Source organism: Geodermatophilus sp. SYSU D00705 (genome assembly GCF_054050135.1).
On sequence record NZ_JBJGYT010000008.1, the window covers coordinates 111,602 to 167,722 of the forward strand.

The window sequence follows — 56,121 nt, forward strand, 5'->3', positions numbered from 1 at the left end:
ACATCCAGATGACCGTCGAAGCTCCCAACTACCGGGGTCGGTGACCGGAGATGCCCACGCGTGACACCGTCGAGATCGGGCTGAACCGCTTCGCCCGCCGCGGGTACGACCTCGACGAGGTCTCGATCGTGCCCTCGCGGCGCACCCGGGACGTCGACGACGTCTCCACCGCCTGGCAGATCGACGCCTTCCGGTTCGACATCCCGCTGGTGACCAGCCCCTCGGACGCCGTGGTGAGCCCCGCGACGGCGATCGCCGTCGGACAGGCCGGTGGGCTCGGCGTGCTCAACGCCGAGGGCCTGTGGACCCGGTACGACGACCCCGCACCGGTCTACCGCCGGATCCGCGAGGCCGCGGCCGAGGGCGCCCCGCCGGTGTCGGTGCTGCAGGACGTCTACTGCGAGCCGGTGAAGCCCGACCTGATCACCGCGCGGATCAAGGAGATGCGCGACGCCGGGGTGACCACCGCCGTCCGGGTCTCCCCGCAGCACACCCAGCAGCTGGCGCCCGCGGTGCTGGCGGCCGGCGTGGACCTGCTGGTCATCCAGGGCACGATCGTGTCCGCCGAGCACGTCACCACGCAGGGCGGTGCGCTGAACCTCAAGGAGTTCATCGCCGACCTGGACGTCCCGGTGATCGTGGGCGGCGCGGCGAACTACCAGACCGCGCTGCACCTCATGCGCACCGGAGCGGCCGGGGTCATCGTCGGCGTGGGCGCCGACAGCTTCTCCACCGGGGACGCCGTCATGGGCGTCCGGGTGCCGCTGGCCAGCGCGATCGTCGACGCCGCCGCGGCCCGCCGCGACTACCTCGACGAGACCGGCGGCCGGTACGTGCACGTCATCGCCAACGGGCGCATCGAGACCAGCGGCGCCATCGCCCGCGCCCTGGCCTGCGGTGCCGACGCCGTCCAGGTCGGCGAACCGCTGCGCGCGGCGGCCGAGGCGCCCGGCGGCGGCATCTGGTGGGACTCGGTGGCGGCGCACCCGCGGCTGCCGCGCGGCGGTGTGTCGACGCCGATCCCGCCGGCCGGGTCGCTGCAGGACGTGCTGCTCGGCGCCGCGCAGACCGCCGACGGCCGGACCAACCTGTTCGGGGCGCTGCGCCGGACCATGGCCAAGACCGGCTACCGCGACCTCAAGGAGTTCCAGCGGGTCGACCTGGTCATCGGCGGCTACCAGCCCGCCACGCAGGACCACTGATGGACTTCCCGACCGTCCTGGTCGTCGACTTCGGCGCCCAGTACGCGCAGCTGATCGCCCGGCGGATCCGCGAGGCCGGCGTCTACTCCGAGATCGTGCCCTCCGACGTCCCGGCGGAGGAGATCGTCGCCCGCAAGCCGGCCGCGATCGTGCTCTCCGGCGGGCCGTCGAGCGTGTACGCCGAGGGCGCTCCGCAGGTGGACCCGACGCTGTTCGAGGCCGGCGTCCCGGCGTTCGGCATCTGCTACGGCTTCCAGGCGATGGCGCAGAGCCTCGGCGGCACCGTCGCGCACACCGGCGACCGCGAGTACGGCGGCACCCCGCTGACGGTGACCACGCAGGCGCGGCTGTTCGGGTCGCTGCCGGTCGAGCAGTCGGTGTGGATGAGCCACGGGGACGCGGTCAGCGCCGCGCCGCCCGGGTTCACCGTCACCGCGACCTCGACCGGCGCTCCCGTCGCCGCGTTCGAGGACGTCGACCGCAAGCTCGCCGGCGTGCAGTTCCACCCCGAGGTGCGGCACACCGCGCACGGGCAGACGGTGCTCGAGCACTTCCTGTTCGACATCGCCGGTCTGGAGCCGACCTGGACGATGGCCAACGTCGTCGAGGAGCAGGTCGAGCGGATCCGCGCGGAGGTCGGCGACCGGCGGGCGCTGTGCGCGCTGTCGGGCGGGGTCGACTCCGCGGTCGCCGCCGCGCTCGTCCAGCGCGCCATCGGCGACCGGCTGACCTGCGTGTACGTCGACCACGGGCTGATGCGGGAAGGCGAGACCGAGCAGATCGAGCGGGACTTCGTCGCCGTCACCGGCGCCGACCTGCGGGTGGTCGACGCCCGCGCCCAGTTCCTCGACGCGCTGGCCGGGGTGAGCGACCCCGAGCAGAAGCGGAAGATCATCGGCCGGGAGTTCATCCGCGTCTTCGAGCAGGCCGCGCTCGACGTCGTCTCCGACGCGAAGGCGCACGGCGAGACCGTCGACTTCCTCGTGCAGGGCACGCTCTACCCCGACGTCGTCGAGTCCGGCGGCGGCACCGGGACGGCGAACATCAAGAGCCACCACAACGTCGGCGGCCTGCCCGAGGACCTCACGTTCACCCTCGTCGAGCCGCTGCGCACCCTGTTCAAGGACGAGGTGCGCGAGGTCGGGCTGCAGCTGGGCCTGCCGGAGTCGCTGGTGTGGCGCCAGCCGTTCCCCGGGCCGGGGCTGGGCATCCGCATCGTCGGCGAGGTCACCCAGGAGCGGCTGGACGTGCTGCGGAAGGCCGACGCGATCGCCCGCGCGGAGCTCACCGCGGCGAACCTGGACCGGGAGATCTGGCAGTGCCCGGTGGTGCTGCTGGCCGACGTCCGCTCGGTCGGCGTCCAGGGGGACGGGCGCACGTACGGCCACCCGGTCGTGCTGCGGCCGGTGTCCAGCGAGGACGCGATGACCGCCGACTGGACCCGCCTGCCCTACGACGTCCTGGCGCGGATCTCGACCCGGATCACCAACGAGGTGCCCGAGGTCAACCGCGTCGTCCTGGACGTGACCAGCAAGCCGCCGGGCACCATCGAGTGGGAGTAGAAGGACCCCGTCGCCCCCCACGCCCTCGCTCGCGCTCGGCCGCGGGTCCCTGCGACGGGGCCGTTCCAGCACGTCACCTGCCCTGTCAGCACCCTGGGCCACGCTGACGGCATGGCCTCGATCGCGCTGTTCCACTCCGTCCTCGGCGTCCGCCCCGGCATCACCGACGCCGCCGACCGGTTCCGGGCCGCCGGGCACGAGGTGCTCGTCGTCGACCAGTACGACGGGCGGGTCTTCGACGACTACGCCGACGCCGGCGCGCACGTCGAGGAGGTCGGCTTCCCGGCGCTGATGCAGGCCGCTGTCGACGCCGTCCGGGAGCTGCCCGACGGCTTCGTCGCGGCGGGGTTCTCCAACGGCGCGGGCATGGCCGAGTACGTGGCCACGCAGCGGCGCTGCTCCGGCGTCCTGTTGTTCTCCGGCGCGCTGCCGCTGGCGGTGCTCGGGGTGGCGGCGTGGCCGGCGGGCGTGCCGGTGCAGGTGCACTACGGGGAGCGGGACCCGTTCCGCGCCCAGGAGTGGGTCGACGGCTTCCTGGCCGACGTGCGCCGCAGCGGCAGCCTCGTCGAGTTCGTCGAGCACCCGGTCGGCGGGCACCTGTTCACCGACCCGAGCCTGCCCGCGGAGTACGACGCGGCGGCCACCGAGGTGCTGTGGGAGCGGGCGCTGGCCTTCTGCGCCCGCGTCGCCGGCTGACGAACGGCGGAGGGCCCGGGGAGCCACCGCTCCCCGGGCCCTCCGCCCGATCCACCCCTCCCGGTGCGTCAGCGCCGCCGGCGGCGGACCTTGCGCACCTCGCTGACCAGCAGGGCCACGCCGGCGCCGATCAGCACCAGCCACAGCAGGCCCCCGTCGTCGAACAGGTCGAAGGGGAACACCGCGCCGGCCATGAGCGAGACGGCCAGGACGACGAACACCAGGCCGGGGACCAGCGCGGTGAGGTCGATGCCCCGGCGCGGTGCCGGCGGGGGCGGTGGGTCCTCGACCGGCAGCGGCGTGATGTCACCGAACGCGTGCTCCTGCCAGGCGGTGGGCGTCGTCGGGAACTCGCTGTAGTCAGGCACGGTCCACCTCCACGTCGCCGATGCCGGCGTTGATGGTCAGCACGATCTCGGGGTCCCCGTCGCCGGTCCAGGGGCTGGACCCGGTGCCGGCGTGGTAGCCGTCGACCACGCCGTCGCCGAAGACGTCGACGTCACCGATGCCGCTGGACACCTGCACCCGGACGTCGGCGGAGCGGGGGATGAGCACGTCCACGTCGCCGACCCCGGCGTCCACGCGGGTGGTGATCGGGCCGTCGAGGTCCGAGAGGTCGACGTCGGTGAGGTCGAGCACCGCGTCACCGACGCCGAGGTGGTACTCGGGACGGACGTCGGCGGCGGTCAGCGGCCGGTAGGTGCGGTCGCCGACGCCGTCGTCGAGGTCCCGCCACGGCTCGGCGGACACGACCATGAGCGCCACCGAGAGCAGGGCGCCCAGCGCGATCAGGCCGCCCTTGGCCCGCCGTCCGCCGGTGAACGCCGCCGCGACCAGCCCCAGGCCGACCACCAGGAGCGCCGGCCCGAGGATGAACCGCGGGTCGATCGACCAGTCGGTGAACCGGCTGACCAGCACGAGCGTGCCGACGACGATGAGCAGGCCCGCCAGCGTGATGCCCGGGACCGGCGAGCGCGGACCGCGGTCGGCCCGCTCCCAGCGGCGGCCGTACCCCGCGGGGCCGCCCGGCCCGGCCGGCATGAACAGCCACAGCACGAGGTAGACGGGGATGCCGGGGCCGGCGATGGCCAGGGCGACGAAGCCGACCCGCCACAGCAGCGCGTCGATGCCGGAGTACTCGGCCAGGCCGCCGGAGACGCCACCGATGACCTTGTCGGTGCGGCTGCGCCGCAGCGGCGGGCGGACCGGCGGACCCGACGGGGGCGGCGGGTACTCCGCCATCGGCGGGTCGGACGGTGGGGGAGCGGGGGGTGCCGGGGGAGGAGGTGGTGCCGATGTCATGCGACGAGCCTGCGCCGCGGCGCCGCCCGGGGACATCAGGGAAGGCCCCCAATCGACCCTGGTCCGGTACTCCAGGGTGATCACCGGTGTGACGCGACGACCTGCGGTGCGACGATCGACAGCGTGACGACGACTGCCCTCGTGCCGCAGCGCCCGCCGCTGGCACGCCCGCGGTCGGGCCGGCTGCTGGCCGGTGTCGCCGCGGGCACGGCGGTGCACCTGCGGCTGGACCCGCTCGCCGTCCGCATCGGCTTCGTGGTCCTCGCGGTCACGGGCGTCGGTGTCATCGCCTACGCGCTGCTGTGGTTCTTCATGCCCGTCGCGGACGTCGACGTCGTCCCCGAGGAGCGCGACCCGGCCACCGAGCCCAGTCGCCGGCAGACCCTCGGCCTCACCCTGCTCGGGTTCGGCGGGCTGGTGCTGGTCACCAACCTGGCCACCTGGGGCAACAACGACCTCGTCGTCCCCCTGGTCCTGGTGGGTGCCGGGCTGGCGGTCATCTGGCGGCAGCTGGACACCGACCGCACCCTGTCCCGGCCCGGCGTCCCGTGGGTGCTCGCCGGTGGCATCGCCCTGGGCGCCGCCGGGCTGGTGCTGCTGCTGGCCACGACCGGGCAGCTGGCCAACGCCCGCAACGGCTTCGCCGCCACCCTGGTGATCCTCGTGGGCGTCGCGCTGGCCACCGCCCCGCTGTGGCGCCGGCTGCTCGCCTCCCGCGAGGCGGAGCGCACCGCGCGGGTGCGCTCGGAGGAGCGGGCCGCGGTCGCCGCCCACCTGCACGACTCGGTGCTGCAGACCCTCGCGCTGATCCAGCGCCACGCCGAGGACCCGAAGGCCGTGGCCCGGCTGGCCCGCAGCCAGGAGCGCGAGCTGCGCACCTGGCTCTACGAGCCGGAGAAGGCCGCCGGGGGCACCTGGGCGGCGCTGGTCGAGGGCATGGTCGCCGAGGTGGAGGCCGACCACGCGCTGACCGTCGAGTCGGTCGTCGTCGGGGACGCGCCGGTCGACGACGCGCTCGCCGCCCTCGGCGCGGCCACCAAGGAGGCCCTGGTCAACGCGGCCAAGCACTCCGGTGCGACGTCGGCGGACCTCTACACCGAGGTGACGCCGCAGCGCGTCGAGGTGTTCGTCCGCGACCGGGGCGCCGGGTTCGACCCGGGTGAGGTGCCCGCCGACCGGCGCGGGCTGCGGGACTCCGTCACCGGGCGCCTGGCCCGCGTGGGCGGGACGGCGACGGTGCGCTCCGCGCCGGGGGAGGGGACCGAGGTCGAGATGTACCTGCCGAGGGAGGCCGCGTGAGCGAGGTGCGGGGGCCGCGCGTCTTCCTGGTCGACGACCACGCGATGGTGCGGTCGGGCGTGCGCACCGAGCTGGGCGACGCCGTGACGGTCGTCGGGGAGGCCGCCGACGTCGCGGGCGCGGTCGAGGGCATCCGGGCCACGACGCCCGACGTCGTGCTGCTCGACGTCCACCTGCCCGGCGGCGGCGGCCACGCGGTGCTCGAGACGCTGCGGGCGGAGCTGCCGGCGGTGCGCTGGCTGGCGCTGTCGGTCTCCGATGCCGCCGAGGACGTCATCGCCGTCATCCGGGCCGGCGCCCGGGGTTACGTCACCAAGACCATCTCCGGGCCCGACCTGCGCGACGCCGTGCACCGGGTCGCCGACGGGGACGTGGTGTTCAGCCCGCGGCTGGCCGGCTTCGTGCTCGACGCCTTCGCCGCGACCTCGGCGTCCGCTCCCGCGCCGTCGGAGGACCCGGCCACCGACCCCGGGCTGGACCTGCTCAGCGCCCGCGAGCGGGAGGTGATGCAGCTGCTGGCCCGCGGCTACACCTACCGCGAGATCGGCTCACGGCTGTTCATCTCGGTGAAGACCGTGGAGTCCCACGCGTCCAACGTGCTGCGCAAGCTGCAGTTGTCCAACCGCAACGAGCTCACCCGCTGGGCGGCGACCAACCGCTTGTTGTGACGTGGCGCTGCAGGCGCAACAGCCGTGGCTCATGCGAAGTGGCTCTTGTAGATGACGCCGTGGACGCCGACGGTCCGGTCGACCACCTGCGAAACCTCGAAGTCGGCCGCCGCCGAGAGGTAGGCGTAGGCGACCGTCCGATCCATGCCGAGGTCGGTCTCCAGGAAGTCGAGGGCGTTGACCACGGCGCGCCGCGCGGCGACGTCGAGGTCGACGAACTGCCCGTCGCGGTACCCGTCGGGGTCGGACAGCCCGATCGGCAGCCAGGCGTCCGGTGACTCGCCGAACGGGTACCGGAAGGCCACCGACGGGGCGGTCCCGTCGCCCGGCTTGCAGACCGTCAGCCGGAACGTGAGCCGCAGGGACCCCTCCAGGGCGGTCAGCGCCACCTCGCCGTGCCCCATCGACATGTGCGGGTCGCCCACCGAGAACAGGGCTCCCTCGGCGACCACCGGCACGTAGAACGCCGAGCCGACGTTCAGGCGGCGGATGTCGATGTTGCCGCCGCCGACGGTCGGCGGGATGGAGTTCACCAGCGGGTCGTTCAGAGCCGGCGCGTCGGGCACGGTGGCCACGGCCATGAGCCCGGCGAAGCAGTCGACCGGCCAGGAGACCCGGCGACCGGCCGCGCCGACCGGCATCCACGCGCGGGTCTCCCCACTCCGGGCCCGCTCCAGCGGCGTGAACACCGAGACGTTGCCGTACCGCGCCGGGTCACCGGTGGCGCGCCCGTCGGTCTCGACCGGCGGCATGACCTCGGCCTCGGTGATCCCGCCCTCCGGGCCCACCAGCTGGCGGGCCAGCGCGCCCTTGCCGTGCCGGCTGGAGACCACGCCGTAGGGCACCCGGGGCAGCGCGGTGAGCGGCTCGATCTTCAGCACGTCGCCGGGCTGTGCGCCGTCCACGAAGACCGGACCGGTGACGACGTGCGGCCCGTCGGCGTCGAAGTCGCGCACGTGCTTGGCGTACCCGGACGCGATGGCGACCGCGTCGTCCAGCACCTGCTCGCGGGGGACGCCGTTGCCGCCGAACCAGGCCACGGGGTCGCGGCCCTGGTCCTCGAGGATGCCCTCGTGGCTCACCGTGTCGACGGTGACCGTGCTGCCCGAGCGGACGCGGGCCACGGGCGCGTCACCGACGCGGGGCAGGTAGCCCCAGAGCACCTCGTCCGGCAGGGAGGAGACGTACACCTCGCCGTCGACGGGTCCCTGACCGGGCTGCAGGACCTCGCCGGGCAGGCGGGTGCGCGGCGTCGCGGCCGCGGGCGACGCCGTGACCAGACCCGTCCCCAGCGCGGCGCCGGCGGCCAGCGCGGCCTGGACGAACGTGCGCCGGCCGATGCCGCGCTCGACGACCTCCGCGGCGGTGGCGGGGTCGGGCCGGCCGGTTTGCGGCGTGGTCTGCGTCATGTGGTTCTCCCGTCCGTGGGGTGCTGGCCGGACGAGTCGAACGAACCGCTGGTTACGCCTGTGGAACTCGTGTTCCGTCGGGGTTTCCGGACGCGCGGCGGTTGCTCAGCGTCAGGCCGTGTGGACGACGTGGAAGGCCTCGGCGAGCCGGCCCGCGGGGAGGCCGAATCGGGCCGCGGTCTGCCGCATCCAGCCGCCGACGAACTCCTCGAGGTCGTCGCGGTGGCTGACCTGGGTGACGTGGCTCTTCAGGGCGGCGAACTTGAGCTCCACCACGTCGGTGACGTCGACGGCGTGGTCGGCGCGCGGGCTGGCGGTCAGCCACACCTCGTCGACCGTCCAGGCCTCGAGCCCCTCCTCGGCGAGCAGCTCCGGGAAGGCGAAGGGGTTGCGGGCGTCGGGGTAGACCGCCCGCATCGTCGACTCGCCGACGGTCATGTGGTCCGGGTGGCTGGCCCCGACCCGCTCCCAGAACCGTTCGGGGGAGCTGGTGAGCACCCGCTGCGGCCGGACCTCCCGGATGACCCGGCTGATGTCGCGGCGCAGGTCGAGGGTGAGCTCCAGCCGCCCGTCGGGGTAGCCGAGGAAGCGGACGTCCTTGACCCCGCACACCGCCGCGGCAGCCTCCTGCTCGGCCCGCCGCAGCGGACCCATCTGCTCCCGCGGCGTCTCGTCGAAGCCGCCGGCGTCGCCGTCGGTGACGATGAGGTAGGTGACCTCGGTGCCGGCCGCCGTCCAGGTCGCGACGGTCCCGGAGCTGCCGAAGTCGACGTCGTCGGGGTGGGCGAGCACACACAGGACGCGGTCGACGTGCTCGGCGGGACGGAAGGGCTGCGCGGAGGTCACCCGCCGGAGCCTAGGTGGCGCCCCGTCAGCTCGGGAAAACGCGTCCGGCAGCGGGTGGGACACACCGCCGCGGGGGTTCCGTCCGGATCCGGTCCGGAGCACCCTGACGGGCCGCGGGGGACGGTTCGCGGCGGCCCGCGCCGGCGGGTCGGCCAGGGGAGGAGCGGACATGGACCCGGACTTCGAGAAGGCCCTGCAGCGGACGGCGGACGCGCTGGCGGCGATCGGTGCCGGCGACCCGGCCCCGTACGCGGCGCTGTGGCTGCGGTCGGACGACGTCACCCTGTTCGGCGCCTGGGGGCCGATCGAGAAGGGCCACGCCGACGTGACGAGCACGTTCGAGTGGGTGGGCAGCCGGTTCAGCGACGGGGCGCTCACACCCACCAACGACGTCGTCCACGTGGACGGCGACCTCGCCTGCACGGTCGGTTCCGAGCACGGCCTGGTCCGGGTCGACGGCGGGGAGCGGCGGCCGATGACGCTGCGGGTCACCCACTTCTACCGGCGGGTGGACGGCGAGTGGTGGCTGACCCACCGCCACGCGGACTTCCCGCCCATGGACCCGCGCCGCGGGTGACGCCTGGAGCCCAGAGGCGGCCGCGGGTGGCGCGTGGAGCTCAGAGGCGGCCGCGGCCCTGGCGCAGAAGCATCATGCCGAGGGTCGCGCCGTCGCGGCCGAGCGCCTCCTGGAACCGGGCGAGCACCTGCTGCTCGCGCGACAGCGACAGGCGGGTGCCGCCCGCGGCCCGGCGCAGCTCACCGATCTGCTGAGACACGGCCAGCCGGCGCTGCACCAGCGCGATGATCTCCGCGTCGCAGGAGTCGATCTCCTCGCGCAGGTCGGCGATGCGCGCGTCGGCGTCGGCGGCGGTGGGGAGCGTGGCGGTCATGGGGTGTTCCTCCGGGGCGGGCGGGAGGCCGTCGGACCCCGGGAACGAGAAACGCCCCGGGCTCCTCGGGCCCGGGGCGTCTGTTGCGGCGTGTGCTCAGCCAGCGGTGACGGACACCGGATCCCGGTGGCCGTAGTAAAAGCTGAGCGCGGTGAGCACGTCGAGGAGTGTGCCACGACGGCGTCGGTGATCGCCAGCGGGTCCCCGGCCGGTGCGCCGTCCGTTCCCGGCGGCCGGGGACCGTCACCCGACCGAACTACAGTGGTGTCGTCATGAACCCACCCCACGAAAACGCTCCGCTGGCGCTCCTCGTTTCCGCGGGGTCCCCGGGATGAGCGTCCAGCAGGCCCTCCCCGGTACCGCCGCCCTCCAGCGCTCCGCCTCCGGCTCGGTGGGCCGGGAACTGGACCGCATGCTCGCCGGGCTCAACGGCCCGCAGCGGCAGGCCGTCGTCCACGAGGGCGGTCCGCTGCTCATCGTCGCCGGCGCCGGGTCGGGCAAGACTCGCGTGCTCACCCACCGGGTGGCCTACCTGCTCGGCGCCCGCGGGGCGCAGCCGGGCGAGGTCCTCGCGATCACCTTCACCAACAAGGCCGCCGGCGAGATGAAGGAGCGCGTGGCCGCGCTCGTCGGCCCGCGGGCCCGGGCCATGTGGGTGTCGACGTTCCACTCGATGTGCGTGCGCATCCTGCGCGCCGAGGCCGGCAAGCTCGGTATGAAGTCGTCGTTCACGATCTACGACCAGGGCGACTCGGTCCGGCTGATGACGATGGTCGCCCGCGACCTCGACCTCGACGCCAAGCGCTACCCGGGCCGCAGCCTCGCCGCCCAGGTGTCGAACCTGAAGAACGAGCTGATCGACGAGGAGAGCTACGTCCCGGGGACGGCGCCGGAGAAGGTGCTCGCCGAGGCCTACCGGCTCTACCAGCGGCGGCTGCGCGAGGCGCACGCCATGGACTTCGACGACCTGATCATGACGACGGTCCACCTGCTGCAGGCCTTCCCGGACGTCGCCGAGCACTACCGCCGCCGGTTCCGCCACGTGCTGGTCGACGAGTACCAGGACACCAACCACGCCCAGTACGTGCTGGTCCGCGAGCTGGTGGGGCCGGAGGGCGGCGCCGTCCCGCCGGCCGAGCTGTGCGTGGTCGGTGACGCCGACCAGTCGATCTACGCCTTCCGTGGCGCCACGATCCGCAACATCGACGAGTTCGAGCGCGACTACCCCCAGGCCACGACGATCCTTCTGGAGCAGAACTACCGCTCCACGCAGCGCATCCTCAAGGCGGCCAACCAGGTCATCGCGAAGAACACCGGCCGGCGTCCGAAGAACCTCTGGACCGACGCCGGCGACGGCGAGCTGATCGAGGGCTACGTCGCCGAGAACGAGCACGACGAGGCCGCCTGGGTCGCCGAGCAGATCGACGCGCTGGTCGACGAGGGCAAGGCCAAGCCCAAGGACATCGCGGTCTTCTACCGGACCAACAACGCCTCCCGTGTCTTCGAGGAGGTGTTCATCCGCGTCGGCATGCCCTACAAGGTCGTCGGCGGGGTGCGCTTCTACGAGCGCAAGGAGGTCCGCGACGCGCTGGCCTACCTCAAGGTCGTCGCCAACCCGGCCGACGTGGTGAGCCTGCGGCGGGTCATCAACGTGCCCAAGCGGGGCATCGGCGAGAAGGCCGAGTCCTGCATCGAGACCTTCGCCGACCGCGAGCGCATCGCCTTCGCCAGCGCGCTGCGCCGCTGCTCGGAGGTCCACACCCTCGCGCCGCGGTCGCTCAAGGCGATCCAGGAGTTCGTCGCCCTGCTGGAGGAGTTCGAGAACCTCGTCGAGACCGGCTCCGGCCCCGCCGCGCTGCTGGAGAGCATCCTCGACCGCACCGGCTACCTCGCCGAGCTGCAGGCCAGCACCGACCCCCAGGACGAGGGCCGCGTCGACAACCTCAACGAGCTCATCTCCGTGGCCGCCGAGTTCGAGGCGGCCAACCCGGGCGGCTCGGTCACCGACTTCCTCGAGCAGGTGTCGCTGGTGGCCGACGCCGACCAGATCCCCGTCGCCGGGGACGAGGCGGGCGTCGTCACGATGATGACCCTGCACACCGCCAAGGGCTTGGAGTTCCCCGTCGTCTTCCTCACCGGCATGGAGGACGGCGTCTTCCCGCACCTGCGGGCGCTGGGCGACCCGCGGGAGCTGGAGGAGGAGCGGCGGCTGGCCTACGTCGGCATCACCCGCGCGCAGCAGCGGCTGTTCATCTCCCGCGCCACGGTGCGCACCAGCTGGGGGCAGCCGGCCTACAACCCGCCGTCCCGGTTCCTCGACGAGATGCCGTCGGACACCGTGCAGTGGGCGGGCAAGGAGCCGGCTCCCGCGCCGAGCACCGGGTACCGCCCCGCGCAGACGCGGGTGGCCGCCACCGGGCTGTCCACCGGCGGGCTGCGGGGCGGCGCGGGCAACCGGCCGGTCATCGCCGTCGAGGTGGGCGACCGGGTCAGCCACGACGCGTTCGGGCTGGGCACGGTCGTGGAGGTCACCGGCGCCGGCGACAAGGCCCAGGCGACCGTGGACTTCGGCTCGGGCGGCACCAAGCGCCTCGTCCTGCGCTACGCCCCGCTCGTCAAGCTCTGACACCGCGGTCGTCCGGACCGCACCGGGCGGTGCTCTGCGGGCGTTCTCCCCGCACTGCGGGTCCTGTGGCGCCCGCAGAGCGCGAGGAACACCCGTAGAGCGCTGGAGCGGGCACCGGGCGCCGACGATCGGGCCACGTGGCCGCGGTCGTCGTCCGGGAGGACGACGGATCAGAGGGAGGCGCCGCGCTCGGCGAGGAAGTCCTGCGGGTCGATGGGGCGGCCGCTCATGCCGCCGCGGTGGATCTCGTAGTGCAGGTGCGGCCCGGTGGACTGGCCCTCGTTGCCGACCTTGGCGATCTGGTCGCCGGCGTGCACGAGGTCCCCGGCCGACACCGAGTAGTAGCGCATGTGCCCGTAGATGTGGACGTTGCCGTCGGCGTCCTGGATGTAGACCGCGTTGCCGTACCCGGAGGCGCGGCCGGCGCGGATGACGACGCCGTCGGTGGCGGCCACGATCGGCGTGCCGAGGGGCCCGGCCAGGTCGATGCCGTAGTGCATGGTGCCCCAGCGCTGGCAGAAGCAGGTGGTGAGCCGGCCCTGCGTCGGCAGCACGGTGCGCGGGGTGCGCGCGGCGCGGGAGGCGGCGAGCTCGCCCAGGCGGGCCTGGGCCTCGGCCTCGGTGATGCCGCGGCGCACGCCGGCGTCCTCCATGTCGCCGCTGAGCCCGATGTCCGAGGCGGTGCCGAGGCCGTACTCGGCCGCGCTGACCGCGACGTCGGTGGCCGAGTCGCCCATCGTGGTGGGGAGGGCCGCGACGACGGCGCCCACGACCAGCGCGGCCAGCCACAGGGGGCCGCGCTTGCCGGGCGGCCGGGGCAGGCTGCGGCGGCGGGCCGGCGGGGTGTCGTCGCTGGGCTGAGACGGCGCGGTCGCGGGGGCGGCGGGCGGCTGCGGGACGACGGCGGCGCGCGGTGCCGGGATGACGGGAGCGGCCGGCTCGTGGTCGGTCCCCGGTCGCTCGAGCAGTGCGGGCTGCGGAGTCACGGAGCACCTCCTTGGGGGAGCGACCCTCCCGAGCGGTCGCCGCGAGGGCGGTCCGTCGGGGGAGCGACGGTGGCTCGGGAGTCCGGGTGGACGCCCACCGGTGGGTACCGGCGCCGTGATCGGACCGTAACGATGCGTCAGGTCGCCACGGGTCAGCGACACCCCTGTGTCGCCTTGTCTGCAACCGCTGAGGCGGATGTGACGGACGGGACCGCCGGTGCCCACGCGTCGGGCGGGGTGCCGACCGGCCGGACGACGGCGCGCGGCAGCGCGACGGGCGGTGCGGGTGGGGGAGGTGGTGCCGGCCTCAGGCGACGGCGGCCGGCGCGGAGGCGGGGATCGTGTCGGGACGTCGCACCCCGGCGAGCGTGGCCGCGACCTCGTCGACCACGCCGCGGTGGAACGGCAGGGACATGTGGCCGATCCCGCGGACGAGCACGTTGCGGGCCATCAGGTCCGGGTGGTCGCACCGGCCGGCCTGGGTCGGCAGCACCACCTGGTCGAGGTCGCTGTAGATCGCGGTGACCGGCGTGCGGACGCCCGGCGCCGGCTCGGCCAGCTCCTGCAGCACCGGTGACCCCGGGCGGAGCTGGCGTACCAGCGGGGTGGGCACCAGGTGCGCGAGCAGCGACCCCTGGTGCGGCGTCCCCAGGGTCACGAGCGACTCGACCCGCCGGTCACCGCCCTGGCGCTGCACGTGGTAGCGGGCGATCAGCCCGCCGAGGCTGTGCCCGACGACGTGTACTCGCTCGTGGCCGGTCTGCTCGCAGAGGTGGTCGAGGTGGTTCCCGAGGGCCCGCGCACCGCGGGCGACGTCGGTGAGCAGGGGGCTGTAGTTCCACGAGCAGACGTGGGCGAAGCCGCGGCGGCGCAGGCTGCGGCGCATCACGGCGAAGATCGAGTGGTTGTCCACGAGGCCGTGGACGAGGACGACCGGGATGCGCGCGGCGAGCGGGTCGGCGGCGAACAGTGCCCGGACGCCGGGGGGCTGCTCACCGGGCCGGCATCGCGGATCCAGCCGCAGCGGCTCGGTGCGCGTGCCCAGCGGGTACATGAGGACGTGGGCCCCGACGAGCGCGAGCTCGGTGATCCCCCCGGTGAGGGCCGCGCGGGTGACGAGGCTGCGCAACGGGTTCAGTGGCGTCCGCGAGCCGGGGCCGCGGGTGTGCGAGTCTGGTTCGGACTCCGGGTCGCCGAGTGGGTGCATCTCCACGTCCCTCCCCGTTCGTGACCGCCGGCGGAGCCCGGGTCCGACGTTCGCCGGCGGTGCAGTCGACTCCAGACATGCCCGGTTAACCGGACGGTAAAGCTGATGTGTGGCATTCGTCACACGTACGTGCCGGGGCGACGGAGATCGACACCGGTTCGTGACCGACTCGACGAAGGGGGAACGGTGGCCGCCCGAGATGGCTCCACCCGCGACCGCGACACCGGCGGGCGGGGTGCTCCCTCCCGTGACCGGAGCGCCGGCCGGGGGAGCGACTCCGCCCGCCGTGCCGCGTCCGCGCGACGCACGGGACCGCGCCGTCCGTCGGACCGGCCCGTCTCGGCCACCGGCGCGGCCGACGGGCTCGTCGTCGGTGCCACGCCGCCCGGGGCGCGGCTGGCCGGCGCCCTGCTGGTGCTGGCCGGGCTGGCCGGTGTGGTGGCGCTGTTCCCGACCTACCTGGTGGTGGGCGGGCAGGAGGTCTCCCAGGCCGGCGGGCTCGGCAGCGTGCTGCTCGGACTGGTCGTGCCGCTGACCTCGGCCGCGACGGGGGCCGGCCTCGCGGCGGGCCGGGTGCCCCGGTTCGGGCTGGCCTACGCCGGCGTGGCCGGCGCCCTCGCCGTCGGCCTCCTGCTCATCGAGCTGTACCGCGGCCAGGCGTCGACCGTGCGTCCCGGTATGGAGGTGATCGCCGGCCGGTGGGTGCTGACCAGCTCGGTCGAGATCGGCGCCGGCTGGGTCCTCGGCGTCGTCGCCCTCGGGCTCACCGTGCTCGCGGGTACGGTGGCCGCCGCGGCGTGGGGGCGCACGGTCATGGAGGACGCCGGCTCGCTGGACCCGGCCCGTCCGGGACTGGCCGCTCTCGCGGTGCTGCTCGGGGTCGGCACGGTGCTCTGCCTGGTGCTGCCGGCGGCCGACGTCCCCGACCGCCTGGTCACCGATCCCACGACGGGGTTGCAGACCGTGGTCGAGCAGGACGGGCCGCAGGGGCTGCTCGAGCGGCCCGGGCTGGCGCTGCTCGGCGGGCTCCTGCTGGCCGGCGCCGTCGTCCTCGGCTCGGTGCTGGCGCCCTCGCTGCGGCCGCGCCTGGCCGCCGTCGGCGGGCTGCTGGCCATCGCCGCCGTCGTCCTGACCGCCGGGCTCGCCGGCCTGCGCGACGCGGCGGTCTCCGACGAGCTGGAGTGGACGCTGCCGGGCGCGGGGCTGCTGGTCGCCGGCCTCGGGTACGGGGTCCTCACCGTCCTGGCGTGGCGGCTGCGCCGCACCACCCCGCGGGCCGCCTGACCCGGCTGCCACCCCGCCGGGTGAGGCGGCCGGACGCCGCCCGCCGGCCGGCTGCCACGGAGCTGACCAGCGCGGTCGTCCGGGCGGGGGTCACGGGGGGTTCCCGGCCTTCCGTCCAGGGGTGTGTGAGACCGACCACGCCCTCCGCCGTGGAGGCGACGGCGGCATTCCGCGGGGGTTACGGTGCCTGTTCGTGGATCTCTTCGAGTACCAGGCCCGTGACCTGTTGGCCTCTCACGGCGTGCCCGTGCTGCCCGGCGGTGTCGCCGAGACCCCCGAGCAGGCGGAGGCGATCGCGCGGGAGATCGCCGCTCCCGTCGTCGTCAAGGCGCAGGTCAAGGTGGGGGGCCGCGGCAAGGCCGGCGGCGTCAAGCTCGCCGACGACCCCGAGACCGCCAAGGCGCGCGCCCAGGACATCCTCGGCCTGGACATCAAGGGCCACATCACCCACCGCGTGATGGTGGCGCAGGCCAGCGACATCGCCGAGGAGTACTACTTCTCCTACCTCCTCGACCGCGCCAACCGCACCTTCCTGGCCATGGCCAGCGTCGAGGGCGGCATGGAGATCGAGCAGCTCGCCGTCGAGCGCCCCGAGGCCCTCGCCCGCATCCCCGTGGACGCCACGGTCGGCGTCGACACCGCCAAGGCCACCGAGATCGTCGACGCGGCCGGGTTCCCCGCCGAGGTCCGCGACCAGGTCATCGCGATCGCCGTCCAGCTGTGGGACGTGTTCTCCAAGGAGGACGCCACCCTGGTCGAGGTCAACCCGCTGGCGAAGGCGCCCGACGGCACCGTGCTCGCCCTCGACGCGAAGGTGACCCTCGACGACAACGCCGGCTTCCGGCACACCGAGCACGCCGCGCTCGAGGACGCCGCCTCCGCCGACCCGCTGGAGGCCGCGGCCAAGGAGAAGGACCTCAACTACGTCAAGCTCGACGGCGAGGTCGGCATCATCGGCAACGGCGCCGGGCTCGTGATGAGCACCCTGGACGTCGTCGCCTACGCCGGTGAGGAGTTCGGTGGCGTCAAGCCCGCCAACTTCCTCGACATCGGCGGTGGCGCGTCCGCGGAGGTCATGGCCAACGGCCTGCACATCATCCTGTCCGACCCCGCCGTGAAGAGCGTGTTCGTCAACGTCTTCGGCGGCATCACCGCCTGCGACGCCGTCGCCAACGGCATCGTGAGCGCCCTCGGCCTGCTGGGCGACGAGGCGACCAAGCCGCTGGTCGTCCGGCTCGACGGCAACAACGTGGAGGAGGGCCGGCGGATCCTCGCCGAGGCCGACCACCCGCTGGTGACCCTGGTGGACACGATGGACGGCGCCGCGCGCCGGGCCGCCGAGCTCGCCGCCGCCTGAACCACCGACCGGACAGGACAGCTACAGAGATGTCGATCTTCCTCAACGAGAACAGCAAGGTCATCGTCCAGGGCATGACCGGCTCCGAGGGGCGCAAGCACACCCAGCGCATGCTGGCCTCGGGGACGGCGATCGTCGGTGGCGTGAACCCGAAGAAGGCCGGCCAGAGCGTCGACTTCGACGGCACCGGCGTCCCGGTGTTCGGCTCCGTCGCCGAGGCGATGAAGGAGACCGGCGCCGACGTCAGCGTCATCTTCGTGCCCCCGGCCGGCGCCAAGAACGCCGTGATCGAGGCCGTCGACGCCCAGATCGGGCTCGCCGTCGTCATCACCGAGGGCATCCCGGTGCACGACTCGACCTACTTCTGGGCCCACGCGCAGGGTGGCTCGACCCGGATCATCGGTCCGAACTGCCCCGGCCTGATCAGCCCCGGCCGCTCGAACGCCGGCATCATCCCGGCCAACATCACCAAGCAGGGCAAGATCGGGCTGGTCAGCAAGTCCGGCACGCTGACCTACCAGATGATGTACGAGCTCCGGGACATCGGCTTCTCCACCTGCGTCGGCATCGGTGGCGACCCGGTCATCGGCACCACGCACATCGACTGCCTCCAGGCCTTCCAGGAGGACCCGGAGACCGAGGCCATCGTGATGATCGGTGAGATCGGTGGGGACGCCGAGGAGCGGGCCGCCGACTTCATCAAGGCCAACGTCACCAAGCCGGTCGTCGGCTACGTCGCCGGGTTCACCGCCCCCGAGGGCAAGACCATGGGCCACGCCGGCGCCATCGTCTCGGGCTCGGCCGGCACCGCGCAGGCCAAGCAGGAGGCCCTCGAGGCCGCCGGCGTCCGCGTGGGCAAGACGCCGTCGGAGACCGCCCGCCTCATGCGGGAGATCGTCGGCGCCTGAAGGAGGACCACCCTTCCTCCCACGCCTCGCAGGCCCGGCGTGGGTCCCTGAAGGATGGCCGTTCCAGCACGTCACCTGCTGCCCGGCGATCTCGTACGAGGTCGCCGGGCAGCGGCGTCCCCGGGGCTCGGTAGCGTTCACCACGGGTGAGGCGAGGTGCGCCACGGTTGCACCGGCGCCTCCCGCGCGCCGACGATGCGGGAAGTGATCGAGCCACTACTGAGGAGCGCCCCGCGATGACCAGTCAGCCTCCGCCCCCGGGCGAGCAGGGACAGCCGGGGTACGGCTCCCAGCCGGGGCAGGAGCCGCGGCACGGGGAGCAGTCCGGCTCCGGGCACGACCCCCGCCCCGGTCAGCAGCCCCCGCCCTCCGGGTACGGGCAACAGCAGCCGGGCGGCCAGCCGCCCTACGGTCAGCAGCCGCAGTTCGGGCAGCCCCAGTACGGGCAGCCCCAGTACGGGCAGCCCCAGTACGGGCAGCCCCAGTACGGGCAACCCCAGTACGGGCAGCAGCCCCAGTACGGGCAGCCGCCCTACGGCCAGCAGCCCTACCCGCCGCAGGCCGGCTACGGCCAGCAGCCCCACGGCCAGCCGTCCTACGTCCAGCCGTACGGGCAGCCGCCCTACGGCGGGCAGCCGGGCCATGCGCCGAACCCCTACGCGCAGCAACCCGGCTACGGCCGGCCGCCGTACGGGCAGGATCCCTACGGCCGGCCGGGCGGGCCCGGCGCCTCCGTGGGCTTCGACCTCGGGAGGCTCCGGCTGGCCGACTACGTCATCGCCGGGGGCACGCTGCTGTTCCTCGTGCTGGCGTTCCTTCCCTGGTACCAGATCGACGACGCCTTCTTCGGGTCCGACATCAGCTTCAGCGGCTGGCAGTCCGGCCAGGTCACGACGGCGGTCTTCCTCTTCCTGCTCGCCACGGTGTGGGCGCTGCTGCCGGCGTTCGTCGACCTCCGGCTCGGCTTCCCGCGCTCGGCCATCACGGTCGGCCTCGCGGCGCTGGGCTTCCTGTTCGCGCTGCTGGGGTGGCTGGACTCCTTCAGCGAGGGCTTCTCGTTCTCCGTCTGGGCACTGCTGGGCTTCCTCGCCGCGGCCGCGGTCCTCGTGTTCGCCGTCCTCCGGCTGCTGCCGGAGCTGCGCCACCGCCCAGCCTCCGGCGGGGGGCCGGCCGACGCCACGCGGTGGACCGACCAGCAGGCACCGCAGTTCGGGGGCCAGCAGTTCGGCGGGCAGCAGGGCGCGCCCGGCCGGCCGTCGTACGGGTACCCGGCCCAGCAGCAGCCGTACGGCCAGCAGCCGCCCTACGGCCAGCCGCCGCAGGGTCCGGGTGCAGGCCAGCCGCCCGCCGGCCAGGCCCAGGAGCGCCGCGTGCCCCCGCCGCCGCCCCCGCCGTCCGCGCAGCCCGGGTCCGGTGCGGGCCCGGGTGGGCCCGGCGGGTCCACCGCCTCCGGCAGCGAGTCCGGTCCGAACCCGGGCCACGGCTGACCGAGACGCACCTCTCACCCCGGCGAGGGCCGGTGACCTGCGGGTCGCCGGCCCTCGCCGCCTTTGTGGGGCCGGGTTGGGCGCGGATCGCGGCGATCGTGGTCCGGCCTTGCGAGAGTGGAGCCGTGGTCTCCCTGCTCGCACGCCTGACGCTGCCCGGGCAGCGGGAGTCGGGCGCCGGCCTCCTGCGGCACCCCGCCGTGCTCGCCGCCGTGGCCGCCGTGGCGGTCTCCCTGCTCGGCCTGCTCGGGCTCGGCCTCGCCGTGGTCGTCGTGCAGACGCTCGACCCCGCCGGCGGTCTGCCGGTCGCGGGCTCGGCGCGGCTGGCCGGCCGGCTGTGGCTGCTCGCCCAGGGCGGCGGGCTCGTGCTCGGCTCCGGGCCGCTGGTGCTCGCCCCGCTGCTGCTCACCCTCGCCATCGCGTGGGGCCTGTCCAGCGCCGGCCGGGGGGTGGTCCGCTCCTGCGACGTCGGTGAGGTGCGGGGCGCGGCCGCCGTCGTCGCCGGTCTCGCCGTCCCGCACGCCGTCGTCGCGCTCCTCCTGGCCCTCGCGGTGGACGACGCCGGCGCCCGGGTGGACTTGCTCCGCTGCCTCGTCGGTGCCGCGGTCCTCGCGGTCGTCGCCGCGGGGTGGGGGACGGCGCGGGAGTCCGGCGTCCTGGACCTCGTGCTCGACAGGCTGCCACCGCCCGTGCGATCCCTCCTGCGCGCGGTGCTCGCCGGGTTCCTCACCGCGCTCGCCCTCGGGCTGGCCGTGGTCGCCGTGGCGCTCGCCGCGGACGCCCGGGGCTACGCAACGCTCTCCGGCTCCCTCGGCGGCTCGGCGGCCGGCGCGGTCGGGCTGATCGCCCTGGGCGTCCTCCTGCTGCCCAACGCCGCGGCCGCCGCGATCGGGCTGGCCGCCGGCCCGGGCTTCGCGGTGGGCAGCGGCACCCTGGTGTCGGTGCACGGCGTCACCCTCGGGGCGGTGCCCGCGCTGCCCCTGCTGGCCGCCCTCCCCGACACGCAGGCGGTGCCGCTGGTGGCGTTCCTGTCGCAGGCGGTGCCGGCGCTGGCCGGCCTCGTCGCGGGGATCGCCCTCGGCCGGCGGTTCGGCGACAGCGGCGACGAGGGCGGCTCGGTCGTCGCCGGGCTGTGGGGCGTGCTCGCCGGCGTCCTCCTCGGGGTGGCGTGCGGTGTGCTCGCCTGGATCGGCGGCGGCTCGCTCGGCGACGCGGCACTGGCCGAGGTCGGGGCACCCGCGGTGGCCACCGCACTGGCCTTCGCCGTCCAGGCCGGCATGTCCGCAGCCGTCGGGGCGGCCGTCAGCCGCTGGCGGGCGCTGGCCTGAGCGGTCCGCCCGGAGGCGCGCGCCGGACCCGCGCCGGGTCCTCATAGGATCGCGAGGTGCCCGCCCACGTACCGTCCCCGCGGGCGCGGGTCGTGGTCCTCATCTCCGGTACCGGGTCGCTGTGCGCGGCGCTGCTGGAGGCCGCCGACGACCCCGGCTACCCGGCGACGGTGGTCGCCGTGGGCAGCGACCGCGACGCCGACGGTCTCGAGCACGCCCGCCGCCGCGGCATCGCGACCTTCACCTGCCGCCTGCGCGACCACGCCGACCGCGGCGCCTGGGACGCCGCGCTGGCCGCCGCGATCGCCGGGCACCGGCCGGACCTGGTGGTCTCCGCGGGGTTCATGAAGATCGTCGGCCCCGCCGTGCTGGACGCCTTCGGTGGGCGGCTCGTCAACACCCACCCCGCGCTGCTGCCCGCCTTCCCGGGCGCACACGCCGTCCGCGACGCGCTCGCCGCCGGCGTCGACGTCACCGGCAGCACGGTGCACCTGGTCGACGCCGGGGTGGACACCGGCCCGGTGCTCGCCCAGCGGGAGGTGCCCGTCCTCCCGGGGGACGACGAGGCCCGGCTGCACGAACGGATCAAGACCGTGGAGCGCGAGCTCCTGGTGGACACGGTGGCGCGACTCGTCACCGGCGAGGAGGAGCCCCGATGAGCGACCGCACCCCCATCCGCCGCGCGCTGCTGGGCGTGTACGACAAGACCGGCATCGAGGAGCTCGCCCGCGGGCTCGCCGAGGCCGGCGTCGAGCTGGTCAGCACCGGCGCCACCGCCCGCCGCATCGCGGACGCCGGTGTGCCGGTCACCCCGGTCGAGCAGGTCACCGGGTTCCCGGAGTGCCTGGACGGGCGGGTCAAGACCCTGCACCCGTCGGTGCACGCCGGCATCCTGGCCGACCGCCGCAAGCCCGAGCACGTGCAGCAGCTCGAGGAACTCGGCGTCGCGCCCTTCGACCTGGTGGTGGTCAACCTCTACCCGTTCACCGAGACGGTCGCCTCGGGTGCGAGTCCCGACGAGTGCGTGGAGCAGATCGACATCGGTGGCCCGGCGATGGTGCGCGCCGCGGCCAAGAACCACCCGTCGGTCGCCGTCGTCGTCGACCCCGCCCGCTACGGCGACGTCCTCGCGGCGGTGTCCGCCGGCGGGTTCACCCTGCAGGAGCGGCAGCGCCTGGCGGTGGCGGCGTTCCGGCACACGGCGGGCTACGACATCGCCGTCGCCTCGTGGATGGGCAGCGTGCTCGCCCCCGAGGAGGAGACCGTGTTCCCCGCCTGGGTCGCGGCCAGCTGGGAGCGGGCCGACGTCCTGCGCTACGGGGAGAACCCGCACCAGCAGGCGGCGCTGTACCGCGGCGGTCAGCCGGGGCTGGCCCACGCCGAGCAGCTGCACGGCAAGCAGATGTCGTACAACAACTACGTCGACACCGACGCCGCCTGGCGGGCCGCGCACGACCACACCGACCCGTGCGTGGCGATCATCAAGCACGCCAACCCCTGCGGGATCGCCGTCGGCCCCGACATCGCTGCCGCGCACCGCAAGGCGCACGCCTGTGACCCGGTGTCGGCCTTCGGTGGCGTGATCGCCGCCAACCGGGAGGTCGACCTCGCCATGGCCGAGCAGGTCGCCGCCGTCTTCACCGAGGTCGTCGTGGCCCCGTCGTTCACCGACGACGCGGTCGAGGTGCTCACCGCCAAGAAGAACATCCGGCTGCTGCGGCTCCCGGAGGCCGGCCGGCCGGCCACCGAGCTGCGGCCGGTCAGCGGCGGGCTGCTGCTGCAGGTCGCCGACCGCGTGGACGCCCCCGGCGACGACCCGACCACCTGGACGCTGGCCACCGGCCAGCCCCTGGATGCCGCCGGCCTGGACGACCTCGTCTTCGCCTGGCGCAGTGTCCGTGCCGTCCGCAGCAACGCGATCCTGCTGGCGCACGAGAAGGCGACCGTCGGCGTCGGCATGGGTCAGGTGAACCGGGTGGACGCCGCCCGGCTCGCCGTCGCCCGGGCGGGGGACCGCGCCGCCGGCGCCGTGGCCGCCTCCGACGCCTTCTTCCCCTTCGCCGACGGGCTGCAGGTGCTGCTCGACGCGGGGGTGCGCGCGGTGGTGCAGCCCGGCGGGTCGGTGCGCGACGAGGAGGTCATCGCCGCCGCGGCCGCCGCGGGCGTGCCGCTGTACCTCACCGGGACGCGGCACTTCGCCCACTGATGCCGTCGACCCGCCCGCACGTCCGCCCGCCCGAGGCGGGAGCCGAGATCGAGGGGCAGGACTTCGCCCGGGTGGACTGGTGGGGCGCCGACCTCGACGGGGTCACCTTCACCCGGTGCCGGTTCGACGACGCCGGGCTGGAGGAGCTGGTCACCCGGCGGTGCGTGTTCGAGTCCTGCGTGCTGACCGGGGTGCGGATGGGCGGCTCCCGGCACCTGGGCTCGGCGTTCCTCTCCTGCCGGTTCGACCGGGCGCGGCTGTTCGACGTCACCTGGGACGGCTGCAAGCTGACCGGCTCGCAGTTCCCCGGCGCGCAGCTGCGGCCCATGACGTCGACCGACAGCGACTGGAGCTGGACCTCGCTGCGCGGCGCGGACCTCTCGGGGCTGGACCTGTCCGGGCACCGGTTCCGCGAGGCCGACCTGACCGACGCCGACCTCCGCGAGTGCGACCTCACCGGCGCCGACCTCGACCGCGCCCGGCTGCAGGGGGTCAGGCTGCGCGGCGCCGACCTGCGCGGGGCGTCGACCGACGCGGTGAACTGGCTGGCGTTCGAGCTGACCGGGGTCCGCGTGGACCTCGTGCAGGCGGTCCAGTTCGCCCGCGCCCACGGCGCACTGGTCGCCGACTGACGCCGGTCACCTCCGCGGGCTGGTCATCATCAGCTTGACCGCGCCGAGGATGCCCAGCACCGGGACGGCGACGGCGAACCAGAAGCCGGTGCCGAAGGTGTCGGCGTCCCACCGGGCGTCGGAGAGCGGGACGAGCACCCCGGCGAAGCCGACCAGGCTCACCAGCAGCGCCAGCACGCCGAGCAGGCGGTGCGAGCGGGCCGGCAGCAGCGCCAGCACGCCCAGCACGAGCAGCACCGCGCCCGCGGCGACCACGGCCACGGGTTGCCACATCCCGTCGGAGAAGACCTCGGCCGCGTCGCGGCCCAGGCCCTCGACGCCCCGCCGGACCAGGTCCAGCCCGCTCAGGTCGCTGCCGGCGATCCAGCGCAGCAGCACGCTGACCCCGGCCGCCACACCGGCCAGCACCAGCAGCAGCCCGGCCAGGGCGTCGGGACGGCGGACCCGCACCGGCCGGGTGGAGTACGGCGGCGCGGTGGCGGCGGGGGGCGGTACCGGCGGGGGACCGGCGGGCGGCATGCCCGCCGTGTAGCCCCCGCCGTAGCCGGTGTCGGTGCGCGAGCTGCCCACCGGCTGGAGCCCCGGCGTCGTCTGCTCCCGCCAGTCGCCGGCGCCGCCGTGCGTGCCGGCCGGGGACTGGTCGCGCTCGGTCATCTGCTCTCCTCGCGGGTCGGCAGGCGGGGACGCCCCGCTGCCCCCGAGCCTAGGGCGGGGTCGCAGGCAGCGGGCGGCTCTCGGGCACACTGTCGGGCGTGCCCGCGACGATCCTGGACGGCAAGGCCACCGCAGCAGCGATCCGGGCGGAGCTGACCGAACGGGTCGCCGCACTCACCGCCGCCGGTCACCAGCCGGGGCTGGGCACCCTCCTCGTCGGCGACGACCCGGGCAGCCGGTGGTACGTCAACGCCAAGCACTCCGACTGCGCGCAGGTGGGCATCGCCAGCATCCAGCGCGAGTTGCCGGCCACCGCCACGCCCTCCGACGTCCTCGAGGTCGTCGACGAGCTCAACGCCGACCCGGCCTGCACCGGCTACATCGTGCAGCTGCCGCTGCCGGAGGGGATCGAGGAGAGCACCGTCCTCGAGCGCATGGACCCGGCGAAGGACGCCGACGGCCTGCACCCGGTCAACCTCGGCCGGCTGGTGCTCAACGTCCCGGGCCCGCTGCCGTGCACGCCGGTCGGGATCGTCGAGCTGCTGCGCCGCCACGGCGTGCCGATCGCCGGCGCCGAGGTGGTCGTCGTCGGCCGCGGCATCACCGTCGGGCGGCCGCTCGGCCTGCTGCTCACCCGCCGCAGCGAGAACGCCACGGTGACCCTCTGCCACACCGGCACCCGCGACCTCGCCGGGCACCTGCGCTCGGCCGACATCGTGGTGGCGGCCGCCGGCGTGCCGGGCCTGGTGACGAAGGACCTGGTCAAGCCGGGTGCCGCCGTCCTCGACGTCGGGGTCAGCCGGGTCGAGGGCAAGATCGCCGGCGACGTCGCCAAGGACGTCGTCGACGTGGCCGGGTTCGTGGCGCCCAACCCCGGCGGGGTGGGCCCGATGACCCGCGCGATGCTGCTGCAGAACGTCGTCCTGGCCGCCGAACAGGCCGCCGCGGCGGACGTCCTCACGGCCTGATGTCCCGCCCGCCGCTCTACACCCGCCGGCCGTTCCTGGCCGGCCTGCTGCGGCAGCTGCCGCTGCTGGTGGTGCTGGTCGTGGTGGGGGTCGGGCTGCTCATGGTGACCTTCGAGCACTGGCGCCGGGGGCTGGTCGTCGTCGGGGTGGCGCTGGTCGGCGGCGGACTGCTGCGGCTGCTGCTCCCGGTCCGGCGGGTGGGGTTCCTCGCCGTCCGCAGCCGGCCCGTGGACGTCGTCCTGCTGGCCGGCGTGGGGGTCACGCTCGCCGCCTTCGCCCTGGCGATACCAGGTGAGTGAACGAGGCCCGGCACCCGACCGGGCGCTGTGGCCGCCCCAGCGATAGGTTGGCCGCCATGGCAGAGCAGCCCAGGAACGGCAAGGTCACCGTCGTCGGTGCCGGCTTCTACGGCTCGACCACCGCCCTCCGCCTCGCGGAGTACGACATCTTCGAGACCGTCGTGCTCACCGACATCGTGGAGGGCAAGCCCGAGGGCCTCGCCCTCGACATGAACCAGTCCCGGCCCATCGAGGGCTTCGAGACCAGGGTCGTCGGCGTCGGCGGCGGGTCGTACGAGGGCACCGAGGGGTCCGACGTCGTCGTGATCACCGCGGGTCTGCCACGCAAGCCCGGCATGAGCCGGATGGACCTCATCGAGACCAACGCCAAGATCGTCCGCCAGGTCGCCGAGAACATCGCGCAGACCTCGCCGGACGCCGTGGTCATCGTGGTGTCCAACCCCCTGGACGAGATGACCGCCCTGGCCCAGCTGGCCACCCAGTTCCCGAAGAACCGGGTCATGGGGCAGGCGGGCATGCTCGACACCGCCCGGTTCTCCAACAACGTCGCCGAGGAGCTCGGCGTCCCGGTCGCCTCGGTGCGCACCCTGACGCTCGGCTCGCACGGCGACACGATGGTGCCCGTGCCCTCGCGCTGCACCGTGGACGGCAAGCCGCTGGCCGACGTGCTCGCCGCCGACCGCATCGAGCACCTGGTCGACCGGACCCGCAACGGCGGCGCCGAGGTGGTGGCGCTGCTCAAGACCGGCTCGGCGTACTACGCGCCCTCGGCCGCCGCGGCCCGCATGGCCCGCGCGGTCATGGAGGACTCCGGCGCGGTCATGCCGGTGTGCGCCTGGGTGGACGGGGAGTACGGCATCTCCGGGGTGTACCTGGGGGTCGAGGCCGAGATCGGGCGCGAGGGCGTCCGGCGGGTGGTCGAGGGCGACCTGTCCGACAGCGAACTGGCCGGGCTGCGCGAGGCGGCCGAGGCCGTGCGCGCCAAGCAGGCTGACGTAGCCGACCTCTGACCGACCGGTCAGAGCTGCAGAGAGGGAAACACAGACGTGAGCAAGATCAAGGTCGAGGGGACGATCGTCGAGCTCGACGGCGACGAGATGACCCGGATCATCTGGCAGTTCATCAAGGACCAGCTGATCCTCCCGTACCTCGACGTCGACCTCGAGTACTACGACCTCGGCATCGAGAAGCGCGACGAGACCGACGACCAGATCACGGTGGACGCCGCCAACGCGATCCAGCGGCACGGCGTCGGCGTCAAGTGCGCGACGATCACCCCGGACGAGGCGCGGGTCGAGGAGTTCGGCCTCAAGCGCATGTACCGCTCGCCCAACGGGACGATCCGCAACATCCTGGGCGGCGTCATCTTCCGCGAGCCGATCATCATGTCCAACGTGCCGCGGCTGGTGCCGGGCTGGACCAAGCCGATCGTCGTCGGCCGTCACGCCTTCGGTGACCAGTACCGCGCCACGGACTTCAGGTTCCCCGGCGAGGGGACGCTGACGCTGACCTTCACCCCGAAGGACGGCTCCGCGCCGATCGAGCACGAGGTGTTCCAGTCCCCGGGCGCCGGCGTCACGATGGCGATGTACAACCTCGACGAGTCGATCCGCGACTTCGCCCGTGCCTCGATGAACTACTCGCTGGGGCGCGGCTACCCGCTGTACCTCTCGACGAAGAACACGATCCTCAAGGCCTACGACGGCCGGTTCAAGGACCTCTTCCAGGAGGTCTTCGAGACCGAGTTCAAGGACCAGTTCGAGGCCGCCGGCATCACCTACGAGCACCGGCTGATCGACGACATGGTCGCCGCGTCCCTCAAGTGGGAGGGCGGCTACGTCTGGGCCTGCAAGAACTACGACGGTGACGTGCAGTCCGACACCGTGGCCCAGGGCTTCGGCTCGCTGGGCCTGATGACGTCGGTGCTGATGAGCCCCGACGGCCGCACCGTCGAGGCCGAGGCCGCCCACGGCACGGTGACCCGCCACTTCCGGGCGCACCAGCGCGGCGAGGCGACCTCCACCAACCCGATCGCCTCGATCTTCGCCTGGACCCGCGGCCTGGCCCACCGCGGCAAGCTGGACAACACCCCGGAAGTGACCCGCTTCGCCGAGACCCTGGAGAAGGTCTGCATCGACACCGTCGAGGGCGGCCAGATGACCAAGGACCTCGCGCTGCTGATCAGCCGGGACACGCCGTGGCTGACCACCCAGGACTTCCTGGCGGCCATCGACAGCAACCTGCAGAAGGCCATGGCCTGACGTAGTCGCTCGTCTCGCAGCGGCCCCCTCGCCCCCAGGTGAGGGGGCCGCTGCCGCTTGTGCGACCCCCGCGCAACTCCGGGGAAGTCGCGGCTGCACGGGGCACGGCACCAGCACGTTCCCCGGAGTTGTGCCCTGTGGACGACGCCGGCGCGCGGAGGCCGTCTCCCGGCACCTTCACCCGGTGCCCCGACCTCACCGTCCCGCGGCTCTCCGAGGCCGTGTGTTCCGCACGTCGGACGTCGTTGCGGCGGGGCTGCTCACGGCGGCCCAGCTGCGCAGCTCGGCCTGGCGACGCCTCTTGCGGGGCGTCTACGCCGACGCCGACCTCCCGGACTCCTTCGACGTGCGCATCGCCGGAGCCGGGCTGCTGCTCGCACTCGCCGGACTGCCCGCCATCCCCCAGTTCACCGTGCGGGACGCCGACGGGTCCTTCGTCGCTCGCGTGGACCTCGCCCATCCCGAGCAGCGGGTGGCCGTGGAGTACGACGGAGCGTGGCACGCCGACCCGACGCAGCTCGTCCGGGACCGCCGCCGGCTCGACGCACTGGTGGCCGCCGGGTGGACGGTCCTGCACGTGACGGCGGCCGACCTGCGGGACCCGGAGGCGCTCGTCGCGCGCGTGCGGGCACTGCTCGCGGCCCGCAACTCCGGGGGAGTCGCGCTCTGATGCGGCCCAGAGGCAGCAACTCCTCCGGAGATGCGGAGCGGGGGCTGCGGCGTCAGGCGCCGAACAGCTGGGTCCACCAGGGGCCGCCGGACCCCTCGGCGACGCCGACGCCGAGCTTGGTCAGCTCGCAGTCGAGGATGTTGTCCCGGTGGCCGGGGCTGGTCATCCAGTCGTCCATCACCTCGGTGGCGTTCGCCTGGCCGTAGGCGATGTTCTCCGCGCGGGCGTAGGAGATCCCGGCCTGCCGAGCGCGGTCGAACGGGTCCAGGCCCTCCGGGGTGTCGTGCGAGAAGTAGTCGCGGTCGCGCATGTCGGCGCTGTGCGCGCGGGCGACGGCGGCCAGGGAGCTGTCGGCCACGACCGGCGCGCAGCCGGCGGCGGCGCGGGCCTGGTTGACCAGCGTCAGCACCTGGCCCTCGACGCCCGGGGCGGCGGGCGCGGCCGGCGCGGCGGGGGCGGCGCGAGGCGCGGGGGCGGGCGCCGGCGCGGGTGCGGCCCGCGGCGCGGGGGCGGCGCGGGGCGCGGGGGCGGGCGTGCCGGCCGCGACGGGAGCCGGCTGGTCGCGGGCCTCCTCGGCCGTCGGCTCCCCGGCGGGGGCGGGCTCCGGCGTCGACTCCTCGGCCGGGGCGGCCGGCGCGGTCTCCGGCTGCTCGGCGGCCGGCGTCTCGGGGGTCGCGCCGGCGGGGGTCTCGGCCCGGGTCTGGTCGGCCGGGGCGCCGTCCACGCCCATCTGCACCGTACCGCCCCCCGAGGTCGTACGGGCCGACGACGACCCGCCGGACCGGACGGCGCGGGACGAGGTCTGGCTCGACGCCGACGAGGCCTCCAGCGCGGCCTGCTCGGAGGAGCTGGTGACCACGTTCGACACGACGGGCACGGCGAAGGCGATGCCCGCGACCGCGAGGACGACGGCGAAGACGGGGAGGACACGACGCAGGCCGAAGGCGCGCGAGAGCGCTGCGGTGATCCGCGAGGGGGGCCGGTGGCCCGAAGGCATGTGGTGCACGAGGTAACCCTCACGAGTTGCTAGATCACGGATCGTTACTTTGGGCAGAGTAGCCGGATGCGGACCGTGATCGGCATGGGGCTGTGAGCAATGTCACACCCGATTCGACTCAACCGCCCCCGGTGGGGCCGTCGGCGGAGGGCGGGCAGCATGGACCCCGTCCCTGCTGTCTCGACCGAGGAGCGCGCCGCCGGTGAGCGACGTCTGGCTCAACATCGTCATGGTCGTCGTCTTCGTCCTCGTCGGAGGCGCCTTCTCCGGCGCGGAGATCGCGCTGGTCAGCCTGCGCGAGTCCCAGGTCCGCACGATGGCCGACAACGCGGGACGGCGGGGCAAGGCGGTGGCCCGCCTGCTCAGCGACCCCAACCGCTTCCTGGCCGCCGTCCAGGTCGGCGTCACGCTGGCCGGGTTCTTCTCCGCGGCCTTCGGCGCCAGCACCCTGTCCGCACCGCTCGCCGACCGGCTGGAGGCGCTGGGGATCGGGGAGGGGCTGGCGGCGACGCTGGCGCTGGTGCTCGTCACCATCGCGATCAGCTACCTGTCGCTGGTGGTCGGGGAGTTGACCCCCAAGCGGCTGGCGCTGCAGCGGGCGGAGGGCTTCTCGCTGATCGTCGCCGCACCGCTCAACGGCATCGCGACGCTGTTCCGCCCGGTCATCTGGCTGCTGTCGGTCTCGACCAACCTGCTGGTCCGCCTGCTCGGCGGTGACCCGAAGGCCAGCGGGGAGGCGATCAGCCAGGAGGAGCTGCGCGACCTCGTCGCCGCCCACGAGTCCCTGAGCACCGACGAGCGCCGGCTGATCGGGGAGGTGTTCCGCGCCGGCGACCGGGAGGTGCGCGAGGTCATGACGCCCCGCACCGAGGTCGACTTCCTGGAGGCGTCGATGACCGCCAGCCGGGCGGCCAAGCAGGTGCACGACTCCAGCCACTCGCGCTACCCCGTGGCCGGCCGGGACGAGGACGACGTCATCGGCTTCGTGCACGTCCGCGACCTGTTCCTGCCCGCCCACCCCGCCGGGCGGGCGGCCACCGTGGGCGACCTCGTCCGCGAGGTGAAGCGGCTGCCCGGCACCGCCGGCGTCCTCACCGCGCTGTCGGAGATGCGGCGGGAGAACCACCACCTGGCCATCGTCGTCGACGAGTACGGCGGCACCGACGGCATCGTCACCCTCGAGGACCTCATCGAGGAGGTCATCGGCGAGATCTACGACGAGTACGACGAGGACGTCGGGGACGACGCCGAGGAGGTGCCCGGCGGCCCGCAGGAGGTCGACGGGCTGCTCAACCTCGACGACTTCCGCGAGGCCACCGGGGTGCAGCTGCCCGAGGGCCCGTACGAGACGGTCGCCGGGTACGTGCTGGCCGAGCTGGGCCGGCTCCCGGACGTCGGGGACGCCGTGACGGTCGAGGAGCGCACGCTGACCGTCCTCGAGCTGGACGGACGCCGCATCGCGCGGCTGTCGGTCAGCCCGGCGCCCGACCCCGAGCCCGCGACCGGCGGACCGACTGCCGGCTAGCTCTCTCGGCCGCGGGCGCGGGTGGTCTCCCAGGCGTCGCGGACGATGCCGGCCAGGTCGGTGTGCTGCGGCGTCCAGCCCAGGTCGGCGCGGATCCGGTCGCTGGAGGCGACCAGCTGCGCGGGGTCGCCGGCGCGGCGCTCCCCGACGACCACGGGCACCGGGTGGCCGGTGACCTCGCGGACGGCGTCGACGACCTCCTGCACGGAGAAGCCGGTGCCGTTGCCCAGGTTGTAGATGCGGTGCTCGCCCGGGGCGGGGGCGGTCAGCGCGAGCAGGTGTGCGTCGGCGAGGTCGGAGACGTGGATGTAGTCGCGGATGCAGGTGCCGTCGGGCGTCGGGTAGTCCTCGCCGTAGACCGTCATCGCCTCGCGGGTGCCCGCGACCACCTGCAGCGCGATCGGGATGAGGTGGGTCTCGGTGGTGTGCCGCTCGCCCAGGCCGTGGGCGGCGCCGGCGACGTTGAAGTAGCGCAGGCTGACCGCCGCGAAGTCGTACGCGGTGGCGTAGGAGGTGAGCATCGCGTCGACGGCGAGCTTGGTGGCGCCGTAGGTGTTGGTCGGCCGGGTGGGGGCGTCCTCGCGGATGGGCACCTGCTCGGGCTCGCCGTAGGTGGCCGCGGTGGAGGAGAACACGATCCGGCGGCAGTCGACCGCCCGCATGGCCTCCAGCAGGGCCAGGGTGCCGGCGACGTTGGTGTCCCAGTAGATCTCCGGCTTGACCTGCGACTCGCCGACGAGGCTCTTGGCCGCGAAGTGCAGCACCGCCTCGGGCCGGACGTCGGCCAGCACCGGGGCCGAGTCGTGCAGCGAGGCCTGCACGAACGCCGCACCCTCCGGGACGGCGTCGGCGTGCCCGGTGGAGAGGTCGTCCAGCACGGTGACCTCGTGGCCCCCCTGCAGGAGGGCGGCCGTGACTACGCTGCCGATGTAGCCGGCCCCACCGGCGACGAGAACGCGCATGCGCCCACCCTAGAGACGGTTCTCGGGCGGCGCGGTCAGGAGGAGGGACCCGTGGTCAGCGCACGCCCGGCGGTGCAGCAGTTGCCCGCCTACAAGCCGGGGCGCAACCCCGCCGACCTCGCCCGCGAGATCGGCGTCGCCCAGGCGGTCAAGCTGGCCAGCAACGAGGTCGCCTTCCCGCCGCTGCCGGCCGTCGTCGAGGCGCTGGCCACCGCGGCCGCCGAGACCAACCGCTACCCGGACAACGGCGCCGTCGTCCTCACCCGGGCGCTGGCCGAGCGGTACGACGTCGACCCCTCGCAGGTGGTCACCGGCTGCGGTGCGGTCATGCTGTGCCAGCAGCTGGCCCAGTCGTTCAACGACCCCGGCACGAGCATCGCCTTCGCCTGGCGCTCCTTCGAGATGTACCCGCTGCTGGCCCAGGTCGCCGGCGCGCGGTCGATCCAGGTGCCGCTCGTGCCCGGCCGCCCCGGCGGGCCGGCCGACACCCACGACCTCGAGGCCCTCGCCGCGGCCCTCGACGACACGACCCGGGTCGTGTTGGTCTGCAACCCCAACAACCCCACCGGGACGGCGGTCCGCCGCGCGGAGCTGGAACGGTTCCTCGACGCCGTCCCGGCCCAGACCCTCGTCGTCCTCGACGAGGCCTACCGCGAGTTCGTCACCGACCCCGACGTCCCCGACGGCGTGGAGCTCATGCGCGGGCGGCCCAACGTGGCCGTGCTGCGGACGTTCTCCAAGGCGTGGGGGCTGGCCGGCCTGCGGGTCGGCTACCTGCTCGCGGAGGACCCGGCGGTGGCCGAGGCGGTCCGGAAGACCCACGTGCCGTTCAGCGTGAACATGCTCGCCCAGGCCGCGGCCGTCGCCGCGCTGGCCAGCGAGGACGAGGTCCGCCGCCGGTGCGCGGCGGTCACCGCCGAGCGGGAGCGGCTGACCGCCGCCCTCCGCGAGCGGGGCCTGGACGTCTCCGACAGCCAGGCCAACTTCGTCTGGCTGCCGGTGGGGGAGGAGACCGCCGACCTCGCCGCCGCGCTCGAAGCGCGGGCGGTCATCACCCGTCCGTTCGCGGGCCAGGGCATCCGGGTCACCGTGGGCACCCCCGAGGAGGACGACCTCTTCCTCGAGGCCCTCGACCGGGTGCGCTCCGCCACGCCGGTCGCCTGACGAGCCGCAGGTGACGACGGCGTCCGGCACGCGCGGAGCGGCATCCCCCCGGCGGCTGGTTTGATTGCCGACGTGCCTCTTCCCCGTGTGCTCTCCGGCATCCAGCCGACGGCGGGTTCCTTCCACCTCGGGAACCACCTGGGTGCCCTGCGCCAGTGGGTGGACCTGCAGGAGACGGCGGAGGCCTTCTACTGCGTCGTTGACCTGCACGCGATCACCGTCGCGCAGGACCCGGCGGAGCTGCGGCGCAACACCCTGGTCTCGGCCGCGCAGCTGCTCGCGCTCGGCGTCGACCCCGCGCGCAGCGCGCTGTTCGTGCAGAGCCACGTGCCGGAGCACCTGCAGCTGTCGTGGGTGCTGGAGTGCCTCACCGGCTTCGGCGAGGCCAGCCGGATGACCCAGTTCAAGGACAAGAGCCAGCGCGAGGGGACGGCGGGCACGACCGTCGGCCTGTTCACCTACCCGGTGCTCATGGCCGCCGACATCCTCGTCTACCAGGCGCAGCAGGTACCCGTCGGTGACGACCAGCGCCAGCACCTCGAGCTGACCCGTGACCTCGCGATCCGGTTCAACGGCCGCTTCGGCGACACCTTCCCGGTGCCGGAGGGCTTCATCCCCGAGGGCGCCGCGCGGGTCATGGACCTGCAGTCCCCGGACAAGAAGATGAGCAAGAGCCTGCCGCCGGCCGGGTGCGTCTTCCTGCTCGACGACCCCAAGGTGACGGCGAAGAAGATCCGCTCGGCGGTCACCGACACCGGCCGCGAGATCGTCGCCGACCCGGTCGCCAAGCCGGGCATCACCAACCTGCTGACCATCCACAGCGCGCTGTCGGGGGAGACCGTCGCCGCTCTGGAGGAGCGCTTCGCCGGTCGCGGGTACGGCGACCTGAAGAAGGAGCTCGCCGAGGTCGTCGTCGACTTCGTCACCCCGGTGCGGGACCGCACCCAGGAGCTGCTCGACGACCAGGCCGAGCTCGAGCGGGTGCTCGCCGCCGGTGCCGCCCGCGCCCGCGAGGTCGCCGCCGGCACCGTCGCCGCCGTCTACGACCGGGTCGGTTTCCTCCCACCGGCCGGAGCGGGCGCATGAACGACGACACCTTCGTGCCGCGCAGCCGCCCGCTGCCGGAGACCGCCGTCCTCGGCGTGGTCGTGCCCATCCCCGAGCCCTGGTCGCAGCTGTTCGTCGACTGGCGGACCAAGGTCGGCGACGCGCAGGCGAGCCTGGTGCCCCCGCACGTCACGCTGCTGCCACCCACCGAGGTGGTCGCCGCCGACCGGGGGGCCATCAGCGCGCACCTGGCGTCCGTGGCGGCCAGCCACCCGCCGTTCGACATGCACCTGTCGGGCACCGGCACCTTCGCGCCGGTCTCCGACGTCGTGTTCGTGGCCGTCGCCCGGGGCATCGGCAACTGCGAGCTCATCGCCAACGACGTCCGCTGCGGGCCGCTGGCCCGGCCGCTGACCTACCCGTACCACCCGCACGTGACCGTCGCCCACGACGTCCCGGGCGACATGCTCGACCTCGCCTACAACGGCCTGGCCGACCTCTCGGCACAGTTCCGGGTCCGCCACTTCACCGAGTTCGAGCAGAACGCCGACGGCTCGTGGGTCGTCGCCCGGGAGTACCCGCTCACCGGTCCCGAGCGCTGAGAGAGGACCCCCCTTCCCGGCACGCCCCGCGCGCTCGGCGCGGGGCCCTGGCGGGCGGCCGCTCCAGCACGCCACCGGGCACCGGCGAGCCGGCCACCGGTGGCCGCTGGTCCCGGGTCACCCGGCTGACCGATCGCTGGGACTCGCTGGTCACCCGCCTGCGCCGCCGCCTGCCGTGGCTCGACCACCTCGCCCGCGCGGGCGGCCGCTATCAGCGCACCCAGGGCGATCTGATGGCCGCGGGCGTCACCTACTTCGTCTTCCTGGGGCTGGTCCCCGTGCTGCTCCTCGTGGCGTCGGCCATCGGTCTGGTGCTGGCAGGGGACCAGCTGCTGCAGGACGAGCTCTACGACGCCATCCGCGACGCCTTCCCGGGGTCGACCGGCGAGCAGATCGTCCGCGAGCTGCGCGCGGCGGTGGGCTCGGCCGGCGTCGTCGGCGTCATCGGGCTCGCCGGCTTCCTCTACGCCGGGATGCGCGCCATGGACAAGCTGCGCGTGGGCATGGAACGCATCTGGAAGGGACGGGCCGACGAGCCGGAGTTCCTCCGCGACAACGTGCAGGACCTGCTCGCGCTGCTCGCGCTCGGCGTCACCGGGCTGCTCAGCCTCGGCTTCACCGGGGTGGTCACCCAGGCCACCGGGTGGCTGCTGGACCTGCTCGGGCTCGCCGACGCCCCGGGCCTGGGGGTGCTCACCACCCTGCTGGGGCTCGCGCTGGCGGTCGGCACCGACGTCGTGGTCTTCCTGTGGCTGCTCAAGGTGGTGCCCTCGACGTCCCACCCGCTGCGGCGGCTGCTGCCCGGCGCGCTGTTCGGCGCGGCCGGCTTCGAGGTGATGAAGCTGCTGGGCAGCCTCTACCTGGCGCTGATCTCCGGCAGCGTCACGGCCTCGGCCTTCGGCGGGGCCGTCGGCATCCTCGTGTGGATCAACCTCGTCTGCCGGTTCGCCTTCTTCACCGCGGCGTGGACGGCGACCCTGCCCCGGGTCCAGGAGGCGGCCCCGACGGTCCCTGCGCGCCCGGAGCCGGTGGTGCCGCCGGCCGACCACTGACCGGCTGCTCCGTGCCGCGGGGCACCCGGCGGACCGCCCGGCGGCGGCCCGCCACGGTGGCGAGCACGACCGCGACCGCCGCGGCGCCGAGCCCGACCGCGAGCAGCGGCGCCCCCCCGGCCGGCTCGCCGGCGGCCGCGGTCACCGGGGCGGGCGCGGGCCGCACGGCCGGAGGTGACGACGTCCGCGGGGTGGTGGTCGCCGGGGCGGGGACGTCGGCCGCGGAGTCGACCAGCACGCCCACTCCGGGCGCCCCGGCGGGGACGGCGAAGCCCCAGTCGAGCAGCAGCGCGGCCTGGTCGGAGGCGCGCAGCGGCACGTTCTCGGTGTTCATGACGCTGACCACCAGGCGGCGGCCGTCGCGCTCGGCGGCGGTCACGTAGGTGTGCCGGGCGGCGTCGGTGAAGCCGGTCTTGCCGCCCAGATCGCCCGGGTAGCGCGTGAGCAGCGGGTTCTCGTTCTGGATCTGGTAGCCCTCGGAGCGCCCCTCCACCGGCGGCATCTGTGCGACCTGGGTCTGCAGGATGGCGGCGGTGCGCGGGTCGGCGACCAGCCGGCGGAACACCAGCGCCAGGTCGTAGGGGGACGAGGTCTGGCCGGCCACGTCCAGCCCGGACGGTGACCCGGCGACGGTGTCGAACGCGCCGATCTCCGCCGCGGTCTCGTTCATCGCCCGCACGGTGACGTCGAGGCCACCGGCGGCCCGGGCCAGGGCGTTGGCCGCGTCGTTGCCCGACTGCATCACCAGCGCCTCGAACAGCAGCGAGACCGGGTAGTGCCCACCGGCCACCATCCCGACCCGGCTGCCCTCCATGTTCTCGTCCTCGACGGTGCCCTCCACGACCATGGCCGGGTCCAGCACCGGCACGAGGGTGAGCAGCGTCAGCGTCTTGAGCGTGCTCGCCGGGTAGTAGCGGCCGTGCGGGTCACGGGCGGCCAGGACCACACCGCTGCCGGCGTCGGCGACCAGCCACCCCGCCGCGGTCAGTCCGTCGGGCAGCGGGCCGGCGCCGTCAGTGACGACGACGCCGCGGGTGTCCAGCCCCTCGCCGCCGACGGTGACCCCGCCCGGGCCGGTGCCCTGCGGCGGACCGCCCGGCATGGGCGCGGTGGGCGAGGGCGCTGCCGGATCGGCGGTCGGTCGGGGGTCCTCGGCCAGCGCCGGCGCGGCTCCGGCCAGCAGCATCCCGGCGGTGAGGACTGCGGCGACCCCCGCCCTCAGCCGCCGTCGTCCCATGGCGTCGACGCTAGCGGCGCGGCCGCCCGAACCGGCGCGGAGCCGTCCTGGTGGCCCACGCCACTGCCGGAACGCCCCTTCGCAACGATCGCGTCTCGGTCTCCCGGGGAGGGGGCGGCGGTGCCGCCGCCCGCGGTTAGCGTGCGCTGGTCGCGCGTGTGGTGGGCCGGCTGTGCCGGTCACCGGCGCGTGGCCCCGGATGACACCGGGGCGGGCCCGGTTCCCCTCGGACCCGTCCCCCCAGAGAGGAGACCGTCTTGCGCCGAGCGCGGAAGATGAAGGCCGCGGCGTTGCTGCTGGCCGGCAGCATGGCCCTGGCGGCCTGTGCCAGCGACGAGGAGGGCGGCGGCGGCAGCTCCGGCGGCGGTGGCGGTGGCGGTGGCGGTGAGAGCAGCGAGCTGCAGATCGGCCTGGCCTTCGACACCGGCGGCCGCGGCGACCGCTCGTTCAACGACTCGGCCGTGGCCGGGGTCGAGGCCGCGATCGAGGAGCATGGTGGCGAGGTCACCGAGCTCTCCCCGAACGCCGACGCCTCCAACCGCGCCGACCTGCTGACCCAGCTGGCCGACCAGGGCTTCAACCCGATCATCGCCGTGGGCTTCGCCTACAGCGACGTGATCGGCGAGGTGGCCCAGCAGTACCCCGACGTCACCTTCGCCCAGGTCGACGGCGCGGTGGAGGACGCCGGCAGCCCCGAGAACCTCACCGGCCTGCTGTTCGCCGAGGAGCAGGGCTCCTTCCTCGCCGGCGTCGCCGCCGCGCTGAAGAGCGAGACCGGCCACGTCGGGTTCGTCGGCGGCGTCGAGACCCCGCTGATCCAGAAGTTCGAGGCCGGCTTCGTGGCCGGCGCCCAGGCGGCCAACCCGCAGATCATCATCGACCGGCAGTACATCTCGCCGGCCGGTGACTTCTCCGGCTTCAACGACCCGGCCCGCGGCCAGATCGTGGCGCAGGGCATGTACGACGCCGGCGCCGACATCGTCTACCACGCCGCCGGCGGCTCCGGCATCGGCGTGTTCCAGGCCGCCGCCGCCTCCGGTGGCCGTGCCATCGGCGTCGACTCCGACCAGTACCAGACGGTCGACGACCCGGCTCAGCAGGCGGTCATCATGACCTCGATGCTCAAGCGCGTCGACGTCGCCGTCGAGACCTTCATCGGTGAGTTCGTCGAAGGCAACGTGACCGGCGGCGAGAACGAGGTCTACGACCTCGAGGTCGACGGCGTCGGCCTGGCCACCACCGGTGGCTTCATCGACGACATCCAGAGCGACATCGACGGCTACCGCCAGCAGATCATCGACGGCACGATCACGGTCCCCACGACCCCGTGACGCCGATCGGCTGACCACGCACGACCGACAGCGGGTCCGGGGGCGCACACGCCCCCGGACCCGCTGTCGTGAGCGGGGACCCTGCCCGTCGGCCCGCGCGCCCCGGTGCGCGATCATGCGGCGGCCGGTGGAACCCGGCGGGAGAGCGGTGGCGAGCGGTCGATCCCGCGCCACCGATGCAGCAGAGTGGACGTGCCCGGCACACCCGCGGGGCGCGCAGCGAGGGAGAGGGCGCACGATGCCGCCAGAAGACGGGGCCACGACCGGCGTGCCGTCGGGGGAGCCACCGGGCACACCCGCGGACGGCGGCGTGCCGCTGGCGGTGGAGCTGCGCGGCATCACCAAGCGGTTCCCGGGCGTCGTGGCCAACAAGGACATCGAGCTGCGGGTCCGCCGGGGCGAGGTGCACGCCATCGTGGGGGAGAACGGCGCCGGCAAGTCGACGCTGATGAAGACCCTCTACGGCGAGCACCGCCCGGACGAGGGACACATCGCGATCGACGGCCGGCAGGTGAACTTCCGCAGCCCGTCGGATGCCATCGCCGCCGGCATCGGCATGGTCCACCAGCACTTCATGCTGGCCGACTACTTCACCGTGCTGGAGAACATCGTCCTGGGCAGCGAGCCCACGCGAGGCGGCCGGCTGGACGTCGCGGCGGCCCGCCGCCGCATCCAGGACATCTCCGACCGCTACAACCTCGGGCTGCGGCCCGACGCGCTCGTCGAGGACCTCGGCGTCGGCGACCGGCAGCGGGTCGAGATCGCGAAGGTGCTCTACCGCGACGCCCGCACCCTGATCCTCGACGAGCCGACCGCCGTCCTCGTGCCGCAGGAGGTCGACGAGCTGTTCGGCAACCTGGCCGAGCTCAAGCGCGAGGGCCTCACGATCATCTTCATCTCGCACAAGCTCGACGAGGTGCGCAAGGTCGCCGACTCGATCACCGTGATCCGGCGCGGCACGACCGTCGGCACCGCCGACCCGAAGACCACCTCGAGCCGGGAGCTGGCCGAGATGATGGTCGGCGCCGAGCTGCCCTCGCCGGAGACCCGCACCTCCACCGTCCGCGACACCCCCGTCCTGGAGCTGCGCGGGGTCACGGTGGCCGGCGTCGGAGGGCGGCCGCTGGTCGACGCGGTCGACCTCACCGTCCGCGAGGGCGAGGTCGTCGGCATCGCCGGCGTCGAGGGCAACGGCCAGTCCGAGCTGATCGACGCCGTCATGGGTCTGCGCGACGTCGCCACCGGCACCGTGGTGCTCGGCGGGGAGGACATCAGCGCCTGGAGCACCCGCGCCCGCCGGGAGGCCGGGCTCGGCTTCATCCCCGAGGACCGGCACCGCCAGGGCATGCTGCTGGACGCCTCGCTCTGGGAGAACCGGATCCTCGGCCACCAGACCCGCCCGCCGGCGGTGAAGGGCCCCTTCATCGACCGCAAGGGCGCCCGCGCGGACACCGAGCGGATCATGCGCGAGTACGACGTCCGCGCCCCCGGGCCGGACACCCTCGCCGTCGCCCTCTCCGGTGGCAACCAGCAGAAGCTGATCGTCGGCCGCGAGATGAGCGCGTCGCCGCGGCTGCTCCTGGCCGCCCACCCGACCCGCGGGGTCGACGTCGGCGCCCAGGCGGTCATCTGGGAGCTGCTGAAGGCAGCTCGGGCCGAGGGGATGGGCATCCTGCTGGTCTCCGCCGACCTCGACGAGCTCATCGGCCTGTCCGACACCCTGCACGTGATGCTCCGCGGCCGGCTGGTCGCGACCCTGGACCCGGCGCAGGTCACCCCGGAGGAGCTCGGCGGCCACATGACCGGCGCGCGGACGACGGCGGGTGCGGCATGAGCGTGCTCCGCCGGATCGGCACGGCCCTGGTCGCGCCGCTGCTCGCCATCGTGGCGGCGATCGTCATCTCCGGCGTCGTGATGGCCGTCCTGGGGGTCAACGCCCTCGACGTCTTCGGCGTGATGGTGGACTTCGGGGACACCCCGACGCAGCAGGTCACCGCCATCGTGGTGATCCTCAACCGGGCCATCCCGCTGTTCATCTCCGGGCTGGCGGTCGCGATCGCGTTCCGCATGGGGCTGTTCAACATCGGCGTCGAGGGCCAGTACCGGCTGGCGACGGTCATGGCCGCCGCGGTCGGTGCCGCCGTCGCCCTGCCGGGGCCCCTGCACGTGCTGCTGATCGTCGTCGTGGCGATGGCGGTCGCCGCGATCTGGGCGGGCATCGTCGCCGTCCTCAAGGTGACCCGCGGCGTCAGCGAGGTCATCAGCTCGATCATGCTCAACTTCATCGCGCTGGGCATCGCGTCGTTCCTGCTCACTGGGCCGTTCCGGGGCAGCGCGGAGGGCGCGTCGATCATCAGCACCGCGGAGATCCCCGAGTCCGGGTGGATGCCCAGCCTGAACGTCGTCCTCGACCTGTTCGGCCTGGCCAACCCGCCCCGGCAGCTCTACGGCTTCCTCGTGGTCGCCGCGCTCCTCGGCGTCGCGGTGGCGGTCCTGCTGAACCGGACCCGCTTCGGTTTCGACCTGCGGGCCACGGGGCTGTCGCCGTCGGCGGCGCGGGCCAGCGGGGTCGACGCCCGCGGCATGGTCGTGAAGACCATGCTGCTGTCGGGCGCGGTGGCCGGGCTGATCGGCATGCCCGACCTCCTCGGCACGACGCACAGCTACACCACCGACTTCACCGCCGGCCTGGGATTCCTCGGCATCGCCGTGGCGCTGCTCGGCCGCAACAACCCGATCGGCATCGCGTTCGCCGCGCTGCTGTTCGCCTTCCTCGACCGGTCGCTGGTGCCGCTGCAGATCGCGGACTACCCGTCGTCGGTGGTCACGATCATCCAGGGCACGATCGTGCTGGCCGTCGTCGTCTCCAACGAGGTGGCGCGGCGGATCGGCCTGCGCGCCGCGGAGCGCGGCTCGGCGCAGGCCGGCCCGGCTCCCGTCGCAGGTGACGGCAGCACCGGCCCGCAGCAGACCACGGGCGGCGGAGGCACCGGGACAGGCGCGGGTGTCAGCCCGACCACCGGCGCCGGCCGGCAGACCGACGAGCGGCAGGGGACCGGGGCATGAGCGCCGTCATGAGCTCGCAGGACACCCGGCCCGCGCGCGGCCCGGTCGGGGAGCTGTTCCTCGGCGGCGGGCGGGCCCGCCGGATCACCTGGCTGGCGGTGGGCGCGGTCGTGCTCCTCTCCGCAGTCCGCGTGATCAGCGGCGAGCAGGCGCTCACGTCGTCGTCCACCATCTCCGCGGCGCTGCTGCTCGCCGTGCCGATCGGGCTGGCCGCCCTCGGCGGGCTGTACTCCGAGCGGGCCGGCGTGGTCAACATCGGCCTGGACGGGATGATGACCCTCGGCACCTGGGGCGCCGGCTTCGCCGGCTACCAGTGGGGCTGGGGTGCGGCGCTGGTCGGCGGGCTGCTGTTCGGCGCGCTCGGCGGCCTGCTGCACGCGGTCGTGACCGTCACCTTCGGCGTCGACCACGTGGTCTCCGGCGTGGCGATCAACATCCTCGCCGCGGGCGTCGTCCGCTTCCTCTCCGAGCTGTACTACACCGACAACCCCGCCGGGGGCGGCGTCACGCAGTCCCCGGCGATCACGGGCAACCAGCCGGAGTTCTCGGTGCCGGTGCTGTCCTCGGGCCCCGACCTGCTCGGCGACCTCGAGCGCCAGCAGTGGTTCCTCGTCAGCGACGTGGCCGGCGTCCTCCGCGGGCTCACCAGCGGCGTGGGCCTGCTCACCGTCCTGGCGGTGCTCCTGGTGCCGGCGTCCTACCTGCTGCTGTGGCGCACCGCCTTCGGGCTGCGGCTGCGCTCGTGCGGCGAGAACCCGGCGGCCGCGGACTCCCTCGGCGTGCCGGTCTACCGGCTGAAGTACATCGCCGTGGTCGTCTCCGGCGCGCTGGCCGGCATGGGTGGCGTGTTCCTGGTCTTCATCGCCGGCATCTACCGGGAGGGGCAGACCAACGGTCGCGGCTTCATCGGCCTGGCCGCCCTGATCTTCGGCAACTGGCGTCCGGGCGGCCTGGCGGCCGGCGCGGGCCTGTTCGGCTTCGCCGACGCGCTGCAGCTGCGCAGCCGGTCGGCGGTGGTGGCGCTGTTCCTGCTCGTGGCTGTGCTGCTGGCCGGCGTCGCCGTCTGGCAGGCGGTGCACCGGCGCGCCGTGCGGGCGGTGCTGGCCGCCGTCGTCGCCGCCGGCGCCCTGATCGGCTTCCTGACCATCGACCAGCTGGCCCCCGGCCTGGTGTCGTTCACCCCGCACCTGACCACGCTGCTGGTGCTGTCGCTGGCGTCCCAACGCCTGCGGATGCCCAAGGCCGACGGGCTCGTGTACCGACGAGGAGAGAACTAGTGAGCGTGGACTGGGACGCGCTGCGCGCGGCCGCGCGGGAGGCGATGACCCACGCCTACGCCCCCTACTCGCGGTTCCCCGTGGGGGTCGCCGGCCTGGTGGACGACGGCCGGGTGGTCACCGGCTGCAACGTCGAGAACGCCTCCTACGGGCTGGGCCTGTGTGCCGAGTGCGGCCTGGTCAGCGACCTGGTGCGCAGCGGCGGTGGCCGGCTGGTCGCGGTCGCCTGCGTGGGCGGGGACGGCCGGCCGCTCATGCCCTGCGGGCGGTGCCGGCAGCTGCTGTGGGAGCACGGCGGCGCGGAGATGCTCATCGAGACGGTGTCCCTGGGCATCGTGCCGATGCGGGAGGTGCTGCCGGACGCCTTCGGCCCCGAGGACCTGGCGAAGGCGGGGGTGGCGCCGGCATGAGCACGTTCGACGCGATCGACGTCATCCGGGCCAAGCGGGACGGCGTCGAGCTCACCCCGGAGCAGATCCGCTGGGTGATCCGGTCCTACACCGACGGGACGGTCCCCGACGAGCAGGTCAGCGCGCTGCTCATGGCGGTGTTCTTCCGCGGGATGTCGGCCGGCGAGCTGGCCGTCTGGACGCAGGCGATGATCGACTCCGGCGAGCGCAAGGACCTCTCGCCGCTGGGCCGCCCGACCGCCGACAAGCACTCCACCGGCGGGGTCGGCGACAAGATCACGCTGCCGCTGGCGCCGCTGGTCGCCGCGTGCGGGGTGGCGGTGCCGCAGCTGTCCGGCCGGGGCCTGGGCCACACCGGCGGCACGCTGGACAAGCTGGAGTCGATCCCCGGCTGGCGCGCCGACGTGCACGAGGAGGCCTACCTGGCGCAGCTGCGCGAGGTGGGCGCGGTCATCTGCGCGGCGGGCAACGACCTCGCCCCCGCGGACAAGAAGCTCTACGCGCTGCGCGACGTCACCGGCACGGTGGAGTCCATCCCGCTGATCGCCAGCTCGATCATGAGCAAGAAGATCGCCGAGGGTGCCGACGCGCTGGTGCTCGACGTCAAGACCGGCTCGGGCGCCTTCATGAAGGACCCCGACGCCTCCCGCGAGCTGGCCCGCACCATGGTCGGGCTGGGGGAGGCCGCAGGGGTGCGCACCGTGGCGCTGGTGACGGCGATGGACCGGCCGCTGGGCCGCGCGGCGGGCAACGCCGTCGAGGTGGCCGAGTCGGTGGAGGTGCTCGCCGGTGGCGGGCCGGCCGACGTCGTCGAGCTGACCCTCGCCCTGGCCCGGGAGATGCTCGCCGGGGCCGGGCGGTCCGACGTCGACCCCGCCGACGCGCTGCGCGACGGCCGGGCGATGGACGTCTGGCGCCGGATGGTCGCCGCCCAGGGCGGGGACCCGGACGCGCCGTTGCCGCAGCCGGCCGAGAAGCACGTCGTGACCGCCCCGGCCACCGGCACGCTGACCCGCCTGGACGCCTACGCCCTGGGGGTGGCGGCCTGGCGGCTGGGCGCCGGCCGGGCACGCAAGGAGGACCCGGTGTCGGCCGCGGCCGGCGTCGTCTGGACCGCCGGGGTGGGAGAGCAGGTCACCGAGGGGCAGCCGCTGCTCGAGCTGCACACCGACGACCCCGCCCGGATCGAGCGGGCGCTGGCGGCGCTGGACGGCGCGATCGGGGTCGACACCGACGACGTCCCGCTGCCGCTGGTCCTGGACCGGATCACGGCGTGACGAGCGGGGGCCCGGAGGGTCCCCCGAGGAACGCCCGGAGGCGCCGCCCTGCGAGGCGGCGCGAGGAGCGGGGGCCGGAGGCTCCCCGACGAGGGCCGGGATGGGCTCAGCGCGGCCGGGGGACGGTACTCGGCCGCGGTGCGGCCCCGAGGGCCGCGATGTCATGGTGGGAGACTGTCTCCTCGTGACGAGTACGTCCGTGCCCCTGGTGGCCGACAGCCGGCCGCGGCCCGGCGATCCGCTCGACCCCGATGCCGCCATCTCCATCCGCGGCCTCGTGAAGCGCTACGGGGACCGCACCGCCGTCGACGGCCTGGACCTCGACATCCGGCGCGGCGAGATCTTCGCGCTGCTCGGGCCGAACGGTGCCGGCAAGACCAGCACGGTCGAGGTGCTGGAGGGCTACCGGAAGCGGGACGGCGGCGACGTCCGCGTGCTCGGCGTCGACCCGGCCAAGGGCGGACGCCGGTGGAAGGCCCAGCTGGGCATCGTGCTGCAGTCGGGCGCGGGGGACAGCCAGCTCTCGGTCCGCGAGCTCCTCACGGCACGGGCGTCGTACTACGCGCAGCCCCGGGACCCCGACGAGGTGCTGGAGCTGGTCGGCCTCACCGACAAGGCGGCGGCCCGGGGCCGCGCCCTCTCCGGTGGCCAGCGCCGGCGGCTGGACGTCGCGCTGGGCATCGTCGGCCGACCGCGCCTGCTCTTCCTCGACGAGCCGACCACGGGCTTCGACCCCGAGGCGCGGCGGCAGTTCTGGGCCTTGATCCGCTCGCTGCGCGACCTGGGCACCACGATGCTGCTCACCACCCACTACCTCGACGAGGCCGAGACGCTCGCCGACCGGGTCGGCGTCCTCGCCCGCGGTGAGCTCGCGGAGGTCGCCGTCCCGACGGCGCTGGGTGGGCGCGGCACGGCACCCGCCGTCGTCAGCTGGACCGAGGACGGCGTCCGGCGCACCGCCGAGACCACGACGCCCACCGCGTTCGTGCGGGAGCTGGCCGCCCGCTTCCCCGGCGAGGTGCCCGACCTGTCGGTCAACCGGCCCACGCTCGAGGACGTCTACCTGAAGATGATCGGGGACCACTCGTGACCACCGCCGCCCCCGAGCGGACCGCGCTGCCCTCGTTCGGCCGGGTCTACCTGACCCGCGCCGGTGTCGAGCTCAAGGAGTTCTTCCGCCAGCGCGAGTCGGTGGTCTTCACCCTCGCCTTCCCGGTGATCCTGCTGCTGGGCCTGGGCGCGGTCCTCGACTACGACCTCGGTGCCGGCGTCGACTTCCCGCAGTACTTCATGGCCGGGGTCATCACCGCCGGCATCGTCGGTGCCAGCCTGCAGAACATGGCGATCCACATCGCCGCGGAGCGCTCGGACGGCACGCTCAAGAGCCTCGCCGGGACGCCGATGCCCGCGAGTGCGTACTTCGTCGGCAAGGTCGTGCAGGTGCTGGCGGTGGCGGTCGCGACGATCGCGCTGCTCCTGCTGGTCGGCGTCCTCGTGTTCGGCATCGACCTGCCCTCGGGCACCGACTGGCTGACCTTCGCCTGGGTGTCGGTGCTGGGCGCCGCGGCGTGCACCCTGCTGGGCATCGTCGTGTCGACGCTGGCCCGCAACGGCCGGTCGGCGTCGGCGACGGTCACCCCGATCGCGCTGGTGCTCGAGTTCATCTCGGGCGTGTTCATGCCCTTCGACCAGGTGCCGGGCTGGCTGCAGGACGTCGCCGCGGTCTTCCCGGTGAAGTGGCTCGCGCAGGGGCTGCGGTCGGTGTTCCTCCCGGAGGAGCTGGCCGCCCGCGAGCCGGCGGGGTCGTGGGAGCTCGGCACCGTCGCGCTGGTGCTCGGCCTCTGGTGCGTCGCCGGCCTGGTCCTCTGCGCCCTCACCTTCCGCTGGCAGGACCGCGAGGGCTGAGGGACACCGCGGCCAGGTCCCCGGATCGAGTCCGCGCGGAGACCGAACGACAATGTCACCGTGAGTGCACCGCTGACCGCCGAGATCCTCCGCCGCGCCCCGAAGGTCCTGCTGCACGACCACCTGGACGGCGGGCTGCGGCCGCAGACGGTGCTCGAGCTCGCCGACGCGTGCGGCTACCGCGGACTGCCGGCGGACGACGCCGACGAGCTGGGCCGCTGGTTCCGGCAGGCCGCCGACTCGGGCTCGCTGGTGCGGTACCTGGAGACGTTCGCCCACACCGTCGCGGTCATGCAGCGGCCCGAGGGCGTGGCCCGGGTCGCCCGCGAGTGCGCCCTCGACCTGGCCGCGGACGGCGTCGTGTACGCCGAGGTGCGCATGGCGCCGGAGCTGCTCACGGCGGAGGGGACGCCGATCGAGGAGGCCGTGGAGGCGATCCTCGACGGCTTCGCGACGGGCAGCGCGGAGGCGGCCGCCGCGGGCACGCCCATCACCGTCGGCACGCTGCTGTGCGCCATGCGGCAGAACGACCGGTGGGACGAGGTGGCGGGCCTCGTCGTCCGCCACCGGGACGCCGGGGTCGCCGGGTTCGACCTGGCCGGCCCCGAGATCGGCTTTCCCCCCGACCGCCACCCCTCGGCGATCGCGCTGCTCGACCGGGCCGGCGCGCACCGCACCGTCCACGCCGGTGAGGCGGCCGGCATCGACAGCATCGTGGCCGCCCTCGACGGCGCCCGCGCGGAGCGGCTGGGGCACGGCGTGCGCATCGCCGACGAGGTGGCCGCCGACGGCTCGCTCGGCGCGGTGGCCAAGCGGGTGCGCGAGGAGCAGGTGACCCTCGAGGTCGCGCCGTCGTCCAACGTGCAGACCGGTGCCTACCCGTCGCTGGCCGAGCACCCGGTGGACCGCCTGCACCGGCTCGGCTTCGCCGTCACCGTCAACACCGACAACCGGCTGATGAGCGGGGTCTCGGCGACCAGCGAGCTGGCCGGCGTGGCCGCCACGTTCGGCTGGGGCTGGGATGACGTGCAGACGGTCACCGAGCGTGCGCTGCGGGCGGCGTTCGTCGACGAGACGGAGCGGGCGCGGCTGCTGGCCGACGTCGTCCGGCCCGGGTTCGCCGCCCTCCGCGGGTGAGGGTGGCGCGGGCCACCCCGCGCTCGGGAATCGCCGGACCACCTGCGCTGCTACCTTGAGTGCACCGGCACTCGCCGGTCATCCTCCGGACGGTCCGTCCGGGTAAGAGCGCATCCGTGCAGATCCGGGCGTCACAGCTGACGTGAGCGATCGCCAGTGAGGACGCCGGTCGACGGCGTTCACGCATGACCACGGGACGCGCCCGAGAAGCATCGGAGTCCCACACCCGTATGACCACGTTCGACGCTGTCGACGTCCAGACCACCCCCGAGCACGCCCCCGAGGCCGAGGCCCCCGCCGGCCCCACCTTCGGTCAGCTGGGCCTGCCCCAGCAGCTGGTGACCGCCCTCGAGCGGCGCGGCATCCGCCACCCCTTCGCCATCCAGACCTCGGCCCTGCCCGACGCCCTGGCCGGCCGTGACGTCCTCGGCAAGGCCGCCACCGGCTCGGGCAAGACCCTGGCCTTCGGCCTGCCCCTGCTGGCCCGCATCGGGGCCGACGTCAAGACCGGCCGGCGCGCTCCGCGCGGCCTGGTCCTCGTCCCGACCCGCGAGCTCGCCCAGCAGGTGCACGACAACCTGGCGCCCCTCGGCCAGGCCATCGGCGTCCAGCTCGCCACCGTCTACGGCGGCGCGCCCATGTACCGCCAGATCCAGCAGCTGCGCCGCGGCGTCGACGTCGTCATCGCCACCCCCGGCCGGCTGCAGGACCTCATCGGCCAGGGCGAGGCGACCCTCGACGAGGTCGTCGTCACCGTGCTCGACGAGGCCGACTTCATGGCCGACCTGGGCTTCCTCCCGGTCGTCAAGGAGCTGCTCGACCAGACCGTCCCCGACGCCCAGCGGCTGTTGTTCTCGGCCACGCTGGACGGCGAGGTCGACGCCCTGGTCCGCCGCTACCTGAAGGACCCCGCCCGGCACGAGGTCAAGCGCGCCGGGGACGACGCCCCGCCGGCCGAGCACCTCGCGTTCAGCCTCGCCTTCCGCGACAAGCTGCAGGTGGCCACCGAGCTGGCCTCCCGCCCGGGCCGCACGATCGTCTTCGCGCGGACCCAGCTCGGCGTGGACCGGCTGACCGAGAACCTGCAGGCTGCCGGGATCAAGGCCCAGGCCATCCACGGCGGGCTGCCGCAGTCGGCCCGCAAGCGCGCGCTGGAGGCGTTCACCGACGCCCGCAGCCCGGTGCTGGTCGCCACCGACGTCGCCGCCCGCGGCATCCACGTCGACGACGTCTCGCTGGTCCTGCACTACGACCCGCCGACGGACGCCAAGACCTACCTGCACCGGTCGGGACGCACCGCCCGCGCGGGTGCCGCCGGCGTCGTCGTCTCGCTGCTGCTTCCCGACCAGGTGGGCCAGGCCAAGCGCCGGTTCCGCTCGGCCAAGGTGGACCCGGCCGTCGACCGGATCCGCCCGGGTGACGCCCCGATCGCCGAGCTCGTCGCCAGCGGCGTGCACGTCGAGCCGATCGAGCGCCCGGTGCGCGAGTCCCGACGCCCGGCCGGCTCCGGTCCGCGGCGCCCGCGCCGCGAGGGCGACCGTCCGCGTCGTGACGGTGACCGGCCGCGCCGTCCCTACGGTGACCGTCCCCGTCGGGACGGCGACCGTCCGGTGGGCGAGCGCTCCGAGCGTCCGCGCCGCGACGGCGAGCGCTCCTACGGCGACCGCCGGCCCAGCGGCTACCGCGGCCAGGGTGGCCGCCCCGGCCGCTCGGCGGACTTCTCCGGCTGAGCGCAGTCACGACACGGCAGCGGCCGGTCCCGGTTCCCCGGGGCCGGCCGCTGCCGTTCTGTGGTGGATCTCCGCTCAGTCGCGGAAGACGAGGGCCCCGCTGACCTCGGTGACGACCTCGTCCCACGCCGACCGCAGCACCGCGGCGTCCTCGGCGCGCAGCGCGGCGTCGGGCTCCCGCTCGGCGCGGGCGACGGCCCGGCCCAGCGGCTCGGTCGGCTGCAGCAGCGCCTCGACGCGGGTCAGCCCGGCGTACTCGGCGACGTCCTGCACCCCCTCGACCGGCTGGGTGAGGGCGCGGTGCGGGACCAGCCCGGCAGCACCGTCGGCGACCTCGGCCACGACCTCGGTCAGCTCGGTGAGGTCGTAGCGGTCCTGCTCGGCCGGCAGCGGCGGGACGTCGGTGCCGGCCACCTCGGGCCAGGACGCGATCTCGGTGAGGTCGTGCTCCTCGTCGCCGGCGCAGAAGCGGGCGAGGTCGTCGGGCGAGGCGAACAGGAAGACCTCGCCGTCGCGGCCGAGGAACCGCGCCCGGTCGTCGACGTAGCAGCGCAGGGTCAGGCCGGCGCCGGCGGGCACCACGAGCTCCACCGGCAGGATGCCGACGCCCTCCCAGAACTCCGCGGCCTTGGCGACCTCGGTGGCGGGGACGTCGATCCGGCCCGGTCGGGCGATGGCGCTCACCGGCGTCACCGCGGGCGCGGCCTCGGCGGCGGGAGCCTCCTCGACGTCGGCCAGGTCGTCCTCGTCGTCGCCCTGCTCGGCCGCCGACGGGTAGTCGGAGAGCGCGACGGTGCCTCCGCCGGTCCAGTCCAGGTGGGCCGACAACTCCTCCAGGACGTCCTCCCAGAGGTCGTCGAGGGCGCTGCCGACGCCGAGCCACGCGTCCTCGCCGGCGCGGCCGACGAAGGCGTCCACGCCCAGCCCCAGCGAGCCGATCTCGGGGCGGGCCACCAGCTCGGCGAGCGCGCTGAACTCCCCGCCGCGCTCGACGTCGGCGGCCGGACGGCGGTCGAGGTCGACGTCGGCGTCGACGTCCCGGTCCTCGTCCTCGTCGGTCAGGTCCTCGTCGAGGTCGTCGTCCTCCTCGTCACCGAGGTCCAGGCACTCGGCGAGCCGGCTGACGATGTCGATGGTCGCGGCCAGCTCCTCGACCGCCCAGCGGTCGGCGTTCTCCGCGGCGGTGTCGTAGACCCCGTCGAGGTCGTAGCGGTGGTCGTCGTCCGGGGTGAGGTCCGCGGCGCCGAGCCCGACGACGACCGGCCACACCGGGTGGTCGGCGAGGTCGTGGTCGGTGCGGGTCCGGCAGAACACCGCCAGGGCCGCCGGGGTCGGGAAGAGGTGGACCGTCGCGGTGTCACCCTCGGACGTGCCGAGGAACGCCTGCCACTCCTCGCCGTCCTCCTCCCACGGCGGCGCCCACAGGGTGTAGCCGGTGCGGTCGTCGACGGTGAGGGAGATGGGGACGATGCTCGGCCTGGCCACGGCGACCATCCTGCCCGCTCCGTCTGGAAGCGCACCTCCGGGTTGCTACACGCCCATCGGGTGCCAGAGAGAGGACCCCGTCCTCCCCACCCTTCGCGAGCTCAGGGTGGGACCCGGGACGGGGCCTCTCAGACGCCCATCGGATGCCAGACCGTCTTCGTCTCCAGGAACGGGGTCAGCCGCGTCAGGCCGGGGTCGGCGGTCCAGTCCGGCTCCTCCGCCGGCGGCCGCAGCACCCGCTTGATGCTGCCCGCCGCCAGCCGCTCCAGCTCCATCGCACGGCCGGCGGGAGCACCGGTCAGGTCGACGGCGTCGACGTCGTCGTGCTCGGCCAGCCAGGGCCCGATCTCGCCGGCGTCCCCGGTGAGCAGGTTCACCACGCCCGCCGGGACGTCGCTGGTCGCGAGCACCTCGCCGAGGGTGACCGCGGGCAGCGGCCGCTCCTTCGACGTCACCACGACCGCGGTGTTGCCGCCGGCCAGCACCGGGGCGAGCACGCTGACCAGGCCCAGCAGCGAGGAGCGCTGCGGCGCGAGGACGGCGACCACGCCGGTGGGCTCGGGCAGCGAGAAGTCGAAGTACGGGCCGGCGACCGGGTTGGCCCCGCCGAGGACGGCACCGAGCTTGTCGGTCCACCCGGCGTACCAGACCCAGCGGTCGATCGCGGCGTCGACGGCGGCGCGGGCCTTGGACCCGGACAGGCCCTCGCCCGCGGCGACCTCCTCGCAGAACTGGGTGTGCCGGCCCTCCATCACCTCGGCGACCCGGTAGAGCACCTGGCCGCGGTTGTAGGCGGTGGCGCGGGACCACTTCCCGAACGCGGCGCGGGCGGCGACGACGGCGTCCCGGGCGTCCTTGCGGGAGGCCCAGGCGGCGTTGGCGAGGAAGTGGCCCTTGGCGTCGGTGACCTCGTAGGTGCGGCCCGACTCCGAGCGCGGGAACGCGCCGTTGACGTAGAGCTTGTAGGTCTTGCGGACGGCGAGACGCTCGCTGCCGATCACTGCGCGGTCACACTCCCTCGCTCCGCGAGGCCGTTCGCTCCGCTCCTCGCTCGCTGGCGCTCGCTGCGATGCTCACTCACTGGTCGGACCCCTTCAGGTAGGCGGCCAGCCCGTGGCGACCGCCCTCACGGCCGTACCCGGACTGCTTGTAGCCGCCGAACGGCGACGTCGGGTCGAACTTGTTGAACGTGTTGGCCCAGACGACGCCGGCCCGGAGCCGGTCGGCGATCGCCAGGATGCGGGACCCCTTCTCCGTCCAGATCCCGGCCGACAGCCCGTAGGTGGTGTTGTTGGCCTTGGCGACCGCCTCGTCCGGCGTCCGGAAGGTGAGCACCGACAGGACCGGCCCGAACACCTCGTCGCGGGCGATGCGGTGGGCGGGGGAGACGTCGGTGAACACCGTCGGCGGGAACCAGAAGCCCCGGTCGGGCAGCGCGCAGGCCGGCTGCCACCGATGCGCGCCCTCGGCCTCGCCGATGTCGGACAGCTCGCGGATCCGCGCCAGCTGCTCGGCGGAGTTGATGGCGCCGATGTCGGTGTTCTTGTCCAGCGGGTCGCCGAGGCGGAGGGTGCCGATCCGCCGCTGCAGGGAGGCGATGACCTCGTCGTGGACGGACTCCTGCACCAGCAGCCGGGAGCCGGCGCAGCACACGTGCCCCTGGTTGAAGAAGATGCCCTGCACGATGCCCTCGACGGCCTGGTCGATCGGCGCGTCGTCGAAGACGATGTTGGCCGCCTTGCCGCCGAGCTCGAGGGTGAGCTTCTTGCGGGTGCCGGCGACCGCGCGGGCGATGGCGCGGCCCACCTCGGTGGAGCCGGTGAACGCGACCTTGTCGACGTCGTCGTGCTCGACCACGGCCCGGCCGGTGTCGCCGGCGCCGGTCACGATGTTGACCACGCCCGGCGGCAGGTCGGCCTGGCGGCAGACCTCGGCGAACAGCAGTGCGGTCAGCGGGGTGGTCTCGGCCGGCTTCAGGACGACGGTGTTGCCGGTGGCCAGCGCCGGGGCGACCTTCCACGCCAGCATCAGCAGCGGGAAGTTCCACGGGATGACCTGCCCGGCCACGCCCAGCGGCCGCGGGCCCGGGCCCAGGCCGGCCCAGTCCAGCTTGTCGGCCCAGCCCGCGTGGTAGAAGAAGTGCGCCGCGGCCAGGGGGACGTCGACGTCGCGGGACTCCCGGATCGGCTTGCCGTTGTCCAGCGACTCCAGGACGGCGAACTCCCGCGCCCGCTCCTGCAGCAGCCGCGCGATGCGGAACAGGTACTTGCCGCGGTCGGCCGGGCGCATCGGACCCCAGACGCGGGTGAACGCGCGGCGGGCGGCGCGGACGGCGCGGTCGACGTCGGCCTCGGTGCCGGAGGCGACCTCGGAGAGGACCTCCTCGGTGGCCGGGTTGACCGTCTTGAACGTCTCCCCCGTGCCGTCGACGAACTCGCCGTCGACGAACAGGCCGTAGGACGGCGCGATGTCGACGATCGACCGCGACTCGGGTGCGGGGGCGTACTCGAAGGTGCTGGTCATCGTTCAGTCCACCGTCACGTGGTCCGGGCCGCTGTAGTGGCCGGTGCGGAGCTTCTGCCGCTGCAGGAGCAGGTCGTTGAGCAGGCTGGAGGCGCCGAAGCGGAACCAGTCGGGGGAGAGCCAGTCGGGACCGGCGACCTCGTTGACGAGGACGAGGTGCTTGACGGCGTCCTTGGTGGTGCGGATGCCGCCGGCGGGCTTGACCCCGATCTGGCGGCCGGTGGCGGCGCGGAAGTCACGGACCGCCTCGAGCATCACCAGGCAGACCGGCAGCGTGGCGGCGGGGGAGACCTTGCCGGTGGAGGTCTTGATGAAGTCGCCGCCGGCGAGCATGGCCAGCCAGGAGGCGCGGCGGACGGCGTCGAGCGTGACCAGCTCGCCGGTCTCGAGGATGACCTTGAGGTGCGCGTCCCCGCAGGCCTCCTTGACCGCGACGATCTCGTCGTAGACGTCGAGGTAGCGGCCGGCCAGGAACGCCCCGCGGTCGATGACCATGTCGATCTCGTCCGCTCCGTTGGACACGGCGTCCCGGACGTCGGCGAGCTTGACCGCCCGGCTGGCCCGGCCGCTGGGGAACGCGGTGGCGACGGCGGCGGTGTGGATGCCCGAGCCCTGCAGCGCCTCGGTCGCGATGCCGGCGAGGTCGCCGTAGACGCAGACCGCCGCGACATGCGGGCAGGAGGCGTCGGTGGGGTCGGGACGGCGGGCCTTGGCGGCCAGCGAGCGCACCTTGCCGGGGGTGTCGGCGCCCTCGAGGGTGGTCAGGTCGACCATCGAGATCGCGGTGTCGATCGCCCACGCCTTGGCGGTGGTCTTGATCGACCGGGTGCCCAGCACGGCGACGCGGGCCTCGGCGCCGACCTGGTCGACGCCGGGGAGGCCGTGCAGGAAGGCCCGGAAGGCGGCGTCCGAGCGGGTCACGTCACGGAACGGCGCCAGGGGCTCGCGCCGCGGCGGGGTCTCCGCCGTCAGGGCGTCGGGGTCGAGCACGTGGGTCATGCGGGCATTCTCCCCCGAGCTGGATCTGCCCTGGCCGGTACGGTGGCTCGCCCCCGGCCGATACGGTGGCGCGCGTGCAGCTGACCGTCGTCGACCACCCGCTCGCCCGTGCCCGCCTGACCCGCATGCGGGACGAGCGGACCGACAACGCGGCCTTCCGTGCGGCGCTGCGCGAGCTCACCCAGATGCTGGTCTACGAGGCCACCCGCGACCTCGCCGTCGCGGAGGACCCCATCACCACCCCGGTCACCGCGACCACCGGTTTCCGGCTGGCCGCCCCGCCGCTGATCGTGCCGGTGCTGCGGGCGGGGCTGGGCATGGCCGACACCGCGCACGGCATGCTGCCCGAGTCCCAGATGGGCTTCGTGGGGCTGGCCCGCAACGAGGAGACCTTCCAACCGGAGGCGTACATGGCCTCGCTGCCGGCGTCCCTGGTCGACCGCGAGGTCTTCGTGCTCGACCCGATGCTGGCCACCGGCGGCTCGCTGGTGCACTGCTGCGGGCTGCTCACCGCCCGGGGCGCCACCTCGATCACCGTGCTGTGCGCGCTCGCCGCGCCGGAGGGCATCGCGCGGCTGGAGGAGAGCGGGCTGCCGCTGCGGGTCTTCACCGCCTCGGTCGACGAGGGGCTCAACGACAAGGCCTACATCGTTCCGGGCCTCGGTGACGCCGGGGACCGCCAGTTCGGGGCGGTCTGACCGTGCGCTTCGGGGTGCTCGGCACCGGGCACTGGGCGCAGACCGTGCACGCCGCAGCGCTCGCCGAGCACCCGACGGCGGCGCTGGTGGGTGTGTGGGGCCGCGACCTCGCCAAGGCCAAGGCCGTCGGGGCGGAGTTCGACGTCCCCGGCTACGCCGACCTCGACGCGCTGCTGGCCGAGGTGGACGCGGTGGCGATCGCCGTCCCGCCGTCGGTGCAGGTCGGGCTGGTCGAGCGGGCCGCGGCGGCCGGCAAGCACCTGCTCCTGGAGAAGCCGATCGGGCTGTCGCTGGCCGAGGCCGACCGGGTCGTGACCGCAGTGCGCTCCTCCGGGGTCGCCTCGGTCGTGTTCTTCACGTTCCGCTTCCAGGCCGGGACGTCGAGTTGGCTGGCCCAGGCCGGGCGGACGATGCTCGCCGGCGGCGCGGGCACGTGGCTCAGCGCCCTGGCCGGCAGTCCCTTCGACTCCGCCTGGCGACGGCGGCACGGGGCACTGTGGGACATCGGCCCGCACGCGCTGTCGCTGTTGTTGCCGGCGCTCGGGCCGGTCACGTCGGTCCAGGCCGGCGGCGGGTCGGGCGACACCGTGCACCTGGTGCTGCAGCACTCCGCCGGGGTGTCGTCGACCGTGACGCTGTCCCACACGGTGGCGCCGATGTCGACGGGCATCGAGTTCTACGTGCACGGGGACGCGGGCCGCGTCGTCCTGCTGCCCGACACCGAGCACCCCGTCGAGGCGCTGTCGGTGGCGGTCGACGAACTGGGCCAGGCGGCGATGACCGGGGGCACGCACCCCTGCGACGTCGGCTTCGCCCGGGACGTGGTGGCGGTGCTCGCGACGGCGGAGCGCGCGCTGGCGTCGGGGTGCCGGGAGCCGGTGTCGGACTGAGCGCCGTTTGCGGCTCTGCGGTCGTTCCTCGTGCGGTGCGGGCGCTACAGCGCCCGCACG

At 74.3% G+C, this 56,121-nt stretch carries 53 protein-coding genes (1 of these 53 running past the window's edge); 38 read left to right on the forward strand and 15 right to left on the reverse strand.

Annotated features, from left to right (window positions below):
* From guaB to ACI78Q_RS09000, 4 genes are all read left to right on the forward strand, one after another.
* A protein-coding gene (guaB, locus tag ACI78Q_RS08985; RefSeq protein ID WP_456922981.1) for an IMP dehydrogenase crosses the window boundary here: on the forward strand, positions 1-44 show its 3' end. The gene continues 1,477 nt to the left of window position 1, outside the view; 44 of the gene's 1,521 nt are visible here — the last part of the coding sequence; its start codon lies beyond the left edge, outside the window; its stop codon occupies positions 42-44.
* 6 nt (positions 45-50) lie between these two features.
* The gene (locus ACI78Q_RS08990; RefSeq protein ID WP_456922982.1) at positions 51-1,202 is read left to right on the forward strand and encodes a GuaB3 family IMP dehydrogenase-related protein; all 1,152 of its coding nucleotides are present in this window, start codon (positions 51-53) and stop codon (positions 1,200-1,202) included.
* Positions 1,202-2,764, forward strand: coding sequence for a glutamine-hydrolyzing GMP synthase (gene guaA / locus ACI78Q_RS08995; RefSeq protein WP_456922983.1), 1,563 nt, complete (start codon positions 1,202-1,204; stop codon positions 2,762-2,764). The genes ACI78Q_RS08990 and guaA overlap by 1 nt, the downstream gene beginning before the upstream one ends.
* A 111-nt stretch (positions 2,765-2,875) precedes the next feature.
* Complete coding sequence (locus ACI78Q_RS09000; RefSeq protein WP_456922984.1) at positions 2,876-3,460, forward strand: dienelactone hydrolase family protein; 585 nt, start codon at positions 2,876-2,878, stop codon at positions 3,458-3,460.
* Between the two features lie 68 nt (positions 3,461-3,528).
* On the opposite strand, the gene ACI78Q_RS09005 is transcribed toward ACI78Q_RS09000, so the two are convergent.
* Positions 3,529-3,828, reverse strand: a complete 300-nt coding sequence (locus ACI78Q_RS09005) for a hypothetical protein (protein ID WP_456922985.1) — start codon at positions 3,826-3,828, stop codon at positions 3,529-3,531.
* Positions 3,821-4,702, reverse strand: coding sequence for a PspC domain-containing protein (locus ACI78Q_RS09010; protein ID WP_456922986.1), 882 nt, complete (start codon positions 4,700-4,702; stop codon positions 3,821-3,823). Before ACI78Q_RS09010 ends, ACI78Q_RS09005 begins: the two co-directional genes overlap by 8 nt.
* Before the next feature lie 183 nt (positions 4,703-4,885).
* Between ACI78Q_RS09010 and ACI78Q_RS09015 the strand changes: the two genes are divergently transcribed.
* Positions 4,886-6,061 carry an ATP-binding protein gene (locus tag ACI78Q_RS09015; protein WP_456922987.1) on the forward strand — a complete coding sequence of 392 codons (1,176 nt, stop codon included), beginning with the start codon at positions 4,886-4,888 and terminating at the stop codon, positions 6,059-6,061.
* Entirely contained in the window at positions 6,058-6,729 is a 672-nt protein-coding gene (locus ACI78Q_RS09020) for a response regulator (protein WP_456922988.1), read from the forward strand. The genes ACI78Q_RS09015 and ACI78Q_RS09020 overlap by 4 nt, the downstream gene beginning before the upstream one ends.
* Positions 6,730-6,758: 29 nt before the next feature.
* On the opposite strand, the gene ACI78Q_RS09025 is transcribed toward ACI78Q_RS09020, so the two are convergent.
* Positions 6,759-8,138: an acetamidase/formamidase family protein gene (locus ACI78Q_RS09025; RefSeq protein ID WP_456922989.1), complete on the reverse strand. Its 1,380-nt coding sequence runs from the start codon at positions 8,136-8,138 to the stop codon at positions 6,759-6,761.
* Positions 8,139-8,249: 111 nt separating this feature from the next.
* Entirely contained in the window at positions 8,250-8,984 is a 735-nt protein-coding gene (locus ACI78Q_RS09030) for a PIG-L deacetylase family protein (RefSeq protein WP_456922990.1), read from the reverse strand.
* A 169-nt stretch (positions 8,985-9,153) separates the two neighbouring features.
* On the opposite strand from ACI78Q_RS09030, the gene ACI78Q_RS09035 reads away from it, so the two are divergent.
* Positions 9,154-9,561 (forward strand): YybH family protein, encoded by a 408-nt coding sequence (locus tag ACI78Q_RS09035; RefSeq protein WP_456922991.1) that lies wholly within the window; start codon positions 9,154-9,156, stop codon positions 9,559-9,561.
* A 40-nt stretch (positions 9,562-9,601) separates the two neighbouring features.
* Here ACI78Q_RS09035 and ACI78Q_RS09040 read toward each other — a convergent pair whose 3' ends face one another.
* A complete protein-coding gene (locus tag ACI78Q_RS09040; protein ID WP_456922992.1) occupies positions 9,602-9,874 on the reverse strand; it encodes a chorismate mutase in 273 nt (90 codons plus the stop codon).
* A gap of 331 nt (positions 9,875-10,205) precedes the next feature.
* Here ACI78Q_RS09040 and pcrA point away from each other — a divergent pair, with 331 nt between their 5' ends.
* Positions 10,206-12,500, forward strand: coding sequence for a DNA helicase PcrA (gene pcrA, locus ACI78Q_RS09045; RefSeq protein WP_456922993.1), 2,295 nt, complete (start codon positions 10,206-10,208; stop codon positions 12,498-12,500).
* Between the two features lie 170 nt (positions 12,501-12,670).
* On the opposite strand, the gene ACI78Q_RS09050 is transcribed toward pcrA, so the two are convergent.
* Positions 12,671-13,486 (reverse strand): M23 family metallopeptidase, encoded by an 816-nt coding sequence (locus ACI78Q_RS09050; protein WP_456922994.1) that lies wholly within the window; start codon positions 13,484-13,486, stop codon positions 12,671-12,673.
* A gap of 307 nt (positions 13,487-13,793) precedes the next feature.
* Positions 13,794-14,693 carry an esterase/lipase family protein gene (locus ACI78Q_RS09055; RefSeq protein ID WP_456923037.1) on the reverse strand — a complete coding sequence of 300 codons (900 nt, stop codon included), beginning with the start codon at positions 14,691-14,693 and terminating at the stop codon, positions 13,794-13,796.
* Between the two features lie 186 nt (positions 14,694-14,879).
* Between ACI78Q_RS09055 and ACI78Q_RS09060 the strand changes: the two genes are divergently transcribed.
* The 8 genes from ACI78Q_RS09060 to ACI78Q_RS09095 all read left to right on the forward strand — a co-directional run bounded on the left by ACI78Q_RS09060 (position 14,880) and on the right by ACI78Q_RS09095 (position 23,895).
* Positions 14,880-15,977, forward strand: coding sequence for a hypothetical protein (locus ACI78Q_RS09060; protein ID WP_456922995.1), 1,098 nt, complete (start codon positions 14,880-14,882; stop codon positions 15,975-15,977).
* 193 nt (positions 15,978-16,170) lie between these two features.
* On the forward strand, positions 16,171-17,334 hold the full coding sequence (gene sucC / locus ACI78Q_RS09065) for an ADP-forming succinate--CoA ligase subunit beta (protein WP_456922997.1): 1,164 nt from the start codon (positions 16,171-16,173) through the stop codon (positions 17,332-17,334).
* 29 nt (positions 17,335-17,363) lie between these two features.
* Positions 17,364-18,242, forward strand: coding sequence for a succinate--CoA ligase subunit alpha (gene sucD, locus ACI78Q_RS09070; RefSeq protein ID WP_456922998.1), 879 nt, complete (start codon positions 17,364-17,366; stop codon positions 18,240-18,242).
* Positions 18,243-18,478: 236 nt separating this feature from the next.
* A complete protein-coding gene (locus ACI78Q_RS09075) occupies positions 18,479-19,729 on the forward strand; it encodes a hypothetical protein (RefSeq protein ID WP_456922999.1) in 1,251 nt (416 codons plus the stop codon).
* A gap of 125 nt (positions 19,730-19,854) precedes the next feature.
* A complete protein-coding gene (locus ACI78Q_RS09080; protein WP_456923000.1) occupies positions 19,855-21,057 on the forward strand; it encodes a cell division protein PerM in 1,203 nt (400 codons plus the stop codon).
* A 56-nt stretch (positions 21,058-21,113) separates the two neighbouring features.
* A complete protein-coding gene (gene purN / locus ACI78Q_RS09085; protein ID WP_456923001.1) occupies positions 21,114-21,716 on the forward strand; it encodes a phosphoribosylglycinamide formyltransferase in 603 nt (200 codons plus the stop codon).
* A complete protein-coding gene (gene purH / locus ACI78Q_RS09090; RefSeq protein ID WP_456923002.1) occupies positions 21,713-23,263 on the forward strand; it encodes a bifunctional phosphoribosylaminoimidazolecarboxamide formyltransferase/IMP cyclohydrolase in 1,551 nt (516 codons plus the stop codon). Before purN ends, purH begins: the two co-directional genes overlap by 4 nt.
* A complete protein-coding gene (locus ACI78Q_RS09095; RefSeq protein WP_456923003.1) occupies positions 23,263-23,895 on the forward strand; it encodes a pentapeptide repeat-containing protein in 633 nt (210 codons plus the stop codon). The genes purH and ACI78Q_RS09095 overlap by 1 nt, the downstream gene beginning before the upstream one ends.
* A 6-nt stretch (positions 23,896-23,901) precedes the next feature.
* On the opposite strand, the gene ACI78Q_RS09100 is transcribed toward ACI78Q_RS09095, so the two are convergent.
* Positions 23,902-24,549, reverse strand: a complete 648-nt coding sequence (locus ACI78Q_RS09100; RefSeq protein WP_456923004.1) for a hypothetical protein — start codon at positions 24,547-24,549, stop codon at positions 23,902-23,904.
* A 98-nt stretch (positions 24,550-24,647) separates the two neighbouring features.
* Between ACI78Q_RS09100 and ACI78Q_RS09105 the strand changes: the two genes are divergently transcribed.
* From ACI78Q_RS09105 to ACI78Q_RS09125, 5 genes are all read left to right on the forward strand, one after another.
* Positions 24,648-25,517: a bifunctional methylenetetrahydrofolate dehydrogenase/methenyltetrahydrofolate cyclohydrolase gene (locus ACI78Q_RS09105; RefSeq protein WP_456923005.1), complete on the forward strand. Its 870-nt coding sequence runs from the start codon at positions 24,648-24,650 to the stop codon at positions 25,515-25,517.
* Positions 25,517-25,816, forward strand: coding sequence for a DUF3017 domain-containing protein (locus ACI78Q_RS09110; RefSeq protein WP_456923006.1), 300 nt, complete (start codon positions 25,517-25,519; stop codon positions 25,814-25,816). The genes ACI78Q_RS09105 and ACI78Q_RS09110 overlap by 1 nt, the downstream gene beginning before the upstream one ends.
* A gap of 56 nt (positions 25,817-25,872) precedes the next feature.
* Positions 25,873-26,826 (forward strand): malate dehydrogenase, encoded by a 954-nt coding sequence (gene mdh, locus ACI78Q_RS09115; protein ID WP_456923007.1) that lies wholly within the window; start codon positions 25,873-25,875, stop codon positions 26,824-26,826.
* Positions 26,827-26,862: 36 nt separating this feature from the next.
* On the forward strand, positions 26,863-28,077 hold the full coding sequence (locus tag ACI78Q_RS09120) for an NADP-dependent isocitrate dehydrogenase (RefSeq protein WP_456923008.1): 1,215 nt from the start codon (positions 26,863-26,865) through the stop codon (positions 28,075-28,077).
* A 223-nt stretch (positions 28,078-28,300) separates the two neighbouring features.
* Complete coding sequence (locus ACI78Q_RS09125) at positions 28,301-28,747, forward strand: endonuclease domain-containing protein (protein ID WP_456923010.1); 447 nt, start codon at positions 28,301-28,303, stop codon at positions 28,745-28,747.
* A gap of 52 nt (positions 28,748-28,799) precedes the next feature.
* Here the strand turns inward: ACI78Q_RS09125 and ACI78Q_RS09130 are convergent, their stop codons facing one another.
* On the reverse strand, positions 28,800-29,744 hold the full coding sequence (locus ACI78Q_RS09130) for a CAP domain-containing protein (RefSeq protein ID WP_456923038.1): 945 nt from the start codon (positions 29,742-29,744) through the stop codon (positions 28,800-28,802).
* Between the two features lie 202 nt (positions 29,745-29,946).
* Between ACI78Q_RS09130 and ACI78Q_RS09135 the strand changes: the two genes are divergently transcribed.
* Positions 29,947-31,269 (forward strand): hemolysin family protein, encoded by a 1,323-nt coding sequence (locus ACI78Q_RS09135; RefSeq protein ID WP_456923011.1) that lies wholly within the window; start codon positions 29,947-29,949, stop codon positions 31,267-31,269.
* Here ACI78Q_RS09135 and galE read toward each other — a convergent pair.
* The gene (galE, locus tag ACI78Q_RS09140) at positions 31,266-32,231 is read right to left on the reverse strand and encodes a UDP-glucose 4-epimerase GalE (RefSeq protein ID WP_456923012.1); all 966 of its coding nucleotides are present in this window, start codon (positions 32,229-32,231) and stop codon (positions 31,266-31,268) included. The two genes, ACI78Q_RS09135 and galE, sit on opposite strands and share 4 nt — an antisense overlap.
* Positions 32,232-32,282: 51 nt before the next feature.
* On the opposite strand from galE, the gene hisC reads away from it, so the two are divergent.
* From hisC to ACI78Q_RS09160, 4 genes are all read left to right on the forward strand, one after another.
* On the forward strand, positions 32,283-33,395 hold the full coding sequence (hisC, locus tag ACI78Q_RS09145) for a histidinol-phosphate transaminase (RefSeq protein WP_456923013.1): 1,113 nt from the start codon (positions 32,283-32,285) through the stop codon (positions 33,393-33,395).
* Positions 33,396-33,467: 72 nt separating this feature from the next.
* A complete protein-coding gene (trpS, locus tag ACI78Q_RS09150) occupies positions 33,468-34,481 on the forward strand; it encodes a tryptophan--tRNA ligase (protein ID WP_456923014.1) in 1,014 nt (337 codons plus the stop codon).
* The gene (locus tag ACI78Q_RS09155) at positions 34,478-35,044 is read left to right on the forward strand and encodes a 2'-5' RNA ligase family protein (RefSeq protein ID WP_456923015.1); all 567 of its coding nucleotides are present in this window, start codon (positions 34,478-34,480) and stop codon (positions 35,042-35,044) included. The genes trpS and ACI78Q_RS09155 overlap by 4 nt, the downstream gene beginning before the upstream one ends.
* 233 nt (positions 35,045-35,277) lie before the next feature.
* Complete coding sequence (locus tag ACI78Q_RS09160) at positions 35,278-36,096, forward strand: YihY/virulence factor BrkB family protein (RefSeq protein WP_456923016.1); 819 nt, start codon at positions 35,278-35,280, stop codon at positions 36,094-36,096.
* On the opposite strand, the gene ACI78Q_RS09165 is transcribed toward ACI78Q_RS09160, so the two are convergent.
* Positions 35,999-37,333: a D-alanyl-D-alanine carboxypeptidase family protein gene (locus ACI78Q_RS09165; RefSeq protein WP_456923017.1), complete on the reverse strand. Its 1,335-nt coding sequence runs from the start codon at positions 37,331-37,333 to the stop codon at positions 35,999-36,001. The genes ACI78Q_RS09160 and ACI78Q_RS09165 overlap by 98 nt on opposite strands.
* Positions 37,334-37,590: 257 nt before the next feature.
* On the opposite strand from ACI78Q_RS09165, the gene ACI78Q_RS09170 reads away from it, so the two are divergent.
* The 10 genes from ACI78Q_RS09170 to ACI78Q_RS09215 all read left to right on the forward strand — a co-directional run bounded on the left by ACI78Q_RS09170 (position 37,591) and on the right by ACI78Q_RS09215 (position 49,466).
* Entirely contained in the window at positions 37,591-38,664 is a 1,074-nt protein-coding gene (locus ACI78Q_RS09170) for a BMP family lipoprotein (RefSeq protein WP_456923018.1), read from the forward strand.
* 238 nt (positions 38,665-38,902) lie between these two features.
* Positions 38,903-40,498 carry an ABC transporter ATP-binding protein gene (locus tag ACI78Q_RS09175; RefSeq protein ID WP_456923019.1) on the forward strand — a complete coding sequence of 532 codons (1,596 nt, stop codon included), beginning with the start codon at positions 38,903-38,905 and terminating at the stop codon, positions 40,496-40,498.
* Positions 40,495-41,730 (forward strand): ABC transporter permease, encoded by a 1,236-nt coding sequence (locus ACI78Q_RS09180; protein ID WP_456923020.1) that lies wholly within the window; start codon positions 40,495-40,497, stop codon positions 41,728-41,730. Before ACI78Q_RS09175 ends, ACI78Q_RS09180 begins: the two co-directional genes overlap by 4 nt.
* On the forward strand, positions 41,727-43,007 hold the full coding sequence (locus ACI78Q_RS09185) for an ABC transporter permease (RefSeq protein WP_456923021.1): 1,281 nt from the start codon (positions 41,727-41,729) through the stop codon (positions 43,005-43,007). Before ACI78Q_RS09180 ends, ACI78Q_RS09185 begins: the two co-directional genes overlap by 4 nt.
* Entirely contained in the window at positions 43,007-43,417 is a 411-nt protein-coding gene (locus ACI78Q_RS09190; RefSeq protein WP_456923022.1) for a cytidine deaminase, read from the forward strand. Before ACI78Q_RS09185 ends, ACI78Q_RS09190 begins: the two co-directional genes overlap by 1 nt.
* Positions 43,414-44,694 carry a thymidine phosphorylase gene (locus ACI78Q_RS09195; protein ID WP_456923023.1) on the forward strand — a complete coding sequence of 427 codons (1,281 nt, stop codon included), beginning with the start codon at positions 43,414-43,416 and terminating at the stop codon, positions 44,692-44,694. Before ACI78Q_RS09190 ends, ACI78Q_RS09195 begins: the two co-directional genes overlap by 4 nt.
* Before the next feature lie 184 nt (positions 44,695-44,878).
* Positions 44,879-45,784, forward strand: coding sequence for an ABC transporter ATP-binding protein (locus tag ACI78Q_RS09200; protein ID WP_456923024.1), 906 nt, complete (start codon positions 44,879-44,881; stop codon positions 45,782-45,784).
* Positions 45,781-46,599 (forward strand): ABC transporter permease, encoded by an 819-nt coding sequence (locus ACI78Q_RS09205; protein ID WP_456923025.1) that lies wholly within the window; start codon positions 45,781-45,783, stop codon positions 46,597-46,599. The genes ACI78Q_RS09200 and ACI78Q_RS09205 overlap by 4 nt, the downstream gene beginning before the upstream one ends.
* 60 nt (positions 46,600-46,659) lie before the next feature.
* Positions 46,660-47,736, forward strand: coding sequence for an adenosine deaminase (locus ACI78Q_RS09210; RefSeq protein ID WP_456923026.1), 1,077 nt, complete (start codon positions 46,660-46,662; stop codon positions 47,734-47,736).
* A gap of 230 nt (positions 47,737-47,966) precedes the next feature.
* Complete coding sequence (locus tag ACI78Q_RS09215; RefSeq protein WP_456923027.1) at positions 47,967-49,466, forward strand: DEAD/DEAH box helicase; 1,500 nt, start codon at positions 47,967-47,969, stop codon at positions 49,464-49,466.
* 75 nt (positions 49,467-49,541) lie between these two features.
* Here ACI78Q_RS09215 and ACI78Q_RS09220 read toward each other — a convergent pair whose 3' ends face one another.
* The 4 genes from ACI78Q_RS09220 to deoC form a co-directional block, all read right to left on the reverse strand.
* Positions 49,542-50,951: a hypothetical protein gene (locus ACI78Q_RS09220; protein WP_456923029.1), complete on the reverse strand. Its 1,410-nt coding sequence runs from the start codon at positions 50,949-50,951 to the stop codon at positions 49,542-49,544.
* 128 nt (positions 50,952-51,079) lie between these two features.
* Positions 51,080-51,952: an aldehyde dehydrogenase family protein gene (locus ACI78Q_RS09225; RefSeq protein WP_456923030.1), complete on the reverse strand. Its 873-nt coding sequence runs from the start codon at positions 51,950-51,952 to the stop codon at positions 51,080-51,082.
* Between the two features lie 76 nt (positions 51,953-52,028).
* A complete protein-coding gene (locus ACI78Q_RS09230; protein WP_456923032.1) occupies positions 52,029-53,474 on the reverse strand; it encodes an aldehyde dehydrogenase family protein in 1,446 nt (481 codons plus the stop codon).
* A gap of 3 nt (positions 53,475-53,477) precedes the next feature.
* The gene (gene deoC / locus ACI78Q_RS09235) at positions 53,478-54,473 is read right to left on the reverse strand and encodes a deoxyribose-phosphate aldolase (RefSeq protein WP_456923033.1); all 996 of its coding nucleotides are present in this window, start codon (positions 54,471-54,473) and stop codon (positions 53,478-53,480) included.
* 74 nt (positions 54,474-54,547) lie between these two features.
* Here deoC and upp point away from each other — a divergent pair, with 74 nt between their 5' ends.
* Both upp and ACI78Q_RS09245 read left to right on the forward strand, forming a co-directional pair.
* Positions 54,548-55,171 (forward strand): uracil phosphoribosyltransferase, encoded by a 624-nt coding sequence (gene upp / locus ACI78Q_RS09240; RefSeq protein WP_456923034.1) that lies wholly within the window; start codon positions 54,548-54,550, stop codon positions 55,169-55,171.
* A gap of 2 nt (positions 55,172-55,173) precedes the next feature.
* Positions 55,174-56,061 (forward strand): Gfo/Idh/MocA family protein, encoded by an 888-nt coding sequence (locus ACI78Q_RS09245; protein ID WP_456923035.1) that lies wholly within the window; start codon positions 55,174-55,176, stop codon positions 56,059-56,061.
* The last annotated feature ends 60 nt before the right edge of the window (positions 56,062-56,121 follow it).

Excerpts from the sequence above, each read along its gene's own strand:
- ACI78Q_RS08990 (WP_456922982.1), top strand. The coding sequence starts at position 51 with ATGCCCACGCGTGACACCGTCGAGATCGGGCTGAACCGCTTCGCCCGC.
- guaA (WP_456922983.1), top strand. The coding sequence starts at position 1,202 with ATGGACTTCCCGACCGTCCTGGTCGTCGACTTCGGCGCCCAGTACGCG.
- ACI78Q_RS09000 (WP_456922984.1), top strand. The coding sequence starts at position 2,876 with ATGGCCTCGATCGCGCTGTTCCACTCCGTCCTCGGCGTCCGCCCCGGC.
- ACI78Q_RS09010 (WP_456922986.1), bottom strand. The coding sequence starts at position 4,702 with ATGGCGGAGTACCCGCCGCCCCCGTCGGGTCCGCCGGTCCGCCCGCCG.
- ACI78Q_RS09025 (WP_456922989.1), bottom strand. The coding sequence starts at position 8,138 with ATGACGCAGACCACGCCGCAAACCGGCCGGCCCGACCCCGCCACCGCC.
- ACI78Q_RS09035 (WP_456922991.1), top strand. The coding sequence starts at position 9,154 with ATGGACCCGGACTTCGAGAAGGCCCTGCAGCGGACGGCGGACGCGCTG.
- ACI78Q_RS09040 (WP_456922992.1), bottom strand. The coding sequence starts at position 9,874 with ATGACCGCCACGCTCCCCACCGCCGCCGACGCCGACGCGCGCATCGCC.
- pcrA (WP_456922993.1), top strand. The coding sequence starts at position 10,206 with ATGAGCGTCCAGCAGGCCCTCCCCGGTACCGCCGCCCTCCAGCGCTCC.
- ACI78Q_RS09055 (WP_456923037.1), bottom strand. The coding sequence starts at position 14,693 with ATGCACCCACTCGGCGACCCGGAGTCCGAACCAGACTCGCACACCCGC.
- sucD (WP_456922998.1), top strand. The coding sequence starts at position 17,364 with ATGTCGATCTTCCTCAACGAGAACAGCAAGGTCATCGTCCAGGGCATG.
- ACI78Q_RS09075 (WP_456922999.1), top strand. The coding sequence starts at position 18,479 with ATGACCAGTCAGCCTCCGCCCCCGGGCGAGCAGGGACAGCCGGGGTAC.
- purH (WP_456923002.1), top strand. The coding sequence starts at position 21,713 with ATGAGCGACCGCACCCCCATCCGCCGCGCGCTGCTGGGCGTGTACGAC.
- ACI78Q_RS09095 (WP_456923003.1), top strand. The coding sequence starts at position 23,263 with ATGCCGTCGACCCGCCCGCACGTCCGCCCGCCCGAGGCGGGAGCCGAG.
- ACI78Q_RS09100 (WP_456923004.1), bottom strand. The coding sequence starts at position 24,549 with ATGACCGAGCGCGACCAGTCCCCGGCCGGCACGCACGGCGGCGCCGGC.
- ACI78Q_RS09110 (WP_456923006.1), top strand. The coding sequence starts at position 25,517 with ATGTCCCGCCCGCCGCTCTACACCCGCCGGCCGTTCCTGGCCGGCCTG.
- mdh (WP_456923007.1), top strand. The coding sequence starts at position 25,873 with ATGGCAGAGCAGCCCAGGAACGGCAAGGTCACCGTCGTCGGTGCCGGC.
- ACI78Q_RS09130 (WP_456923038.1), bottom strand. The coding sequence starts at position 29,744 with ATGCCTTCGGGCCACCGGCCCCCCTCGCGGATCACCGCAGCGCTCTCG.
- galE (WP_456923012.1), bottom strand. The coding sequence starts at position 32,231 with ATGCGCGTTCTCGTCGCCGGTGGGGCCGGCTACATCGGCAGCGTAGTC.
- ACI78Q_RS09155 (WP_456923015.1), top strand. The coding sequence starts at position 34,478 with ATGAACGACGACACCTTCGTGCCGCGCAGCCGCCCGCTGCCGGAGACC.
- ACI78Q_RS09160 (WP_456923016.1), top strand. The coding sequence starts at position 35,278 with ATGGCCGCGGGCGTCACCTACTTCGTCTTCCTGGGGCTGGTCCCCGTG.
- ACI78Q_RS09165 (WP_456923017.1), bottom strand. The coding sequence starts at position 37,333 with ATGGGACGACGGCGGCTGAGGGCGGGGGTCGCCGCAGTCCTCACCGCC.
- ACI78Q_RS09175 (WP_456923019.1), top strand. The coding sequence starts at position 38,903 with ATGCCGCCAGAAGACGGGGCCACGACCGGCGTGCCGTCGGGGGAGCCA.
- ACI78Q_RS09180 (WP_456923020.1), top strand. The coding sequence starts at position 40,495 with ATGAGCGTGCTCCGCCGGATCGGCACGGCCCTGGTCGCGCCGCTGCTC.
- ACI78Q_RS09185 (WP_456923021.1), top strand. The coding sequence starts at position 41,727 with ATGAGCGCCGTCATGAGCTCGCAGGACACCCGGCCCGCGCGCGGCCCG.
- ACI78Q_RS09195 (WP_456923023.1), top strand. The coding sequence starts at position 43,414 with ATGAGCACGTTCGACGCGATCGACGTCATCCGGGCCAAGCGGGACGGC.
- ACI78Q_RS09215 (WP_456923027.1), top strand. The coding sequence starts at position 47,967 with ATGACCACGTTCGACGCTGTCGACGTCCAGACCACCCCCGAGCACGCC.
- ACI78Q_RS09230 (WP_456923032.1), bottom strand. The coding sequence starts at position 53,474 with ATGACCAGCACCTTCGAGTACGCCCCCGCACCCGAGTCGCGGTCGATC.
- deoC (WP_456923033.1), bottom strand. The coding sequence starts at position 54,473 with ATGACCCACGTGCTCGACCCCGACGCCCTGACGGCGGAGACCCCGCCG.